The organism is Streptomyces sp. NPDC101219, assembly GCF_044767675.1.
GTDB lineage: Bacteria > Actinomycetota > Actinomycetes > Streptomycetales > Streptomycetaceae > Streptomyces.
Window position 1 is genome coordinate 57,672 of the sequence record NZ_JBIWOK010000015.1, and the last position, 56,763, is coordinate 114,434.

Annotated in this window: 48 protein-coding genes and 1 pseudogene (2 of these 49 running past the window's edge); 25 read left to right on the forward strand and 24 right to left on the reverse strand. The window is 73.4% G+C overall.

The genetic code is table 11. The annotated features are described in order from the left end of the window. On the reverse strand, positions 1–572 hold the 5' portion of the coding sequence (locus tag ACIRPP_RS26050; RefSeq protein WP_403647362.1) for a PIG-L deacetylase family protein. Its footprint begins 139 nt before the window's first position; the window shows 572 of its 711 coding nt (coding positions 1–572); it begins with the start codon at positions 570–572; its stop codon lies off the left edge, out of view. A 168-nt stretch (positions 573–740) separates the two neighbouring features. On the opposite strand from ACIRPP_RS26050, the gene ACIRPP_RS26055 reads away from it, so the two are divergent. Then, positions 741–1,103, forward strand: coding sequence for a VOC family protein (locus ACIRPP_RS26055; protein WP_164337228.1), 363 nt, complete (start codon positions 741–743; stop codon positions 1,101–1,103). A 94-nt stretch (positions 1,104–1,197) separates the two neighbouring features. Here ACIRPP_RS26055 and ACIRPP_RS26060 read toward each other — a convergent pair whose 3' ends face one another. The 8 genes from ACIRPP_RS26060 to ACIRPP_RS26095 all read right to left on the reverse strand — a co-directional run bounded on the left by ACIRPP_RS26060 (position 1,198) and on the right by ACIRPP_RS26095 (position 17,176). Further along, the gene (locus ACIRPP_RS26060; protein ID WP_403647366.1) at positions 1,198–2,106 is read right to left on the reverse strand and encodes a DUF6039 family protein; all 909 of its coding nucleotides are present in this window, start codon (positions 2,104–2,106) and stop codon (positions 1,198–1,200) included. 77 nt (positions 2,107–2,183) lie between these two features. Beyond that, positions 2,184–4,724: an ACP S-malonyltransferase gene (gene fabD, locus ACIRPP_RS26065; protein WP_403647369.1), complete on the reverse strand. Its 2,541-nt coding sequence runs from the start codon at positions 4,722–4,724 to the stop codon at positions 2,184–2,186. Positions 4,725–4,728: 4 nt separating this feature from the next. Further along, on the reverse strand, positions 4,729–5,580 hold the full coding sequence (locus ACIRPP_RS26070) for a DUF6039 family protein (protein WP_403647593.1): 852 nt from the start codon (positions 5,578–5,580) through the stop codon (positions 4,729–4,731). A gap of 106 nt (positions 5,581–5,686) precedes the next feature. Then, positions 5,687–7,252, reverse strand: coding sequence for an MDR family MFS transporter (locus ACIRPP_RS26075; RefSeq protein ID WP_403647372.1), 1,566 nt, complete (start codon positions 7,250–7,252; stop codon positions 5,687–5,689). 281 nt (positions 7,253–7,533) lie between these two features. After that, positions 7,534–14,175, reverse strand: a complete 6,642-nt coding sequence (locus ACIRPP_RS26080) for a beta-ketoacyl synthase N-terminal-like domain-containing protein (RefSeq protein ID WP_403647374.1) — start codon at positions 14,173–14,175, stop codon at positions 7,534–7,536. An 88-nt stretch (positions 14,176–14,263) separates the two neighbouring features. After that, on the reverse strand, positions 14,264–15,118 hold the full coding sequence (locus ACIRPP_RS26085; protein WP_403647377.1) for an ACP S-malonyltransferase: 855 nt from the start codon (positions 15,116–15,118) through the stop codon (positions 14,264–14,266). Between the two features lie 4 nt (positions 15,119–15,122). Next, positions 15,123–15,890, reverse strand: coding sequence for an enoyl-CoA hydratase/isomerase family protein (locus ACIRPP_RS26090; protein WP_403647380.1), 768 nt, complete (start codon positions 15,888–15,890; stop codon positions 15,123–15,125). Next, positions 15,890–17,176 (reverse strand): hydroxymethylglutaryl-CoA synthase family protein, encoded by a 1,287-nt coding sequence (locus tag ACIRPP_RS26095; RefSeq protein ID WP_403647383.1) that lies wholly within the window; start codon positions 17,174–17,176, stop codon positions 15,890–15,892. The genes ACIRPP_RS26090 and ACIRPP_RS26095 overlap by 1 nt, the downstream gene beginning before the upstream one ends. Positions 17,177–17,373: 197 nt before the next feature. Here ACIRPP_RS26095 and ACIRPP_RS26100 point away from each other — a divergent pair, with 197 nt between their 5' ends. From ACIRPP_RS26100 to ACIRPP_RS26125, 6 genes are all read left to right on the forward strand, one after another. Next, on the forward strand, positions 17,374–18,144 hold the full coding sequence (locus tag ACIRPP_RS26100; protein ID WP_403647386.1) for a 4'-phosphopantetheinyl transferase family protein: 771 nt from the start codon (positions 17,374–17,376) through the stop codon (positions 18,142–18,144). A 12-nt stretch (positions 18,145–18,156) separates the two neighbouring features. Continuing rightward, positions 18,157–18,726, forward strand: a complete 570-nt coding sequence (locus ACIRPP_RS26105) for a YdeI family protein (protein WP_164333065.1) — start codon at positions 18,157–18,159, stop codon at positions 18,724–18,726. A gap of 85 nt (positions 18,727–18,811) precedes the next feature. Further along, entirely contained in the window at positions 18,812–19,522 is a 711-nt protein-coding gene (locus ACIRPP_RS26110; RefSeq protein WP_403647389.1) for a Crp/Fnr family transcriptional regulator, read from the forward strand. A gap of 76 nt (positions 19,523–19,598) precedes the next feature. Next, on the forward strand, positions 19,599–21,770 hold the full coding sequence (locus ACIRPP_RS26115; RefSeq protein ID WP_403647392.1) for a hypothetical protein: 2,172 nt from the start codon (positions 19,599–19,601) through the stop codon (positions 21,768–21,770). Positions 21,771–22,074: 304 nt separating this feature from the next. Continuing rightward, on the forward strand, positions 22,075–22,527 hold the full coding sequence (locus ACIRPP_RS26120; protein WP_403647395.1) for a DoxX family protein: 453 nt from the start codon (positions 22,075–22,077) through the stop codon (positions 22,525–22,527). A gap of 218 nt (positions 22,528–22,745) precedes the next feature. Continuing rightward, positions 22,746–23,228, forward strand: a complete 483-nt coding sequence (locus tag ACIRPP_RS26125) for a GNAT family N-acetyltransferase (protein ID WP_403647398.1) — start codon at positions 22,746–22,748, stop codon at positions 23,226–23,228. Positions 23,229–23,316: 88 nt separating this feature from the next. Here ACIRPP_RS26125 and ACIRPP_RS26130 read toward each other — a convergent pair whose 3' ends face one another. From ACIRPP_RS26130 to ACIRPP_RS26145, 4 genes are all read right to left on the reverse strand, one after another. Then, complete coding sequence (locus tag ACIRPP_RS26130) at positions 23,317–23,736, reverse strand: VOC family protein (RefSeq protein ID WP_403647596.1); 420 nt, start codon at positions 23,734–23,736, stop codon at positions 23,317–23,319. Positions 23,737–23,916: 180 nt separating this feature from the next. Continuing rightward, positions 23,917–25,359, reverse strand: a complete 1,443-nt coding sequence (locus ACIRPP_RS26135; protein WP_403647599.1) for an FAD-dependent oxidoreductase — start codon at positions 25,357–25,359, stop codon at positions 23,917–23,919. A 250-nt stretch (positions 25,360–25,609) separates the two neighbouring features. Beyond that, positions 25,610–26,794: an SGNH/GDSL hydrolase family protein gene (locus ACIRPP_RS26140; RefSeq protein WP_403647401.1), complete on the reverse strand. Its 1,185-nt coding sequence runs from the start codon at positions 26,792–26,794 to the stop codon at positions 25,610–25,612. A gap of 57 nt (positions 26,795–26,851) precedes the next feature. After that, complete coding sequence (locus tag ACIRPP_RS26145) at positions 26,852–27,424, reverse strand: TetR/AcrR family transcriptional regulator (protein ID WP_403647404.1); 573 nt, start codon at positions 27,422–27,424, stop codon at positions 26,852–26,854. A 615-nt stretch (positions 27,425–28,039) separates the two neighbouring features. Here ACIRPP_RS26145 and ACIRPP_RS26150 point away from each other — a divergent pair. Further along, positions 28,040–29,779 (forward strand): sodium:solute symporter family protein, encoded by a 1,740-nt coding sequence (locus tag ACIRPP_RS26150; protein WP_403647602.1) that lies wholly within the window; start codon positions 28,040–28,042, stop codon positions 29,777–29,779. Between the two features lie 17 nt (positions 29,780–29,796). Next, on the forward strand, positions 29,797–29,928 hold the full coding sequence (locus ACIRPP_RS26155; RefSeq protein WP_403647407.1) for a putative transporter small subunit: 132 nt from the start codon (positions 29,797–29,799) through the stop codon (positions 29,926–29,928). A 70-nt stretch (positions 29,929–29,998) separates the two neighbouring features. Here ACIRPP_RS26155 and ACIRPP_RS26160 read toward each other — a convergent pair whose 3' ends face one another. After that, positions 29,999–31,204, reverse strand: a complete 1,206-nt coding sequence (locus ACIRPP_RS26160) for a cysteine desulfurase-like protein (RefSeq protein WP_403647410.1) — start codon at positions 31,202–31,204, stop codon at positions 29,999–30,001. A gap of 28 nt (positions 31,205–31,232) precedes the next feature. Continuing rightward, positions 31,233–32,153, reverse strand: coding sequence for a nitrilase-related carbon-nitrogen hydrolase (locus ACIRPP_RS26165; protein WP_403647605.1), 921 nt, complete (start codon positions 32,151–32,153; stop codon positions 31,233–31,235). 130 nt (positions 32,154–32,283) lie between these two features. Between ACIRPP_RS26165 and ACIRPP_RS26170 the strand changes: the two genes are divergently transcribed. Further along, positions 32,284–33,210 carry a LysR substrate-binding domain-containing protein gene (locus tag ACIRPP_RS26170; RefSeq protein ID WP_403647413.1) on the forward strand — a complete coding sequence of 309 codons (927 nt, stop codon included), beginning with the start codon at positions 32,284–32,286 and terminating at the stop codon, positions 33,208–33,210. Between the two features lie 394 nt (positions 33,211–33,604). Continuing rightward, positions 33,605–34,051: an ATP-binding cassette domain-containing protein gene (locus tag ACIRPP_RS26175; RefSeq protein ID WP_403647608.1), complete on the forward strand. Its 447-nt coding sequence runs from the start codon at positions 33,605–33,607 to the stop codon at positions 34,049–34,051. A gap of 38 nt (positions 34,052–34,089) precedes the next feature. Here the strand turns inward: ACIRPP_RS26175 and ACIRPP_RS26180 are convergent, their stop codons facing one another. Then, complete coding sequence (locus ACIRPP_RS26180) at positions 34,090–34,530, reverse strand: OsmC family protein (protein ID WP_403647416.1); 441 nt, start codon at positions 34,528–34,530, stop codon at positions 34,090–34,092. 747 nt (positions 34,531–35,277) lie between these two features. Between ACIRPP_RS26180 and ACIRPP_RS26185 the strand changes: the two genes are divergently transcribed. The 7 genes from ACIRPP_RS26185 (at position 35,278) to ACIRPP_RS26215 (ending at position 40,980) form a co-directional block, all read left to right on the forward strand. Then, a complete protein-coding gene (locus ACIRPP_RS26185; protein ID WP_403647419.1) occupies positions 35,278–36,678 on the forward strand; it encodes an ATP-binding protein in 1,401 nt (466 codons plus the stop codon). 2 nt (positions 36,679–36,680) lie between these two features. After that, on the forward strand, positions 36,681–37,103 hold the full coding sequence (locus ACIRPP_RS26190; protein WP_164348935.1) for a roadblock/LC7 domain-containing protein: 423 nt from the start codon (positions 36,681–36,683) through the stop codon (positions 37,101–37,103). Further along, positions 37,100–37,453, forward strand: coding sequence for a DUF742 domain-containing protein (locus ACIRPP_RS26195; protein ID WP_403647422.1), 354 nt, complete (start codon positions 37,100–37,102; stop codon positions 37,451–37,453). Before ACIRPP_RS26190 ends, ACIRPP_RS26195 begins: the two co-directional genes overlap by 4 nt. Beyond that, positions 37,431–38,051, forward strand: a complete 621-nt coding sequence (locus tag ACIRPP_RS26200; protein ID WP_403647425.1) for a GTP-binding protein — start codon at positions 37,431–37,433, stop codon at positions 38,049–38,051. Before ACIRPP_RS26195 ends, ACIRPP_RS26200 begins: the two co-directional genes overlap by 23 nt. Then, positions 38,048–39,277 (forward strand): cytochrome P450, encoded by a 1,230-nt coding sequence (locus ACIRPP_RS26205; RefSeq protein WP_403647427.1) that lies wholly within the window; start codon positions 38,048–38,050, stop codon positions 39,275–39,277. The genes ACIRPP_RS26200 and ACIRPP_RS26205 overlap by 4 nt, the downstream gene beginning before the upstream one ends. A 10-nt stretch (positions 39,278–39,287) precedes the next feature. Continuing rightward, a complete protein-coding gene (locus ACIRPP_RS26210) occupies positions 39,288–40,511 on the forward strand; it encodes a cytochrome P450 (RefSeq protein ID WP_403647430.1) in 1,224 nt (407 codons plus the stop codon). Between the two features lie 142 nt (positions 40,512–40,653). After that, complete coding sequence (locus tag ACIRPP_RS26215) at positions 40,654–40,980, forward strand: hypothetical protein (RefSeq protein WP_403647433.1); 327 nt, start codon at positions 40,654–40,656, stop codon at positions 40,978–40,980. 22 nt (positions 40,981–41,002) lie between these two features. Here ACIRPP_RS26215 and ACIRPP_RS26220 read toward each other — a convergent pair whose 3' ends face one another. Beyond that, positions 41,003–42,157 carry a PP2C family protein-serine/threonine phosphatase gene (locus ACIRPP_RS26220; protein WP_403647436.1) on the reverse strand — a complete coding sequence of 385 codons (1,155 nt, stop codon included), beginning with the start codon at positions 42,155–42,157 and terminating at the stop codon, positions 41,003–41,005. Positions 42,158–42,420: 263 nt separating this feature from the next. On the opposite strand from ACIRPP_RS26220, the gene ACIRPP_RS26225 reads away from it, so the two are divergent. Beyond that, on the forward strand, positions 42,421–42,993 hold the full coding sequence (locus tag ACIRPP_RS26225; RefSeq protein WP_403647439.1) for an O-methyltransferase: 573 nt from the start codon (positions 42,421–42,423) through the stop codon (positions 42,991–42,993). Positions 42,994–43,020: 27 nt separating this feature from the next. On the opposite strand, the gene ACIRPP_RS26230 is transcribed toward ACIRPP_RS26225, so the two are convergent. After that, entirely contained in the window at positions 43,021–44,382 is a 1,362-nt protein-coding gene (locus tag ACIRPP_RS26230) for an MFS transporter (protein ID WP_403647442.1), read from the reverse strand. 98 nt (positions 44,383–44,480) lie between these two features. On the opposite strand from ACIRPP_RS26230, the gene ACIRPP_RS26235 reads away from it, so the two are divergent. From ACIRPP_RS26235 to ACIRPP_RS26245, 3 genes and pseudogenes are all read left to right on the forward strand, one after another. After that, positions 44,481–45,113, forward strand: a complete 633-nt coding sequence (locus tag ACIRPP_RS26235; protein ID WP_403647445.1) for an HAD-IA family hydrolase — start codon at positions 44,481–44,483, stop codon at positions 45,111–45,113. Positions 45,114–45,124: 11 nt separating this feature from the next. After that, positions 45,125–46,327, forward strand: a pseudogene (locus ACIRPP_RS26240) (MFS transporter); the annotation flags it as partial. 299 nt (positions 46,328–46,626) lie between these two features. Then, positions 46,627–47,844 (forward strand): 4-hydroxybenzoate 3-monooxygenase, encoded by a 1,218-nt coding sequence (locus ACIRPP_RS26245; RefSeq protein ID WP_403647448.1) that lies wholly within the window; start codon positions 46,627–46,629, stop codon positions 47,842–47,844. A 102-nt stretch (positions 47,845–47,946) separates the two neighbouring features. Here the strand turns inward: ACIRPP_RS26245 and ACIRPP_RS26250 are convergent, their stop codons facing one another. Continuing rightward, positions 47,947–48,492 (reverse strand): DoxX family protein, encoded by a 546-nt coding sequence (locus tag ACIRPP_RS26250; RefSeq protein WP_403647451.1) that lies wholly within the window; start codon positions 48,490–48,492, stop codon positions 47,947–47,949. A 292-nt stretch (positions 48,493–48,784) separates the two neighbouring features. On the opposite strand from ACIRPP_RS26250, the gene ACIRPP_RS26255 reads away from it, so the two are divergent. Continuing rightward, on the forward strand, positions 48,785–50,266 hold the full coding sequence (locus ACIRPP_RS26255; RefSeq protein WP_403647611.1) for an MFS transporter: 1,482 nt from the start codon (positions 48,785–48,787) through the stop codon (positions 50,264–50,266). A gap of 68 nt (positions 50,267–50,334) precedes the next feature. Here ACIRPP_RS26255 and nhaA read toward each other — a convergent pair whose 3' ends face one another. The 3 genes from nhaA to ACIRPP_RS26270 all read right to left on the reverse strand — a co-directional run bounded on the left by nhaA (position 50,335) and on the right by ACIRPP_RS26270 (position 53,031). Beyond that, positions 50,335–52,167: a Na+/H+ antiporter NhaA gene (gene nhaA / locus ACIRPP_RS26260; RefSeq protein WP_403647614.1), complete on the reverse strand. Its 1,833-nt coding sequence runs from the start codon at positions 52,165–52,167 to the stop codon at positions 50,335–50,337. 130 nt (positions 52,168–52,297) lie between these two features. Further along, on the reverse strand, positions 52,298–52,807 hold the full coding sequence (locus ACIRPP_RS26265) for a carboxymuconolactone decarboxylase family protein (RefSeq protein ID WP_403647454.1): 510 nt from the start codon (positions 52,805–52,807) through the stop codon (positions 52,298–52,300). Then, positions 52,804–53,031: a hypothetical protein gene (locus tag ACIRPP_RS26270; RefSeq protein ID WP_403647457.1), complete on the reverse strand. Its 228-nt coding sequence runs from the start codon at positions 53,029–53,031 to the stop codon at positions 52,804–52,806. The genes ACIRPP_RS26265 and ACIRPP_RS26270 overlap by 4 nt, the downstream gene beginning before the upstream one ends. A gap of 615 nt (positions 53,032–53,646) precedes the next feature. Here ACIRPP_RS26270 and ACIRPP_RS26275 point away from each other — a divergent pair. After that, on the forward strand, positions 53,647–54,558 hold the full coding sequence (locus ACIRPP_RS26275) for a YceI family protein (protein ID WP_403647460.1): 912 nt from the start codon (positions 53,647–53,649) through the stop codon (positions 54,556–54,558). A gap of 10 nt (positions 54,559–54,568) precedes the next feature. Here the strand turns inward: ACIRPP_RS26275 and ACIRPP_RS26280 are convergent, their stop codons facing one another. Beyond that, positions 54,569–55,174, reverse strand: a complete 606-nt coding sequence (locus tag ACIRPP_RS26280; protein ID WP_403647463.1) for a DUF998 domain-containing protein — start codon at positions 55,172–55,174, stop codon at positions 54,569–54,571. A gap of 241 nt (positions 55,175–55,415) precedes the next feature. On the opposite strand from ACIRPP_RS26280, the gene ACIRPP_RS26285 reads away from it, so the two are divergent. Further along, the gene (locus ACIRPP_RS26285; RefSeq protein WP_403647466.1) at positions 55,416–56,255 is read left to right on the forward strand and encodes a CAP domain-containing protein; all 840 of its coding nucleotides are present in this window, start codon (positions 55,416–55,418) and stop codon (positions 56,253–56,255) included. A gap of 6 nt (positions 56,256–56,261) precedes the next feature. Here the strand turns inward: ACIRPP_RS26285 and ACIRPP_RS26290 are convergent, their stop codons facing one another. Then, a protein-coding gene (locus ACIRPP_RS26290) for a sensor histidine kinase (protein ID WP_403647469.1) crosses the window boundary here: on the reverse strand, positions 56,262–56,763 show its end. 809 nt of this gene lie beyond the right edge of the window; 502 of the gene's 1,311 nt are visible here — the last part of the coding sequence; the start codon falls outside the window, past its right edge; it ends in the stop codon at positions 56,262–56,264.

Consider the following 56,763-nt stretch of genomic DNA (forward strand, 5'->3'; position numbering starts at 1 on the left):
AGGGAGCCGACGGCGGCGTCCAGGCCGGTGGAGATGTCGACGGCGTGGGTGGGCGCCGGGGAGTTGGCGACGGCGAGGTACTTCACCGACCAGGGTGCGCCGGCCTCCGGGAGGATCCAGCGGTTCCCGGCGTCGGCCACGGCGTCCAGCGCGCAGCGGCCGAACTCCCGGTGGTCGGGGGCGTTCCAGCGGCCGGTGCCGGTCCGCTCGTGGTGGTTGAAGACGACGACGAGCTGCGGGCGCCGGCGGCGCAGGGCGGCCACCAGATCGGCGCGCAGCCGTTCGTCCGCGCGGACCGCGCCGTCGGGGTGGTCGAGGAAGTCGACGTCGCGGACGCCGACCCGGCCGGCCGCCTCGCGCTGTTCGGCCTCGCGGACCGGGGCCGCGTCGGCGGGCGGCACGCCGTCGATGCCGGCCTCGCCCCGGGTGGCCAGGAGATAGGAGACGGCGTGTCCTTTGCGGGTCCAGACGGCGACCGCTCCGGCCGATCCGAACTCGACGTCGTCGGGGTGGGCGGCCAGGACGAGAGCGTTCTCCCAGTCCTCGGGCATAGGTTCCAGATTCTCGCTCATGAGACGACGGTAGGGCGGGAACCGGACGCCGAATGCTCAATTGTGGGCTGCCTGTTCGGCGACACCCGGCACATCGTGGTGCGGCCCGTTCCGCATCCGTCGATATGCAAGACTGCGTGCGGGAAAACCCGTTGAGAAGCACTCACCGAAAGACCGAGAGGTGGATCGATGACAGCGATTGCCGAGCCCGGGGCCGTCACCTTAAGTTGTTCCGACCCCGAATCGCTCGCGGAGTTCTACGCGAGGACGACCGGCTGGCAGAAGATCTTCAGCAGTGAGTCGGCGGCCTATCTCGCCGGCCAGAACGGCATGCGGATGGGCTTCGTCAGGATCGAGGGGTTCGAGCCCCCGTCCTGGCCGGAGGCCGGGAACCGCGTGCACCTCGACTTCAGCGTCCCGGACCTGGAGAAGGCCGAGGCGGAGTTGCTGGCGCTCGGTGCCACCAAGCCCGAGGAGCAGCCGGGCCAGGGGAAGTGGACGGTCCTGCTGGACCCGGCCGGCTACCCCTTCTGCATCACCACGATGGCCTGACCGGCGTCTGACGGCCGTGTCCCCCGGCCGACGGCACGGGCCGGGCCGGGGGACGCGGTGGCCGGGCCCGCGGGCCCGGTGGACCGGGAGACGGTCAGGCGAAGATCCGCGGCGCGAGGAGGCTGTCGCGGGTCGACCCCTGGAGGATGATCTTGTCCCAGGTGCCGCCGCCGCGCTCCGGCGAGATCCACTCCTGGATGTAGGACGCCCGGGGGGCGTTGGGGTCCGGGCTGGCGTCGAGGGCCATCAGCTCCTGGTAGGCCTCCACGTCGGCCATGTGGATGAAGAAGTGCAGGCGGTCCATCTGCCCGAACGCCTCCTCGAACAGCAGCACCGTGGTGCGGCCCCGCGCGTTGAGGTTGTAGGTCTCCGCGAGGGTCCGGGCCAGGACCCGCGCCTCGGCACGGTAGCCGTGCGCCGCCTGGGCCGTGCGGTGCATGAGAAGCCCCGACGAGGCGCTGGTGACCAGGGACTCCACCGGCAGCGAGGTCTGCCGGGCGGCCGGCAGCAGCCGGAACCGGCCCCGGCCGTTCACCTCCTCCACCGGGTCGACGTCCGCCTTCATCATGGCCTCGGTGGCGGTGCCGAAGATGCCCCAGCGGTGCGGCAGCAGGACGGTCTCCCGTACGCTGCCCGCCTCGAACAGCTCCTCCCAGCCGTCGTCCTCGCCGGACGCGAGGCCGAGGACTCCGCTCCCCCGGTCGGCACCACGCTGGGTCAGGGCGGTGTAGTCGCTCATCGAGCGCAGGTGGACCAGCCAGTGCAGCCGTCCCCGGGTGCCGAAGGCGTCCTCGTAGCTGAGCGCGGTCGCGACGCCCTCGTGCTGCTCGTTGAAGCTCTCCGTCAGGGCGCGGGTCGCGGCGCGGGCGCGCGGACCGTGACCGGCCCGGATCTGCGCGGTGCGCCACAGGACGACCTCGGCGGAAGCGGTGTCGAGGGTCTTGTCCGGCGGTGTGCGCACCTGGTGCTGGGCGGTCGTCGTGGTGGGCAGGGCGTCGTCCATCGGGTACTTCCCTTCGTTCAGGAGCGTTCCGGAGCGTTCAGGGGCGTTCGAGGGCTTCCGGGTGTGTCCGGGTGTGTTCAGGAGGGCGGGCGGGACGCGGTGCGGGCCCCGGCCCCGGCCCCGGCCAGTACGTCCGCCGCGCCGGTCATCAGCAGGTCGGCGATGGCGTCGACGTCGCGCCGCCGCCAGGATTCGAGGGCGGTGCCCTCGACCAGCCGGTTGAAGGCGCCCATGGCGGGGCCGCAGTGGATCTGGTAGTTGGCGGTGTCGTCCTTGGCGCCGTCGAGGGCCGCCCGGGTCGACGCGGCGAAGTACCAGCGGAAGACGAGGGCCATCCTGCGCCGCGGGTCGCGTGCGGCGTCACGGGCGATCTGCGGGCGCCCGGTGTCCCGGTAGTGCCGCACGACGTCCTCCCACACCTCGGCCACCGGGCGGCGGAAGCAGGTGCGTTCGAGGGTGGAGAGGGTGCGGGCGTCGATGTCCTCCAGGCCGTCGTGCCGCCGGTAGAGGTCGTGGAGCTGGTTGGCGCGGGCGGGGAACATGGTGCCCCGGCGGACCACCTGGACCCGGGAGCCGATCTCGAACAGGTCCCCGGCGGGGGCGTAGGCGACGTCCTGCACGTCGAGCCCGGCGAGCAGGTCCTTGACCGCGTCGGAGGTGCCGGCCTGCGGGCTGCACTGGTTGACGCTGCCGGTGAGGACGAAGTCGGCGCCGAGCAGGAAGCAGGCCGCCGCGGCCTCCGGGGTGCCGATCCCGCCCGCCGCGCCGACCCGCACCGGCTCCCCGCCCGTGTCCCGGCCGGCCCGGTCCCGCAGCCGGCGCAGGGTGGGGACGAGCGCGAGGGCGACGCCCTGGTCGGTGTGGCCGCCCGAGTCGGACTCCACGCACAGATCGGAGGCGACCGGCAACTCGGCGGCGACGGCCGCCTCGTCGCGGGTCAGGGCGCCCTCGGCGACCAGGGCGGCGAGAAGTTCGGGGGCGGGCGGGGCGAGGAACTGACGGGCCACCTCGGGGCGGGACACCTTGGCGAGCACCTGACGGGCCGCCACCGGGGTGCCGGCCGCGTCGCGGTGGGCGCCCTTGGCGCGGAACAGCACCAGCGGGGCGGTGACCCGGGTGAACGCGGCGGCCTCCACATGGCGCACGCCGCGTCGCAGGAACAGCTCCACGGTGGCCCGCTCCAGTTCCGGGTCGGCCATGTCGTGCAGGAGGTTCATGCCGTAGGCGGCGCCGGGCGGCAGCCTCCGTTCGATGTCGTCGAGCGCTGCGCCGATCCGGGCGAGGGACAGACCGCCGGCGCCGAAGAAGCCGAACAGTCCGTGCTGCGCCATCCGCACCACCAGGTCGGTGGAGGCGATGCCCTGGTACATGGATCCGGCCACGTAGGCGTGCCGGGTGCGGTAGACCTCCCGGAACCGGGCGGAGCCGAGCACCGTGCCGGGGCGGGCGGCCACGTGTCCGCTGTCGGACGGCGCGGCGGCAGCCGCACCGACGGCCCCGGCGGGAGAGCCCGGTGCGGCGGCCGTGGCGGGGAGCCCCGGGGCAGCCTTCGTCGCCGGGATCGCCGGTGCGGCGGAGGCTGCCCGCGACCCGGGCGCGGCACCCGCGTAACCGGCCGCGCGGGCCGGCGGCCCGGGAGCGGACGGCTCCGGATCAGCTGCCGACGGAGCGGGTACGGCCGTGGGCGCCTCCCCCGTGCGGGCTGCCGGTCCCCGTCCCGAGCCGGCCGCGTACGGGACGCCGGATGCGGATGCCGACGCGTGTCCGCGGCGCACCGCACGGGCCTCCTGCCAGAAACCGGTGAGAATCCGGCCGCGGCCGATCTCCCACACCTCGTCCACCCCGGCGTCCAGCAGGTGGGCCATGGTCTCCGACCAGCGGACCCGCGAGCGGATCTGCCGGCCGAGCAGGTCGGCGACCGGCGTGTCCCGGGGGTACGGCCGGGCCGTCACGTTGGCGATCACGGGCAGGCGCGGGGGCGCGAGCTCCACCCGGGCCAGCGTGTCCGCGAACCGCCGGGCCGCCGAGGCCATGTCACGGGAGTGGAAGGCGGCGCTCACCGGCAGCGGCACGCACCGCACCGCCGGGAGGGCGGTGGTGAGCAGGCGGGTGACCGCCGACACGCCCTCGGGCGAGCCGGAGATCACCACCTGCGTCGGCGCGTTGTCGTTGGCGATCTCGACGTCCTCGCGGCCGGCGTCCGCGAGGAGTCCTTCCACCTCGGTGAGGCCGGCGCCGACGACGGCGGCCATGGCGCCGCCGTCGGCCTCGCCCATCAGCCGGCCGCGTTCGGCGACCAGCCGCAGTCCGGTGGCGAAGTCCAGGACCCCGGCCGCCATGAGCGCGTTGAGTTCGCCGAGGCTGTGCCCGGCGACCACGTCGGGCTCGCCCCGCTCGGCGCGCTGCGCCAGGTAGGTCAGCGCGTGGACGGTGAACAGGGCCGGCTGCGCGTACCGGGTGAGCCGCAGCCGGTCGCCGTCGTCGCACAGGCACAGGTCCCGGACCGAGTAACCGAGGATGTCGTCGGCGAGGGCGCAGTGGTCGGGGAAGGCGTCGAACACGTCGGCGCCCATGCCCCGGCGCTGGCTGCCCTGCCCGGCGAAGAGCAACGCGCGCACGGCGTCAGAGCTGACGGGGGACGAGGAGGGTGTCGGTGACTCCGCCGGGCACGAACGCGTCCGCGCCGGTGCCGCCGCCCTTCTCCGGGGAGATCATCTGCCGTTCGACCAGCTTGCGGAACTTCGGGTCGCGGTCGGGCAGGTTGCGCAGCTCCTCCCACGCCTCGTACGAGGAGAGGTGGATCAGCATGTGCAGCCGGTCCATCGCGCCGAAGGTCTCCTCGTACAGGTAGGAGGTCACCTTGCCGCGCAGGTTCTCGTTGACGTAGTTCTGCCAGGCGAAGGCGTAGTAGCGGGCCTCCTTGCGCATGGGGTACCGGGCCTGGGCGACGCGGTGCACCATCAGCGGGGCGTTGGCGGAGTTGAGCTGCTCCTCCGGCGGCACCGAGGTCTGCCGCCACGCCTCGGGCACCCACGCCTCGTGCTGGTCGTCCTCGCCGTAGTCCAGGCCGTGCTGGGGCACCAGGATGTGCTCGGTGATGCTGCCCTGCACGACCGCGTTGCCCCAGCTGCCGAAGCCTCGGTCGTCGGCGACCACGTCGTCGTTGAGCAGGATCTTGGTGGTCTCGTCGTGGTCGACCATCTCCAGGCTGGCCGCGTAGTCGGCCGGGCTCTTCATGTTGATGAACCAGTGGTGCTTGGCCTGGTCGCCGAACGCCTTCTGGAAGAAGAAGAACGTCATGCCGTTGAGGTCGGCCTTGTTCATGTGCTTGAGGACCTCGGCCACGAAATTCAGGCCCTCTTGTTCATGTCCCGGCTTGAAATGCGCGTAACGCGAGATGATGAATCCCGCATTGCCCGAGTGCAGCAGTTCGCTTTCAGGCCGGTCGACCTGATGGCGGGCCGGCCTCATCATGTCGGTCACCGCGACCTCCGCTCTTCGTCGGATCGGATGTGCCGACCCTAGAAGGAACGGGGATCGCGGCGACGCACAGTTTTGCGCAGACGCCCCTCAGCGTTCTTCAGCGTTCTTCGTCGAGGGCCTTTTCCTTCTCCGATGCGTCCTGGGCGGGCCCGCCCTCGGGCGGGGTGGACTCGGGCATCAGCAGGGACAGGACGAGCGCGAGCACGGCGAACGGCACGACGGTCAGGAACACCGCGGCGAGCGCCTCGCCGTACGCGCCGACGACGACGTCCCGTTGCTCCCGGGCCAGCCCCCTGATGGCGTCGATGCTGCCCAGGGACGCCTCGTCGAGGCCACTGCCCGGCCCGGCCCGGTCCTCCAGCAGTGCGGCGAACCGGCTGTTGAGGACGGCGCCGAGAAGCGCCACGCCGACGGCGGAGCCGAGCCGCTGGAAGAAGCTGACCGCGGCGGTCGCCGCACCGATGTCCGCCGGGGCCACCACGCCCTGGACGGCGGTGATGACCGGCTGGAGGGTGAAGCCCGCGCCGATGCCGAAGACGAAGCCGAGCAGGATGATCAGCCAGCTCGGGGTGTCCGCGCGGATGAAGCCCAGCGGCAGCATGGTGACCACCAGCAGGACGGCGCCGGCCACGGGGAAGACCTTGAAACGGCCCGTGGCGCTCATCCGGTTGCCCGCGTGGATGGAGGCGAAGCCGACGCCCATCATGGTGGGGACGACGGCGAGTCCCGCGGTGAACGGCGACATGCCCTTCACGGCCTGGAAGTACACGGGCAGGAACACCACACCCGTGAACAGGGCGAGACCGGCGATCATGCTGTAGGCCGAGCCGAGGGAGAACAGCCGCAGCTTGAACAGCACCATGGGCACCACGGGTTCGGCGGCCCGCCGCTCCACCAGCACCAGCGCCACGCTCAGCACGACGGTCACGGCCACCAGGCCGAGCGACAGCGGATCGGTCCACCCGCGCTCGCCGCCGGCCCAGGACAGGTAGAGCAGCAGCGGAGTGGTGGCGGCGATGACCAGGGTGGCGCCGAGGTAGTCCACGGTACGGCTGCGGCGCTCGGCGGTGATACCGCGCAGGGCGGAGGCGGTGATGACGAGGGAGAGCAGGCCCAGCGGCACGTTGATCAGGAAGATCCACCGCCAGCCGATCGCGTCGACGAGACCGCCGCCGACCAGGGGGCCGGCGAGGGTGGCGATGCCGAACACCCCGGCGACCATGCCCTGGTAGCGGCCCCGGTCCCGGACCGGGACCACGTCGGCGATCACCGACAGGGCGAGCGCGTACAGCGCTCCGGCGCCGAGGCCCTGCACCGCGCGGGCGGCGATCAGCTGGGTGATCTCCTGGGAGATCCCGCACAGCGCCGAGCCCACGATGAAGACGCTCGTCGCCACGACGAACACGATGCGGCGCCCGAACTGGTCGGAGACCTTGCCCCAGACGGGGGTGCTCGCCATCGAGGTCAGCAGGTAGGCGGTGATCACCCAGGCCAGGTTCTCCAGGCCGCCCACGTCACTGACGATGCTGGGCAGGGCCGTGCTCACCACGGTCTGGTCCAGCGCGGACAGCAGCAGGCCGGTCATCACGCCGATGACGGCGCGGTTGATCTGCCGCTTGCTCAGTTCCGGCCCGGAGGAGACCGGCGGGTTCGACGTCGTCATGGGCTGTCGAGAGCCCGGCCCGTGCGGGCCCGGTCCCCCGTCCCCCTTCCTGTTCCGAGCCCGCGGATCTCCCCGCACGGCTCACCGATGAGCTTCTTCCGTGGTGCTGCAAGCGGCCGGCCGGTGGTTCAACGGCCGCCCGGCGCCGCCGGATCCGGGGCGTGGCACTGGCGTGGGACGATACCTTCCGCACCGGACGGCCGTACGGATTTCACGGCCTTCGGACCGTGTCCGCCGAGAGATGTCTCATAACGTCCACCCGGGGTCGGTCAGGGGTTTGATCACCGGAAAGCCAGACGCAGCGCGGGCCGTGACACCGGCCCGTCGGCCGACGGGCCATCGGAGGCGGACGGGCCATCGGGGGCCGACGGGCCGCCGGAGGCCGACGGGCCATCGGAAGCCGACGGGCCGCCGGGCCGGTCCAGCCACAGCCGTCGCCGGTCGAAGGCGATCGGCGGCCTGCTCCTGCGGCGTTCACCGGCCGCATCCAGCTGGGCGGGCGGGGCCTCGGCGACCACGACGTGCGCGTTGGTGCCGCCGAAGCCGAAGGAACTCACCCCGGCCACCCGGGGCCTGCCGGGCAGCGGCCAGTCCCGGGCCTCGGCGGCCAGGGCGAACGGCGAATCGTCCAGGTCCAGGCGGGGGTTGGGCGTCTCACAGTGCAGGGTGGGCGGCACCGTGCCGTGCCGCACGGCGAGCAGCGCCTTCAGCAGACCGGCCGCCCCGGCCGCGTGCAGGAGGTGGCCCACGTTCGTCTTGACCGAGCCGAGCAGGCAGGGGCCGTCGCGGTGGTCACGGTCCTCGTCGAAGACGGTGCGCAGGGCCCGGAACTCCAGCGGGTCACCGATCGCGGTGCCGGTGCCGTGCGCCTCGATCATGCCGACCTCGGCGGGCTTGCGTCCGGCGTCGCGCAGCGCCCGCCGGACCGCGGCGGCCTGGGCGGCCGGGTTCGGAGTGGTGAGGCCCATGGTGCGGCCGTCGTTGGTGACGGCGGAGCCCTCGATGACGCCGTGCACCGGGTCGCCGTCGCGCAGGGCCGCGTGCAGCGGCTTGAGCAGCAGCACGACGCTGCCCTCCCCCGGGACGAAGCCGTCGGCACGCCGGTCGAAGGCGGCACAGCGGCCGGTGGGCGACAGCGCGCCCGCGGCCGAGAACTCCAGGTACGGGCTCTCGTCCAGCAGTACGCTGCTGCCTCCGGCGATCGCCGCCTCGCTCTCCCCGCTGCGCAGGCTCTGGCAGGCCAGGTGGACGGCCACCAGGGACGAGGAGCAGGCGCTGTCCACGACGAGGTGCGGGCCGCGCAGATCGAAGTGCTGGCCGACGTGCGAGGCGACGAAGTTCGGGTCCGACTCGGGGACTTCGGCCCGTATGCCGCCACGCGCCGCGTAGTCCGTGCCGCGGGCCCCGGCGAACAGGCCCACGTCCCGTCCGGCGAGTTCGGGGCCTTCCAGTCCGGCGTCGCGCAGACAGTCGGCGGTGGTCTCCAGGAACAGCCTGATGGTGGGGTCGAGACAGCGGGCCTGCTCGTCGGTGAGCCCGAAGTGGCCCGCGTCGAACTCCTCGATGCCGTCGACGAATCCGCCCCACTTGCCGACGGTGCGGCCGGGCTGCGGGGTGGGCCGGTGGAAGCGGGAGGCGTCCCAGCGCTCGGGCGGCACCTCACCGACGGCGAGGTGGCCCGCCGCCAGGTTGCGCCAGAACGTGGCCACGTCCGGCGCCCCGGGCAGCCGGCACGCCATGCCGATCACGGCGATGGTGTCCCGGTCGGGTTCGGGCGCGGGCAGGCGCGGGGCGGCGGGCGTCCGGGCCGCCGGGGCGTCCTGCGGGACCGTCGGCTGCTGGTGGGAGGTGTTGTGCGGCGTGGCTGCGGCGGTGGAGGGCGTGACGGTGACGGCGGGTGCGCCGTCGGACCCGGGCGGCGCCGTAGCGGAGCCGGAACCGTCGTCCGTGGTGGGCGCGTCGGACGGCTCCGTCCGGTCGGCCGCGGCCACTTCCGGCAGCAGGGCGTGCAGCCGGTCGGCGAGCGTGCGCAGGGTGCTGTGTTCGACCAGGAGTGTCGGGTCGAGGGCCCGGCCCACGTGCTGCTCGATGGCGTCCAGGAGTTCGCCGAGCATCACCGACTCCACGCCCAGTTCGGCGAATTCGGCGGTGGGATCGAAGTCGGCGGCCGGGATCCCGACGACGCCGGCGAAGATGTCGGCCAGCCAGCCGGGGACGGGACGCTGCCCGGCCGGCCCCGAGGGCGCGGGCGCAGGTGCCGCGACGGGCGTGGCGGCGCGGTCGGGGAGCGCGGGCCCGGCGGCGGCCGGTGCGGCGGCGGGCTCCGCGGCCGTCGCGCCGGGCAGGCGGAGCAGCGCCGTCGGGTCGGCGGCGTGCAGGGGGCGCAGGGCCACCACCGGGCCGCCGGGCAGGGCGGTGACGACGTGGTCGAGGGCATGCAGCGCCTCCTCGTCCCCGGCCGCGTCGAGACCGAAGCGCGCCCCGGGGTTGCCCGCACCGGGGCGGGCCCCGCTGTCTCGCCACATCGGCCAGGCGACGGAGTGCAGCCAGGGGGTGTCCGGGGCGTGCCGTGCGGTGAAGTCGTCGACGAAGCTGTTGGCCGCGGCGTACTCCAGCACTCCCCCGGCGACGGGCGGCACCACGGCGGACAGGGACGAGAAGGCGAGCAGGAAGTCGGGCCGGTCGGGCAGGCACAGCTCGTAGAGGACTTCCAGCGCCTCCGCCTTAGGCTCGAACACCCGCTGGATGTCGGCCCGTTGCCGTGCGGCGAAGGCTCCCACGGGCGGGGTGACGGCGGCGCAGTGCACGGCGCCCCGCACGGGTCCGCTCTCCTCGCGGACCTGGTCGAGGAACGCCCCGAGACCGGCGGCGTCCAGCAGGGACCCGCGGTGGACGTGCACGCGGGCCCCGGCCGCCTCCAGGGCGCGGACGGTCTCCACGGCCGCCCGGGAGGCCGCGTCCAGGCCGGGGGCGTCCCACCGGTCGTCCGGCGGCAGGGAGCGGGCGCCCAGCAGCGCGAGGTGGCGGGCCCCGCGGTCCACGAGGTGGCGGGCGACCCGGGCGCCGATGCCGCGGGTGGCACCGGTGAGCAGGTAGGTGCCGTAGTGGTCGAGGCGGGGGGCCTTGGGCCGCGTGCCGGTGAGGGGGGTGAGCCGGGGGAGGTATGCCTGGCCGGCGCGGTGGACCACTTCGCCGTAGGGGTTCCCGGGGAGCGCGGCCAGCAGTTCTCCGGCCTGGGCCGAGGGCGTGCCGCCGGCCGGGTCGAGGTCGACGGTGATGCCGGTGAGGTGGTTGCTCTCGGCCCCCAGGAACCGGACGAAGCCGGCCAGCCGTGCCCCGGCGCCGCTGCGCGGTCCCGGCTCCGCGCCTACGGTGCGCCGTCCGCGGGTGGCGTGCAGGACGTGCAGCGGCCGGGTCCGGCCGGCCGCGCGGCGCCCGGGGCCGGTGGCGGCGAACCGCTGGAGCAGGGCGAGGCGTTCCTGCCAGGGTCCGGGGTCGTCGGTGGCCCGGTCGACGTCGGCGAGGTCGAGGACGGCGGTGAGGTCGGGGTGAGCGGCGAGGGCCCGGTCGGCGAGCTCGGCGCCCGAGGTGCCGGAGGTGCCGGACAGGGTGGCGTGCGCCTCGCCGGCCGCCGCATCCTCCCGGATGAGGAACACCTGGCCGGCACCGGCCCGGGCGACGACGGCACGGGCGAGCGCGGCGCTGCCGGGTCCGTAGACGCACACCAGGGCGCCGGGCGGGCCGGCGGGCGCGGTGACGGCACCGGCGGCATGCCAGGTCCTGCGGTACAGCGGCAGCCCGGCGGCGGCGTCCGGCCCGGCCGGGACGGGCTCGGAGGACGCGGAGGCGGCGGGGGTGGCAGGAGTCGCGGGCCAGTGGGACGACTCGGGTACGGGGGGTGCGGAATCGGCAGGCGAGGCGGGCCGGTGGGACGACTCGGGTACGGGCGGTGCGGAGACGGCCGGGGTGGCGGGCCGGTGGGCCGGCTCGGGATCCGGGGCCACGAAAGCGGCAGGCGGGGCGGGCCGACGGGACGTCTCGGACTCGAAGGACGCGGAAACGGCACGCGTGGCAGGCCGGTGGGACGACTCGGGTACGGGGGGTGCCGAGGCGGCCGGGATGTCGGGCCGGTCGGCCGGCTCGGGCAGCCAGCAGCGCATGCGGGCGAACGGGTAGGCGGGCAGCGGCACGATCCGCGGGCGCCGTCCGGTGGGCGGTGCGATACGGACCGGACGGCCGGTGACCCACTGGCGGGCGAGCTCCTCCGGGTCGCCGGCGGCCAGGGGTTCGGCGCGGGTCCGGTCCGAGGGTGCCCGGCCGCGGTGGACGCCGGCGGCCGGGTCGCCGGCGAGGTGGCGGCGCAGCCGGTCGGCCAGTTCGCCGACTCCGCGGACCACCAGCGCGGCCCGCTCCCGCAGGTGGTGGCGTCCTTCGGCGAGGGTGAAGGCGAGGTCGGCCAGGTCGGTGGCCGGGTGGTCGCGCAGGTGGGCCAGCAGCCGGGTGACGACCTCGCGCAGCCGGTCCCTGTCGTAGGCGGAGAGCAGGACCGGCGTGGGGGCGGGCGGTGTGGGGTCCGCGGGGGCGTCGGGGGCGAGATGGGCGGGCGGTTCCTCCAGGACGACGTGCGCGAGGGTGCCGCCCGCGCCGAAGGAGCTGACCCCGGCCCGGCGGGGTGCGCTGCCGGGCGTGTCCCAGGGCTGGAGCGTGCGCTGGACGCGCAGCGGGGAGTGCTCCCAGTCGATGTCGGGGTTGAGTTCGTCGGCGTGCAGGGAGGGGACGAGCGTGCGGTGCGCGAACTGCAGCACCACCTTGGCCGCTCCGGCCAGCCCGGCCGATGCCTCGGCGTGCCCGATGTTGGACTTCACGGAGCCGATCGGCAGGGTGCCGCGGCCGCGGTCGTCCCCGGCGAAGATCCGGTGCAGGCCGTCGGCCTCGATCGGGTCGCCGAGGGCCGTTCCGGCGCCGTGCGCCTCCAGGTAGCCGATGTCCGACGGGTCCAGGCCGGCGTCCGCCAGCGCCTGGCGGACCACCTCGGCCTGGGCGGTGGGGCTGGGCACGATCCAGCCGTTGGTGCGGCCGGCGTTGATGACGGCGGTGCCGGACACGAGGGCGTGGACCCGGTCGCCGGCGGCCTCGGCGGCGGACAGCGGTTTGAGGAGGAGCGCGCAGACGGCCTCGGCGGGCACCATGCCGTCGCCGCCGCGGCCGAAGCTGCGGCACAGGTGGTCGCCGGAGGCGCCGCCGAGCCGGTCGATCTGGCGGAACTTGTTGGGGTGCAGCGACAGGTTGGTCGCGGCGACCACGGCGGCCTCGCACTCCCCCGCCCGCAGGGCGCGGGCCGCGAGGTGCAGGGCGACCAGCGACGCGGAGCACATGGTGTCCACGGTCATGCTGGGGCCGTGCAGGTCGAAGGCGTACGACACGCGGTTGGCGATCCCGGCGACGGTGGAGCCGCTGTCGGCGGGCGGGCCGAGCAGGCTCTGCTCCACCCCGAAGTAGGGGTACTCGTTGTACATGGAGCCGACGTAGACGCCGACCCGGGAATCGTGGGCGGCGCGCAGCCGGGCCGCGGGGTATCCGGCGTCGTCGAGGGCCTCCCAGACCACTTCCAGGCACAGCCGTTCCTGCGGGTCCATGAGTGCGGCGTGCCGGGGGGTGATGCCGAGGAGCAGCGGGTCGAAGCGGTCCACGTCGGCGAGGTAGCCGCCGTGCATGAGGGAGGTGGGCCAGCCCGGCCGCAGGCGGTCCTGCGGGACGGGTCCGACGGCGCAGGTTCCGGTGCGCAGCAGGTCCCAGAACTCGGTCAGGGAGGCGGCTCCCGGGAAGCGGCCCGCGATCCCGACCACGGCCAGCGGCTCGGCGCGGTCGCGTGCCGGGACGGTGGGCGCCGGGGTGGCGGCGGGGGTGGGCGCCGTGGCACGGGGTGCTGCGGCCGGGGCGGGCTCCGGCCCGGGCGCCGCTTCGCCGGGTGTGCCGGCCGCGGGCGGTGCGGGGTGCCGGGCGGCCAGGGCCTCGGCGACGTCGGCGAGGGTGCCGTGCTGGAAGAAGAGGGTGCGGCTGCGCTCCCCCAGGTCCTCCTCCAGCCGGGAGTTCAGCCGGGTGATGAGGAACGAGCTGAGCCCGAAGTCCTCCAGCGGGACGTCGGCGCGGACGTCCTCGACGGCGAGTTGGGCGGTCTCCGCGAACACCCGGCGCAGGTACTCCGTCGCCCAGCCGCCGTCGGCGGGGGCCGCGCCGCGCGGTGTCCGGGGTGCCTCGGGCGCGGACGGGGCGGTGTCCGCGCCCCGGGGTGAGTACGGGTCCGGCACGGCATCCCGCGGAGTGTCCGAGGCCGTGGGCTCCCCCATGCTGCCCCGGTCGTCCGAGGCGGCCGGCTCCCCCATGCTGCCCCGGTCGTCCGAGGCGGCCGGCTCCCCCATGCTGCCCCGGTCGTCCGAGGCGGCCGGCTCCCACGTGCTCCCCCGGTCCTGAGAGGTGCCGGGCGGGTCGTCGAGGTCGTCGAACGGGTAGGCGGGCAGGGCCACTTTCCGCCGGGGGGCGGGCCACAGGCCGCGCCAGTCCACGTGGCCGCCCGACAGCCACACCGCCAGCGCCTCCTGGGCGTCGGACACGGGAGCCGGGTCGGCGGTGTGCGAGGTGGCGAGGTGGGCGACGACCGAGCGGCGGGCCGCGGCCGCCGGGCGGCCGTGGACCACGTCGTCCAGGGCGGTGCGCAGCTCGGCGAGGCTGCCGCACAGGACGGCGAGCCGGTGGCCGAGCGGCACCCGCCCGGTCTGGGTCGTGAAGGCGAGGTCGGCGAGAGCAGGGGCCCCTGCGGTGTCCCGCGTGTCGTCGAGGTGGTCCCGGTAGAGCCGGGCCAGGCGCACGAGCCGTTCCTCGTCCGCCGCCGAGAGGAGGACCATCTGAACCTTCGCGTCGTGCACCACGTTCACCCCTGTCGTCCGACGGCCGGTGTCCGGAGCCGAAGCTAGCGGCGGGACGGGGCGGGCCCCGCTCACTCCTGAGCGTCGGTCAGCGCACGGGGGTGACGTCCCGCGCGGTACAGGCCGTCCACAGCTTGGGCAGCAGCCCGCCGGATCCGGCCTGGCGCAGCCGGGTCACTCCGGCCCCGCTGAGGTAGGTCATGCTCTCGGACCAGCGCACGGGCCGGTACAGGTGCTGGGCGAGCAGTTCGGCGAGGCGTTCCGGCCGGTGCGGCCGGGCGGTCACGTTGGAGACGACGGGGATGCGGGGGGCGCGGAAGGGCACCTGGGCGAGCGCCTCGGCGAATCCGGCGGCGGCCGTGGCCATGTAGCGGGAGTGGCCGGGGTTCGGGGCGTCGATGAGGGTGGCCCGGCCGGTACCGCCGCGGCGTACGACGGCGGCGAGGGCGCGCAGCGAGCCGGTCGGGCCGGACAGGACGGTCTGGTCGGGGGCGTTGAGGTTGGCGAGGTCGAGGTCGGTGAAACCCTCGGTGGCCAGGACGGCGGTCAGTGCGTCGGTGCCGAGTCCGGTGACCGCCAGCATGCCGCCCGGGACGGGACACTCGGAGATCAGCCGGGCGCGCAGGAGGACGAGCCGGAGGCCGGTGGCGAAGTCGATGCTGCCGGCGTGGCAGAGCGCGGTCAGTTCGCCCATGCTGTGCCCGGCCAGGTAGGCGGGTTCGGGCTCGTCGAGCGCGGCGAGGTGGGTGAGGACGAACAGGGTCGGCTGGGTCCGGGTCAGGTGCCGCCAGGGGGTGCCGGACTGCGCGGTGAGGACGGGGCGCAGGGCGTGGCCGAGGATGTCCTCGGCCTGCCGCGCGCGGTCGGGGTACCGGTCGAGGAGCTCCGCGCCCTTCGGTCCGCGCAGCGCGCCCTGCCCGGGGAAGGCGAGCGCCGTCAGCACGCGTCTACACCTCCCACGGCATCCGCTGGTGGCGTACGAAGTTGTCGATCCGGGTGCGGACGACGGGTGAGTCGAGGAGCCGCGCGAACACCTCTGTGGCGTGGTCGCGGGCGGTGTCCGGCAGGGGGGCGAGGCGGGCGCAGTACGCCTTGGCCTCGGCGACCGTGGGCCGGTCGATCTTGGTGACGCGGCCCAGGAGCCGGCGCCGCTGCTGCCCGTGGGTGCCCTCCAGCTCGTCGACCAGGCCGAAGGAGCGGGCGTCGGACGCGGTGACGGTGGCGGTCGACAGGGTCATGGCGTACGCCCGCTGGAAGCCGACCCGGCGCATGAGGAACGGCAGGATGGCGCAGGGCAGCAGGCCCCACAGGGCCTCGGGCAGGGCGAAGGTGCTGCGTTCGGTGGCGAGCACCAGGTCGCAGGCGGCGGCGAGTCCGACTCCCCCGCCGAGCACCTGGCCGTCGACCGAGGCGAGCACCGTCACGGGGACCTCGGTGATGCGGCGCAGCAGGTCGAAGAAGTCGCTGCCGCCCTTGGTCTGCCGGTCGGCGGAGAGCTCGGCGAGGTCCATGCCGGAGCAGAGGGTGCCCCCGGTGCCCTCGACGACGACGGCGCGGGTGCGCGGGTCGGCCGCCGCCGCTTCGAGGGCGTCGCGCAGCAGGCCGACGTCGTCGGCGGTGAGGCTGTTGCGCCGGTGCGGCCGGTTGATGACGAGGCGGACGACGGGGCCGTCGCGGTCGGTGAGGACGGCGGGGCCGGTGGTGTGTGTGGTCATCAGGTCCACCCGTACTGGCGGTGGTAGCCGTCGATGCGTTCCAGCACCAGCAGGCCGCGGCCGGTGAACTCCTTGCCCAGCTCGCCGTAGGAGTCCAGGTCGAAGCGGGCGTCGCGGACGCCGAACCGGGCCCGGTCGCCGGCGGCGGCGACGGTGTCGTACTCGGCGACGGTCAGCGGGCGGCGGGCGGCCAGGGCCTCCTCCACCCCGAGCGAGGCGAGGTCGTGGACGGCGCGGGGGTGGACGACGCCGCTGAAGAACTCCGAGGCGCAGCCGGAGCCGTAGGAGAACAGGCCGATGCGGCGGGGTTCGGTGAAGTCGCCGTGCCGGATGAGCGAGCACAGGGCGAGGTAGAGGGAGGCGGAGAAGATGTTGCCGACCTCGGCGCCGTACTCCATGGAGGGGCGTACCCGGCGCTCGTAATCGGCGTCGACCTCGTCGCGGCCTGCCGTGCGCTGCTGGCGCAGCAGGCGCCGGTGGGCGCCGCGGACCATGCCGACGAACGGGGTGTGGAAGGCGAGGTATGCGAAGCCGTCGACGATGTCGGCGCCGTCGACGCGGTCGCGGTAGGCCTCGAAGGAGTGCTGCAGGCATTCCAGGTAGGCCAGCATGGACACGTCCTGGTTGACGATGTCGATGCCGGGGCCGGGGCGGAAGGTGTCCATGACCTCGAAGGTGTGGCAGCCGCTGGCGCCGAGGTCGAGTTCCAGGGCGGTGGCGTCCCGGCCGACGAGCATGGCGACGGCTCCGGCGCCCTCGGCGCCCTCCCACTGTTCGCCGAGCGCGGGCACCCCGGCGGCGTCGGCGGCGACGACCAGGGCCAGCGCGTCGTCGTAGGGGCCGGCGTGCACCATGCCGGCCGCGGTGTGCAGGGCCGCGGTGCCTCCGTAGCAGGCCTGTTTGACCTCGAAGGAGCGGCAGCGGGGGCCCAGTTCGAGGTAGCGGTGCACGTAGGTGCTGAGGGACTTGCCGAGGTCCACGCCGGACTCGGTCGCGACGACAACCGCCTCGATGCGGTCGCGTTCGGCGGGGGTGAGGCGGCGGACCAGCGGGAGGGCGGCGTTGACGGCGTTGGTCACCGCGTCCTCGAACGGCATGTTGACCGATTTGCGGCGCATCATGAGGTTGCCGAAGCGGCTCATGTCGTGGCCCCGCGCCTCGTAGAGGCTCCTGATGTCGACGCTCATCCGTCCCACGTACGGGTGGAGGGCTCTGATTCCCACGCCCATGCGGCTCTCCCGTCTGCCGGAACGCGCCGGCGTCCGTCTGGCCCGGGGGCCGATCATGCACGGGGCGGAGGGGATGCGGCTGCACACTATTGCGCAGTCGGGGGGCGGGTTCGGCCATGACACTGGCGCAGGCCGGATGACCGGAAACGGAACGTTCCGTTACGCGGGCCGGGGATCTCCGGTTGGCGCGTACGGGGGGTTTTCAGGCCGCTCGTCCCGTGTTCGGATGTGCCTGCGAAGGGGGGTGCTCGACGATGCGAGACAGTCGGCGGGTGGCGCACGTGTGGTGCCGGACGGTGGCCGAGACGGCCGGATCCGGTGACGTTCTTCGTCCGGCGGATGTCGAGTGGGCCCTGGACGAGGCCGAGTTGCGGCGCAGAGAAACGTTGCGCCGCTCGTCGGACCGGTCCCTGTTCACCGCGGCCTGGGGGCTGGTGCGCCACGCCCTCAGCGAGGTCGAACCCCGGGTCGGTCCCCACGAGTGGCGGTTCCTGCGCTCGGGTCTCGGCCGCCCCGAGGTGCACGCCCCCGACTGGTGCCGGTCGCTCCGCTTCAACCTGTCGCACACGGACGGGACGGTGGCCTGCGTGGTCACCCGGGAGCTGCGGTGCGGGGTGGACGCGGAGCGCTCCGGCCGGGCGCTGCCGCTCGGCCGGCTGGCGCGGGCGGTGCTGTCGCCGCGGGAGCAGCGGGAGTTGGACGCGGCCCCCGCCGGGCGGCGCCAGGAACTGTTCCTGCGCTACTGGACGGTGAAGGAGGCGTACCTGAAGGCGATCGGGAGCGGGATGCGATTCCCCATGACGGCCTGCGAGTTCGACGTGGGGACCGGCCGGCCACGGCTGCGTTCGCTCGGCGCGGGGCACGAGCACGCCCGGTACACGTTCCGGCAGTGGGCGGCGCCCGACGGCGGGTTCCTCGCGGTCGCGGTCCAGGGCGGCACCGTGCACGGGCCGGAGCAGGACGTCCCGGTCCGGGTGCGGACACCCCGGCCCCGCGAAGAAAGTCCGCAGCCCACCGCCTTCTGATTGGATCCATGCATGAGCGAACCAACCATCCCTTTCGAGGATCAGGCCCAGTGGGAGCAGTGGCTGGAGGAGAACCACGAAAGCGCGGCCGGCGTGTGGGTGAAGATCGCGAAGAAGGCCAGTGGCATTCCGAGCGTCACCTACTCCGAGGCCCTCGACGTCGCGGTCTGCTTCGGCTGGATCGACAGTCAGCGCGACAAGGTCGACGACCTGTACTGGCAGCAGCGGTTCACTCCGCGGACCAAGAAGAGCCCCTGGTCCCAGGTGAACCGGGAACGGGTCGAACGACTGGCGGCGGAAGGCCGCATCCGGCCGGCCGGGCAGCGGGAGATCGACGCCGCCAAGGCCGACGGACGGTGGGAGGCGGCCTACGCCTCGCAGAGCAAGATGACCGTCCCGGACGACCTGCAGGACGCCCTGCTGGAAGTGCCCGAGGCGGCGGAGTTCTTCGCCACCCTGAACAGCAAGAACCGGTACGCGATCCTGTATCGCGTGCAGAGCGCCAAAAAACCCGAGACACGCGCCAAGAGGATTGAAAAGTTCGTCACCATGATGGCGAACCATGAATTGATCTATCCGTGACGACCCGTGGTCGGGGCCCGGCACGTCCGGGCCCCCGCCCACACCTGCCGTCACACACCGGCATGAACAACGGGGAGGGGTTTCGGTGCAGCACGTTCGAATCGGCAAGTCTGCCCTTTATTCGCACCTGCTTCAGGTCGTGGAGAACCGCAAGATCTCGTTGACCCCCATCAATCTGGAGCGCGGGTACAACCTGTACACGTGCGGCGAAAGCATCGACGACCTCTTCCTGATCGTGCAGGGCGGCATCAAACTCACCACCAGCGCCCACAGCGGCAAGGAATGTATTCTCGACATATGTCGCCGCGGCGACATCTTAGGAGCGCTTTCCCTGCTGCCGTCCGTGCACGAGGAATCCGCCACGGCTATGCTGGACAGCCGCGTACTGCGCATCAACCGCCGGGAATTCATCCGCATCCTGCGCAGCGACCCCGATCTCTTCCAGAGCTGGAGTCATCATCTGGCCCAGCGGATACGGCAGCGGGAAAGCACCATCAAGCACCTCGTCACCATGAAGTGCGAATACCGCCTGGCCGCGATCCTGCTCCACCTCTCCGACCGGTTCGCCGGGCAGAAGTCCCAGTGGCAGCACATCGACGCCCGCATCACCCACGACGAACTGGCCGCGATGGTCGGCACGACCCGCTCCCGCATCGGCTTCTTCCTGAAGAACTTCAACGTCCGCGGGCTCGTGAAACGCCTGCCGGACGGCACCCTGCTCGTCAACTCCGGCACCATCTCGGCCTTCATCGCCACCGACCCCGACGAGACGCAGCCGGTGCTCCAGCACGCGTGAGCCCGCGCCGGTGGAGAGCCTCCGCGCCCGGGAAAACCGGGTGCGGCCACCGCCCGGGACTTGGAACGATGCGGGAATGTCCCACCGATTCGAGGCCCTGGTCGTCCGGCACACCCACCGCATTCCCGCTCCCTCCGGCCCCGCAGGAGACGGCTCCGTCGTGACGCGGCAGTTCGACGCCGCGTTGCTCTCCGTGGGGTTCAAGCTCTCGTCGCGTGCGTTCGCGTGCCTGGCCGGACTGTCCGAGGGGACGGTCGTGGACGTCGCCGTACGGATCCTGCGCACGGTCCGGGAGATGGCCGGCGACCACGTACGGCACAACGCGTACTTCATCGACTTTCCGGCCAACGTACCGGACACCGCCGACTTCTGGCGGGAGTGCGTCGCCGATGCGCTCGCCGACGACCGGACGCGGGCGAGCACCCTGGCACAGCTCGACACCGGCGTGGTGGACCTGCGCACCCTCCCGTCGTACGGCAGGTACCGGCACACGTACGCGGACCTGCTGGCCCGCCACGACGAGCTGATCGCCGCGGCGGGCGACCGGGTGACCGTGCTGCACCTCGGCGAGCGTCTGGAGGACGAAGTCACCTCCCTCTACCTGGCGTTGGCGGGCAGCACCACACCTCTGGGGGAGGAGGTCCTGGACGACCTGCGGGACCTCGCCGGCCACTGCGTCGGCGGGCCGCAGCCCGAGTCGGTCCCGGTGCGGGAGAACCGGGCGGTGATCAACCAGGTCCGGCTGGCGGCCGGGGCGGAGCTGCTGCTGGACACGGTCACCGACGTGCTGCGGCTGGCCTGCGCGCTGTCGGGCGGCGACGTGAGCCTGCAGGAGCCGACGCTGCTGCGGACGCTGCCCCGTCCGGTGCGCCGGGCCCTGCTGGCGGGCCTCGACGCGCTCGTCGCGGCCACCCCCGCCAAGGCGGCCGACGTGCACGCGCACCGCGAGATGTTCAAGCGGCTCGGTGAGCGGCTGCACCCGCACGAGTACCCGCAGTGGCCGCACGCGGCCGACGTGTTCGCCGTCGCCCGCGGCGAACGGACGGCACGCTCCCTGGACAGCCGCGTCGAGGAACTGCTCGGCCGGGGCGACGTCACCGGCGCGGCCGCAGTGCTCCGATCGGCGCCAGGCCGGCTGTTGCGCGCGCTGGACCGGCTGCTGCGCTCCGCGTCCTCCCCCGAGGAGAGCGACGCGGTGGTGACCGCCGTCGAGGAGGCCCTGCCCCAGGTCTCCGGCCGGGTCCTGCTGTCCGTGCGCGAGCACCTGTACAACCGGGCCCGGGAGACCGGCGGGCAGCGCCTGTTCGTCAACCGTCTCGGCCGGGGCCATGTCGCCGACGACACCCGCCGGCCGGTGCCCGGGCCCGCCCGTGAGCGGCTGCTCGCCGTGCTCGACGCGGAGCTGCGCCGGCGGGTGGGCGTCGCGGACCACCTGCTGATCGACCCGGACGTCCTCGACGTGGCGCTGCCGCTGTCCGGCCGGGCGAGCACCGGCGGGCTCGGGGTGCTGCCGCGCGGCTCGGTGTCGGCGGTCGAGGGGGAACTGCTGCGCTTCTTCGTGTACTGGAAGGAGACCGCGACCACCACCGACTTCGACCTGTCGGCGCTCCTGCTCGACGCGGACTACGAGACGGTCTCCTGGCTGTCGTACACCGACCTGCGCAGCGTCGGGGGCCGCCACTCCGGTGACATCATCAGCGCGCCCGAGGGGGCCTCGGAGTTCATCGACCTGCGACTGGACGCGGTGCGGGCCTCGTTCATCGTGCCGCAGGTCAACATCTTCGACGGGGAGGGCTTCGAGGAGGTCGAGGAGTCGTTCTTCGGGTTCATGCTGCGCGAGGGCCTGCAGAAGGGCCGCCCGTTCGAGCCGCGGACGGTGCGGATGAAGTCCGAACTGCGCGGCCCCGGCCGGGTCGCCCTGCCGCTGGCGTTCCTGCGCGGGGCGGACGGCCGCTGGCGCGCGAAGTGGCTGCACCTGTACCTGCCGGGGACCCCGTCGCAGAACCGGGTGGAGGGCAACCGGCTGACGGTCGCGGCGCTGCTGCGCGCGATCGTCGAGCGGGAGCAGCTCACCGTCGGCCACCTCACGGAGCTGATGACCGGTGACGCGACGACCGTCGACGTGTGGGACGGCAAGAAGGTCCCGGCGGGCCCGGTCACCTTCGTCGGTCTGGAACGGCCGGACGGCCTCCACCCGGACTCCCGCGTGGTGACCCCCGGAAATCTGCGCGACCTGATACCCGCCTGAGTGTTAACGTGACCGTGGCGAGGCCATGAGGGGGCTTCCTTCTCAATTCCACTTTGATCCAGTCCCTTCGCTCTCCTCGCCGTTCTTCTCCGGCCGGTGGCCGTCCCGCACATCCCGGGACGGCCACCGGTCTTTTGCGCGGGCCCTGCCGCGCGCCGCCCGTGGTGCTGGGTCCGGGAATCCGCCGGCCTGCTGAACGCGCGGGGCCGCGCGTGCGTAGGGAGGAAGGGGACGACCCGCCCCGCCGGGGTCCCGCCTGCCCGAAGTGCCCGGAAGACCGCGAACACGCACGAGGAGAAGCCCGATGAACACCGCCCGCCTCAGCGACTGGCTGACGGCCCGTCAACCCCTCGTCCTGGGTCTGTTCCGCATCGTGCTGGGTGTGCTGTTCGCCAGCGAGGGCGCGGCCACGCTCTTCGGCGTGCTCGACCGCAAGGCCAGCCCGGTGGGCGAGTGGCCGTTCTGGTACGCCGGGGTGATCGAGCTGGTGTGCGGTGCCCTGATCCTCCTCGGGGTCGGCACGCGTGCCGCGGCCTTCCTCAGCTCCGGGATCATGGCCTTCGCCTACTTCACCGAGCACCAGCAGGACGGCTTGTTCCCGCTCCAGAACGGCGGCCTCGCCCCCGCGCTGTTCTGCTGGGGCTTCCTGCTGCTGGTGTTCTCCGGCCCCGGCTCTCTGGCCCTCGCGGGCGGCCGGAACCAGTCCGGTTCCCGCCCGGCCGGCCATCCCCTCCCCCACCAGCCGGCCGGCCGCTGACCGCCGCCGAGCCGACCGCGCCCCGCGCCCGTACGGCATCTGCGCCGTGCCCGGCCGCGGGGCCCGGGGCGTATCCTGGCGTCATGGAGTGTCACGCCGCTGAGCGCACGCGTCACTGAGGGCCCTGCTCGCCGCCGTTCCCCGGCCGTGAGCGGGCCGGCAGACGTCCCTGTTTCTCTGCCCGGGCCCCGAGCCCTCAGCCCGAGAGGCGCACCTCCATGCTCATCCGCGCATTCCGGCCGCACGACCTCGTGCTGCTGACCGAACTCACCATCGACACCTTCCGTCCGTTCTACGAGGACTCCTTCCGCCCCCTGGTGGGCGAGGCCGTCTTCGCCAACCAGCACGGCGACTGGCGCGAGGACTACCGCCGCCAGGTCGCCGGCCTCCACGCACCCGAGCGGCACGCCCGGGTCGCCGTCGCCGACACCGGCGACGGCCTCGCGGGTTACGTGGCGTGGAGCGTCGTCCCGGAGCGCAGGAACGGCAGCATCACGCTGCTCGCCGTGTCCCCGCTCCACCGCCGCGCCCACGTCGGCACCGCCCTGTGCGAGCACGCCTTCGCGGCCCTGCGCGCCGCCGGGGCCGAGGTGGTGGAGATCGGCACGGGAGGCGACCCGTTCCACGCTCCCGCGAGGGCGCTGTACGAGGCCCTCGGGTGCACACCGCTCCCGGTCACCGTCTACTACCGGGAGCTGTAGCCGCGGCGGGCCCCGGACGGACGCCGCCGGGCGTCCGTCCGGGGGCGTTCCGGGACCGCCGCGGGACGTCGGCCGCTGTCCGGCCCGTTCACCCGGCCGCGGCGAGCCTGCTGCGCAGTTCCTCCTCGGAGACGTCCTCGACGTGGGTGAGGAGGACCCACAGGTGGCCGTGGGGATCCTTGACGATGGCGGTGCGGTCCCCGTGGAACATGTCCGTGGGCGGCTGGAGGAGTTCCGCGCCCGCGGCCACCGCGCGTTCCGCCAGGCCGTCGACGTCGGGCACGAAGATGTGCAGCGTGACGGAGGTACGGCCGCCGAGCGCGGCGGGGGCCGCCCAGGTGCTCGCGCCCGCCTCGTCGGCTCCGGCGTCGCCGAGCATCAGGACCGACGGGCCGATGGAGATCTCGGCGTGCAGGATCCCGCCGTTCGGCGCCTCCAGCCGGAAGTCCTCGCGGGCGCCGAAGGCCCGCCGGTAGAAGGCGATCGCCGCGTCGGCGTCGTCCACCATGATGTGCGGGACCACCGCATGGCGGTAGCGGTCGGGGATGTCGGCCGGGGTCGGGGTCGGATTCCGGGTCGGGGTCCGGGTCGTGCTGTCGGTCACCACGTGCCTCCTCGCTGCGGGGAGCCGGACGGACGGGATGTCCGCGGCCCTGTGAGGAACGTAGAAACTCGACCGCGGTCGAGGTCAAGCGGCGCCGGGCTCACGCGGGTGCCGGCCGCCGGGTTCGCGCAGGGCGTCCAGCAGCGCGCGTTCGGCGGGGGTGAACTGCGGGCCGTCCAGGGGCGGTCGGAGCGGGCCGGCGAGGGCGGTCACGAGGACGGCGGGCCGGAGCAGGGAGGCCGGGGCCGCCTGCAGGGCGAGGACGTCGGTGAGGGCGGTCGCCGCGTGGAAGGAGCCGGTGGCCGTGCGGGAGAGACGGCCGACGTAGCGGTGCAGGAGCCGGTCGGCGACGGTGGGGCGTTTCCCCGTGGTCGTGGGGAAGTGGATGTCCTGCCCGACGGACAGCGCCCAGGCCGTGTCCGCGCAGCGGGCGACGGCCCGTTGGGCGCGGCGCGCCAGCCCGGGGCCGGGGCCGGCCGTCCGCAGCAGGTCGCGCAGGGCCACGGCCTCCTGGGCGGCGACCGACATGCCGTGCCCGTACAGGGGGTTGACGGCCGCCACGGCGTCCCCGAGGACGACCAGCCCGTCCGGCCACGCGCGGAGCCGTTCGTAGTAGCGGCGCCGGTTCGCGGTCCCGTGGGTGACGCTGACGCCGGTGAGGGGTTCGGCGTGCTCGATGAGGTCCGCGATCAGGGGGTGGCGCAGTCCGCGGGCGAAGGGCAGGAACGCGTCGGGGTCCGCGGTGGGCCGCCCGCCGGGGGCGCCCATCAGGCTGACCTGCCACGCCCCGCCCTCGATCGGCGCGATCGCGCCGGCGGCGCCGGGCCGTGACAGGCCCGGGTCGGCCTGGATGCCGACCACCGGCCAGTTCCGCGTGGGGACGGGCGCCCGGTAGAGCCGGCTGGCGTAGGCGAGGCCGGAGTCGATGCGGTCCTCGCGCAGACCGGTGATGCCGAGGCGGGCCAGCCACTCGGGGGTGCGGGAGGCGCGGCCGGTGGCGTCGACGACCAAGTCGGCGGCGAGTTCGGCCGTCACGCCGTCGGCGGTGCGGACCAGGACGCCGGTGACCTTGCGGGCGTCACCGAGCAGCCCGACGGCCCGGGTGCGGGGGCGGACCCCGACCCGCGGGTCCTGGCGGACCCGGCGCCGCACCACACTGTCGGTCAGGTCACGGCCCGCGGTGATCAGGTGATGGGTCGCGCGCTGCCAGCGCCGGTACCAGCCCTCCGGGGCGTACAGGACCATCCCGGTCGTCTCGGGCACCCGGTGGGCGCCCTCGGCGACGAGTGCGTCGGTCCAGCCGGGCAGCAGCGCCTCGATCGCCTCGACCCCGCCCGTCTGCAGCAGGTGGACGTGGGCGGCCTGGGGGACGCCGGTGCGCGGCTCGGGGCCGTCGGGCAGGTCGTGGGCCTCGACGATCTCGACGTGGTCGACGTGGTCCTTGACGGCGGCCGCGGCGAGCAGGCCCGCGATACTGCCGCCGAGGACCACGGCCCGCGTGGGGCCGGGCGGCCTGGCCTGACTCATGTGCGCCTGCCTGCCTTCCACCGTGGGCGCGGTGCGCCGGAACGACGGCCCGTCGTCGAGGAGTCCGTGCGGGAGGACCATGACGCCTGCTCCGGAGTTCCTCGCACAGTCCACCGACTTCGGTGATCACGATGAATCACCTCCGGCCGCCTGTCGACCCGTTGCGTCTGTTTTCGGGCACCCGCCGCCACGGCCCGGTCCGCGCCGAGCAGTTCGCCGATCGGCTCGGCCACCTCGGCGCCGGTTCCCGTCACCGGCCTCCGGGTCCGAACGCCCCCTTGTCCCCGAAGGCCAGACGGGCGAAGCGCTCCCCCATCAGACGGTGCGTCGCGGGGGCGGGGTGGAGCGCGTCGGGCAGCGGCTCCTCGGCGTGGTCTCTCTCGCCGTACAGTCCGAGGCCGTCGAGGTGGTGGAGGTGGGGGTCCTCGTCGGCGCGCTGGGCGACGATGCGGGCCAGTTCCTCACGGATGACCCTCAGCGTGAGCTTCCCCGCCGCGGTCTCCCCGGGCTCGCCGGTGGCCCGGAACCGCAGCCGGCCCTCGCTGAGCTCACCGAGGTCGGCGGTGCAGGGACCCGGGGTGGTCTCGTGGATGGCGCAATAGACCGGTGAGACGACCAGCAGGGGGGTCGTCGGGTGACCCTCGCGGAGGGTGTCGAGGAAGCCGTGGACGGCCGGACCGAAGGCTCGCAGCCGCATGAGGTCCGCGTTGACGAGGTTGATGCCGATCTTGACGCTGATCAGGTCGGCGGGCGTGTCGCGCATGGCGCGGGCCATGAACGGGTCGAGCAGGGCGCTGCCGCTGAATCCCAGGTTGACCAGGTCCACCCCGGCCAGGGCGGCGGCCACGGCGGGCCAGGTGCCGGTGGGAGTCGTGGCGTTGGACCCGTGGCTGATCGAACTGCCGTGATGCATCCAGACCTTGCGCTCGCCGGCGGGTGCGGGCCGCGCCGGAGCGTCGGTGCGCAGTTCGACGAGGAGGGTGGCCTCGTCGTGCGGAAGCCAGATCTCGATGTCCTTCTCACCGCCGCCCAGGCCGTCGAAGCGGACGGTCCGCACCGGTCCCTGGCTGGTCCGGCCGTCTCCGGTGGTCATGTCCAGGGTGAGCGTGTCTCCGTCGGGGACGGTGGCGGAGCCGGCGAGGCGGCCGCCGACCAGCAGCTCGTACACCCCGTCGGGCCGTGGGGGTGCTCCGGGATAGACGCGCTTGGTGGCGACGACGTCCAGTTCGAGGGCGGTCGCCGCGGTCCGGAGGGCCAGCCGGACGCCGGAGGGCTGAGATTCGGCCATGGCCAGCCGGTCGTCGGGGATCCGCCGTCGCGCGGCCGGGGGGAGGCGGTGGGGCAGGACGCCCCGCTCGGTGCGCTCCACGTCGAGGGCGCCGCGTATCAGGTCGGACGTGAGGGGGACGGTGGTCCAGTCGTGCCGGGGGGTCATGTCGTGCGTGCCTCTTCGCAGTGGGGGCCGGTGGTCCGGTGGTGCCGGTGCGGCCGGTCAGGGGGTGGTGCTCCAGGTGCGGAGCAGGAGGTCGAGCGCGTCGAGGATCTCGGTCCAGCTCTCCTGGGCGTCGGGGGCGCTGTGACTGAAGCCGCCCGCCGTCTCCAGGCCGACGAAGCCGCTGAAGACGCTGCCGAGCAGCCGCACGGCGTGGGTCCGGCGCGGTTCGTCGAGCGCGTAGCCGCGCAGGAGGGCCCGGGCCATCGCGGCGTGCCGCACGCCGGCACTGCCGGCCGCCTCCTCCGGGTCGAGCGGGAAGGCGGTGGCGGCGAACCGGCCGGGGTGTTCGCGGGCGTAGTCGCGGTAGGCGTCGGCGAACGCGATCAGGGCGTCCCGGCCGGCCCGGCCCGCCACCGCGGCGGAGACCCGGTCGGCCAGCTCCTCCAGCGCCAGGAGCGCGATCCGGACCTTCAGGTCGCGTGCGTTCCGCACGTGCGAGTAGAGACTCGCGGTCTTGACGCCGAACCGCCGGGCGAGCTCCGAGGGCGTGGTCCGCTCGAAGCCGATCTCGTCGGCCATCTCGGCCCCCGCCCTGACCAGGCGCTCCGTCGTCAGCCCCACCCGGGTCACGGATGCCTCCCTATCTTCTTCAGCCTCTTGCCTATATCCATCATGCATATACCTAACTGTCTTAGGCAAGTACCAGCCGGAACGGCGGCACCCGGGACCCGACGCACGGCGCCACCGCACCCCACCCAGGAGCTCACCGAACGAGGGTCGAATGATGCCACTTCGGGCGTCTTATGACTTTTGGGTGAGATGTCTGCCTCAGGGCATCTGCCACCGGCCGCTTGATCTCTTTGGCGTAACAAAGCACGCTACATTGCACTAGCAATGAGCAAATTGATCACATTTACGCCTGCCGCGAAGTGTCACTTTTCGGCCAAATCGGCCCCGTAAATATGTCAGTAACTTGAACAATTCAGACGTCGCTGCAGCGCACAGCCTCGCGGTGCCCCGGACGACGAGATGCCCCATTGGCTCGAAAGAGCTGTTACGGTGCCGACGGTTTGCGGGCCGAAAGCCCGCCACTTCTTGTGAACGTCCCCTGTACAGCGCTGAGCTGCCGGGTCGGAACCTCCCGCCGCACGCGGCGGGACGGTCCCGCTGCCTGCCGTGGACCCACGCAGGCGTGCGGTCGACGCCGGGCTCCACGAGTCGAAGGAGGTGGCGTGTGTGGGCGAAATGGAAACAGCCCAGTTCCACGCCCTGGTCGTCGTCGGTCTGCTGGTCCTCTTCTACGGGGGGACCTTCCTCATCTCGGCCCGTATCGGTAAGAAGGAGGAGAACGCCGACGGCTACATGACGGCCGGGAACAACCTCGGCTTCGGTGTCTCCGCCGCCAGCATGACGGCGACCTGGATCTGGGCCGCCTCCATGTACGCGTCCGCGACCTCCGGTTACACCTACGGCATCTCCGGCCCGATCCACTACGGGCTGTGGGGCGCCTTGATGATCCTGTTCATCTATCCCTTCGGCCGGCGCATCCGGGCCGTGGCGCCCAAGGCGCACACCCTCGCCGAGGTGCTCTACGTCCGGCACGGCCGGTCCAGTCAGCTGATGCTCGCCGGTTCGAACATCGTCGGCAGCCTCATCAGCCTGATGTCGAACTTCATCGCCGGTGGCGTGCTCATCTCGCTGCTGTCGCCGTTCAACTTCACCCAGGGCGTCTTCGCCGTCGCGGCGGGCGTGCTGCTCTACACCCTGTGGTCCGGCTTCCGGGCCTCGGTCCTCACCGACTTCGTGCAGGTCGTCGCGATGCTCGGCGCCGTCGCCGTCATCGTCCCCTTCATCTTCTTCGCGGCCGACTTCCCCGCCGCGTTCGAGACCGGCGCGAGCAACCTGACCGCCGAGCAGGGCAACTTCTTCTCCAGCGTGGCCTTCATGGAGCAGGGCGCCCCGTACATCGCCGCGGTGCTCGCCTACGCGATCGGCAACCAGACCATCGCGCAGCGCCTGTTCGCCGTGAAGGAGAGCCTGATCAAGCCGACCTTCATCACGGCGACCGTCGGCTACGGAGCCATGGTCATCGGCGTCGGCATGCTCGGCGTGCTCGCCCTCTACCTCGGCTTCGAGCCGTCCGGCGGCGACCCGAACAACATCATCCCGGGCATGGCCGCCGAGTACCTGCCGCCCGTACTGCTGGCCGTGTTCTTCATCATGATCGTCGGCGCGCTGTCGTCGACCGCGGACTCCGACCTCGCGGCCCTCTCCTCGATCATGATGGCCGACGTCTACGGGCAGAACGTGGCCGGCAAGGAGAAGGCCAACCCGAAGACGATGCTGCTGGTCGGCCGCATCACCATGGTCCTGGCGACCGCGACCGCCGTCGCCTTCGCCAGCCTGCAGCTGAACATCCTCGACCTGCTGGTGTTCGTCGGTGCGCTGTGGGGCGCGCTCGTCTTCCCCGTGCTGGCCAGCTTCTACTGGGGCAAGGTCACCGGACGGGCGTTCACCACGTCGGTGCTCGCCGCACTCGCGGTGTTCCTGCCGGTCCGCTTCGGCTGGATCCCCCTGGACAACGCGCTCGGCATCGTCGTGGACGTCCTCGCGGTCGTCGGCATCGGCGTCGTCCTCGGCCTGATGGTGTTCGGCTTCTTCGGCGCCCGCCCGGCCCGCGTCGTGGGCGTCGCGGCGATCGTGGTGTCGGCTCCGTTCGCCATCGGTGAGCTGCACGAGTACGCCACGCTCAGCGGTTCGCTGGTGGCCTACTCGGTGTCCACCATCGTCTGCTGGTCCATGTCGTTCCGTCAGCAGGAGGACTTCGACTTCGCCGTCATCGCGCAGCGCACCGGTGACTTCGACGACTCCTCCGCCGCGACCGCAGCGGCGGCGGCCCCGGCCGACGGCGACGAGGTGTCCGTGGGGCATGGCGCGCAGGACCCCGACGCCGATCCCGAACCCGCCGGCACCGGCAGCAAGTGACCCCGAGAGGAGGCACCGTGACCACCGCAGTTCTCACCGCGTACATCCTGATGTGGCCCGTACTGGTGGCGATCGTCCTGTTCGTGATCAGCCGTGGGTTCATGCGTGAGTGGGCCGAGGCCCGCCGCAACGGGGAGGACCTCGTCTGAGGCCGTCCCCCACCCGTCCGTCGCCCCGTTCCCGGCAGCTGTCCGCCCCGCCGGGAACGGGGCGCGGTCGTCAGGACCGCAGGAAGTCCGCCAGGCCCTCGATGAGCCGGTCGACGTCGTCGGCTTCGTTGTAGGGGGCCAGCCCGGCGCGGAGGCCGCCGGTGTCGCCCAGTCCGAGGCGGCGCGAGGCCTCCAGGGCGTAGAAGGACCCGGCCGGGGCGTGCACCCCGCGTTCGGCCAGGAACCGGTGGGCGTCCGCCGCGCTGCGGCCGTCGAAGGTCAGCAGGAGGGTGGGGGTGCGCTCGGCGGCCCGGGAGTGCACCGTGATCCCGTCCAGGGTGGCCAGCCCCTTCTCGATGCGGGTCCGCAGCGTCTCCTCGTGCTGCTCCAGCGCGCGGTAGCCCGCCGCCAGCCGGTCGCGTCGCGTCCCCGTCGCCCCGGTGTCGAACCCGGCGATGAAGTCGACGGCGGCGCGGGTGCCGGCCAGGAACTCGTACGGCAGCGTGCCCAGTTCGAAGCGCTCGGGGACGGCGTCGCTGGACGGCAGGAGCTTGTCCGGGCGCAGGGTCTCCAGCAGCGCGGGCCGGGCGGCGAGCACGCCATGGTGGGGGCCGAGGAACTTGTACGGCGAGCAGGTGAAGAAGTCCGCGCCCAACTGCTCCACGTCCACCAGGCAGTGGGCCGTGTAGTGCACGCCGTCGACGTAGAAGAGGGCGCCCGCCTCGTGGACCGCCCGGGCGATCTCGGCGATGCGCGGGCGGGTGCCGATCAGGTTGGACGCCGCCGTCACGGCGACCAGCCGGGTGCGCTCGCTCAAGACGGCGCGGACGTGGCCGGGCGTCAGCTCCCCGGTCGCCGGGTCGAAGTCGGCGCGGCGCACGGTGACACCCGCACGCTCGGCCGCCTGCATCCAGGGACGGATGTTGGAATCATGGTCGAGGCTGGTCACCACCACCTCGTCGCCCGGTGACCAGGTCCGGGCGAGGGTGCGGGAGAAGTCGTAGGCGAGCTGGGTGGCGCTGCGCCCGAAGACGATGCCGGCGGGATCCGCGCCCAGCAGATCGGCCATCGCCCGGCGGGCGTCCGTGACGATGTTCTCGGCGTTGCGCTCCCCGACAGCCCACCGGCCCCGGTTCGACAGCGGCGCGGAGAGGGCGTCCGCGACGGCCCGGATGACCTGGTCCGGGGTCTGGGTGCCGCCGGGCCCGTCGAAGTGGGCGGTGCCCGCCGCCAGGGCGGGGAACTGGGCGCGGAGCGCGTCGATGTCGTACGGCACGGAAAACTCCCGTTCGTGGGCGGTGATCTCACCGGGGGCCGGTGACGGTGGCGGTGGGGGACTCGTCGACGTGCAGGGTGAAGACGTCCGGACGGGCGTAGTGGCCGACGGGGTCGAAGTCGAAGCGGGCTCGCACGAGGTCGTCGAGGTCGAGCTCGGCGGTCAGGATGCCCTCGCCGTCGCGCAGCGGCCCGGCCAGCACCTCGCCGAGCGGGGAGACGATGACGGAACCACCGCCGATCAGGACCGTGCCGGGATCGTCGCCCTGGACGGGGCGGACGTCGTCCGGCAGGCCGTCGCGCCGCAGGTACTGGCAGGCGCTGAGGACGAAGCAGCGGCCCTCCAGCGCGACGTGCCGCATGGTGGCCTGCCAGGCGTCCCGGTCGTCCACGGTCGGCGCGCACCACAGGTCCACGCCCTTGGCGTACATGGCCGTGCGGAACAGCGGCATGTAGTTCTCCCAGCAGATGGCCGTGCCGAGGCGGCCCGCGCCGGTGTCGGCGACGGGGAGGGTGGAGCCGTCGCCCTGTCCCCACAGGTAGCGCTCGGCCGCGGTGGGCATCAGCTTGCGGTGCAGCCCCAGGAAGCCGTCGGGGCCGAAGAGCAGGGCCACGCAGTACAGGGTGCCGCCGCTGCGTTCGACGGCACCGATCACGGCGTGGCAGCCGAGTTCGCGCGTGACGGCGGCGAGCGCGTCGACCTCCGGGCCCGGGACCTCGACGGCCGCGGCGTGGTAGCGGCGGAACAGGTCCCGCCCGGCGGGGCTGCGACTGCCGACCGTGATGCCGAAGTCCAGTCCCTTCGGGTAGCCGCCGAGGAACGCCTCGGGCAGCACGACCACGTCGGCGCCCCGGCCGGTGACGGCCTCCCTCAGGAGCTCCTCGGCCCTGGCCAGGGCGGCCGGGGTGTCGAACAGCGGGGCGGCCGCCTGCACGACGGCGGCGGTCACCGTCCGGCGGGGCGCGGTGGTGTCGGGACGGCGGGGCGCGGTGGTGTCGGGACGGTGGGACTCGACCTCGGCGGCTGTCATGTGCCGACCGTAGGAACCACGGCGCTCATCCGGCAAACTCATCCTTGCGATGATCGACATCTACGAGACCGAATTCCGCAAGGCGGACCTGAACCTGCTGGTGGTCTTCTCCGCGCTGCTGCGCGAGCGCAGTGTCACCCGGGCCGCCGCCGCCCTCCATCTGAGCCAGGGTGCCACCAGTGCCGCCCTCGGCCGCCTGCGCACGCTGTTCGGGGACGAGTTGTTCACCCGGACCCGGGGCGGTGTCGAGCCGACCCCGCGCGCGCTGGAACTGGCCCGCCGGGTCGAGCCCGCGCTGAGCCTCATCCACGGCGCGGTGACCGACCGGGACCGCTTCGACCCCGCGACGGCCCGGCGCACCTTCACCCTCGGCATGTCCGACGACCTGGAGGCGGCCCTCCTGCCGCGGCTGCTGGCCGCCACCGCGGCCCTGCCCGGCGTCCGGATCGCCGTGCGGCAGACCACCCGGAACACGGTCGGCGGCATGATCGACCGGGGCGAGATCGACCTGGGAGTGGCCGCCGCGCCCGCGCACGGCGCCGATCACCGCAGCCGCGACCTGTTCGAATCCGGCTACACATGCCTGTTCGCGCCCCGCCTCCTGCCGCTGCGCACGCCCCTCGGCCTGGACGACTACCTGTCCCACCCGCACCTGCTGATCTCCTACGACGGCCGGCGCGGCATCGTCGACGACCTGCTGGAGGCCCGGGGGCTGACCCGCCGGGTGATCGCGTCGACCACGCACTTCGCCGGAGCGGCCCTCCAGTTGCCCACTCTGGCCGCGCTGGCCACCCTCCCCACGCACGCGGCCACCGTGTACGCCCGGGCGCTCGGCCTGGCCGCCTCTCCCCCGCCGCTGCCGATGCCGACGTACACGGTGAGCGCGATCTGGCACGGCACCCTCACCGACGATCCCGGCCTGCGCTGGCTGCGCGGCCTCGTGGAGGACGCGGCCCGCGACCACCGGAGGTCGTGACCGTGCCCGCGCGTCCGCCCGGCCCGGCAGGTCCCGGCCGGCGGATCCGGCCCGCCGCGGCCGCCTGCACGGCGCCGGTCCGAAACCAGGTGAAGCAGTGGGCCGGCGTTGGCCGGCATCGCCGGCATGGCACGAGGAATCTGGTCGCAGAAGGTCCGATCCGCCCGCTGACGGCGGCGCCTTCTCCCCTTGTCGACCGCGCGCTCGCCGTTCCGGTCCCGCCGGGCGGCTGTTCCGTGCTGCCCGGCTCCCCTGCGAGCTGCGGAGCATGCCTTGAATCCCTCCCACCCCCACTGCCCGAGCCGTGTCCCTCCCCGTCGAGGCGGGCGGCAGCGCCCACATCCGGGCCGAACGCGTCACCGTCACCCGCGACTCCCGGCAGGTCCTCAGCGACGTGTCCGTGACCGTCTCCGCCCGGTCGCGGATCGCGGTCGTCGGCGAGAACGGCCGCGGCAAGACGACGCTGCTGCACGTCCTCGCCGGCCTGCTCACGCCCTCCGGCGCGGCGCCCCCCTGTGTGAGGCCGCCGACGCGCGCGGGCAGGCGGCTGTCCACCCGCCCGCGGCACCGGCCGACACCGCAACCGCACCCGGGGCGACGCACACGCGCCCGCCGTGCACGCCCCGGCGATCGCCCCGAGGCCCGACGTCCCGAGGTCCGCAGACCGGGGGCGCCGTCGGCGCGGCGCCCTCCGCGCGTCCGGCAGTTGCCCTGCCCGGGCGGAGCAGTCCTGCGCCCGCCGCGCCACGGGCCCCTGGGCCTCCGTCCGAGCCCGCCCCCGTGCGGTGGCTCCCGAACGCATCGGCCACCCCGGCAACCGCCCGACGCTCAGGGGGCCTGAAGCCCCGGCCTCCGGGCCACCCGCCAACGCCCGGCGCGTCAGGCCCCGTTGACCGTCGTCGTCACCGGTGTCCCGGTCTCGACGGTGCGGCTGACCGTGCACAGGCGCTCGTGGGAGGTCCTGACCGCGCGCGGCAGGACGGTGCGGGCGCGCTCCGCGCCCTCGCCGTCCGGGAAGGTGACGGTGAAGGCGACCGTGAGGTCGGTCATGCGGTTGCCGAGGTGGTCGCTGATCTTGTCACCGGACACGGTGACCGTGAACGTGTCCGGCTCGCTGTGCCGGCTGGTGGCGGCGTCGACGTCCGCCGCGGTGCAGCCGCCGATCGCCGCGAGCAGGAGCTCGACGGGGGTGAAGGCGGTGTCCGGGTCGTCGCCGGAGGAGGTGCTGAAGTCGACGGTCCCGCCGCGGGGGTTGGTCGCGGTGAAACGGCCGGCCGCGGTGCGGCGGACGACGACGGACCGCTCGGTGTTCTCGTTCATGCCGCAGACGGTAACCGCCCGGCTCCCCACCGGCGGGACCTCCCTCGCCGCGCGCCGGTCGCGCGCCCCTGACAGCGCCGGCGCACAACTCGGCCGCACGGAACGATCGTTGAGCGATGCGGTGTCGAACAGATGGGGAGGGGGAACCCTTTTCGGCCAGGCGGCGCGCCGGTGCGACCCCGACTTCTCGGAGCAAATGCCCGGTGTTTCCCCTCCGCCGTCATCAAGCCGGTACAAGACGTGAGCGCGGGGGGTATGGTCCGTACCCGAAGGCCACCAGAGGGCCCGGCAGGTGCTGGGTCCCCTGCTCGTGCACGCCCTCGTTCCGTTCCTGGGAGATCCATGTCGCGCCCCCTAGCCGCTGTCCTCACCGCCGTGTCCCCGGCGCCCGGGGACCGGGTCCGGGGGTCCCTCGGGACGGTGCTGCGCGAGAGCGCGGAGGGGCGCCGCCGTGCGCCCTCGGCACGGGCCGCGATACACGGGCCAGATCTGGCTTGTTAGGGCCCCTGACCGTGATCGGGCGACGTCACGGACGAGCCCCGGGTGGTGGCCGCCCCGGCAGCCCCGCACCCGCACACCCGTCCAGTGACGCACTCCCGTGGGCCGCCCGGCGGCGCACGCCCGCCGCGCCGCCGCCCGCCAGGCGGCGGCCGGCCCCCGCGTGTCCCGGTCACCGGCTCGGAGCCGGGCCGTCCCGCTCCGTCCTTCCCCCCGCACACCGACGGCTTGCTGATCCGTGAGGACCTGATGACTGAACTGTTATGGACCGCCACCGCGTTGCTGACGGTGACCGGCGTCGGGGGCGTCTGGTACTTCCGGCGCCGGCGCGAACAGGACCGGCGCCGGGCCGAATCGCTTCAGCGGCACGCCGATCTGCTCACCCAGCAACTCCTCGCCACCGAGCAGTGCCTGGACCGCATCACGACCGAGGTGCTCCCCGCCGCCCTCGCACCCGGCCAGGACGGCCCGGGCGGCGACACCCGGCTGATCGTCCCGGCAGCCCTCCACGGGACGCCGCTCGCCGAGCGGCTGCGGTCCCTCCCCGGCACGGTGGCCTCGGCCGTGGAGGAGGTCCGGGCGCAGGAGCGGGCGGCGGCCGCCCGGGACGCCGAACTCGTCAAGCAGGACACGGAGCGTCAGATCGCCCGGGTGCGCGAGGAATCCGTGGGGGTGGCGCGCGCCGCGGTCCGCGGCTTCGCCAACAACGTGGTGGCCCGTGCGGCGCGCCTCGGCCGGACGGTCAGCCAGGGCGTGCGGCGTCACATCTCCGACGAGGCGTACGCCACGCTGGTGGAGATCGACCACCTCGCCCAGCAGATGCTGCTGACGGCGTCCGGGTACGCCGTGCTCGCCGGCGACAAGCTGTCCCGCCGCTGGCCCGCCACCTCGCTCACCGACATCGTCCGGTCCGCGATGGGCCGGATCGAGGGCTACGAGCGGGTCAAGCACCCCGAGATGGGGTCCGTCGTCGTCCAGGGCCGCGCCGTGGAGGCGGTCGTGCACGCCCTCGCCGTGCTGCTGGACAACGCGCTCCGCTACTCCCCGCCCGCCGCCAAGGTGCACGTCTCGCTCGAACAGGGCCACCACGCCTGCTTCCTGGTCGTCGACGACGCGGGGCTGCGCATGGACGACGAGCGCCTGTTGTGGGCCAGCGACGTGATGTCCGGCGAACAGCGCGACGACATCACGCGCCTGGGCGCCCACCCCCAGACGGGTCTGCGGGTGGCGTCGCTGCTGGCCGAGGAGTACGGCTTCCGCGTCGAGCTGACCGCGCCGAACATCTACCAGGGGACCCGGGCCATGCTGGTCCTGCCGAAGAACCTGCTCACCACGCCGGAATCCGCCGTCCCGGCCGCCGCCGTGCCGTCGGTGCCCGCGCCCGCGGCGGAGCCGCGGCCCGAACCGGCGCCCGAAGCGACGCCCGCCCCGGCGGCCACCACGGCCAGCGGGCTGACGGTCCGACGGCGGGCCTCCGCCCCCGCCCGGGCACGGCGCACCGCCGCTCCCCCTCCGGCCGAGCCCGGCCGCCCCGCCATCGCCGCCGCCTGGGCCGAGGGCACCCGCCGCGGCCGGCGGGACGAATCGTCCCCCGTCCCAGACGAACCCGAGGCGACCCCCGCACACGACGCACACGACGAAGGACACTGACCGTGCGAGACACACACTCCAACAGCCTGGGCTGGCTGCTCGACCAGGAACTCGGCACCGTCGAAGGCGTGCGGTACGCCGTCCTCATGAGCAGCGACGGCCTCCTCAAGGCCCGGACCGAGACGATCGGTCAGGACGACGGGGAGAAGTTCGCCGCGCTGACCGCCGCACTGCGGGCCGCGGGGAAGGCGTGGGACGAGTTCACCGGCGGCGACGGCATGCGCCAGTTGCTGATCGAGTCCGTGGGCTGCATCGGCCTGACGACCACCGCCGCGAAGAACACCATGCTGTCGGTGTGCACCACCGGCCCGGACGCCGATGTGGGGCTGATCTCCCACCACATGGTGCGGCTGGCCACCCGCGTCGGGCACGAGATGGCCACCGCGGAGCGACAGCCCGCCGTGGACGGCGGCTCCCGGGCATGACGGGGCCGCGGCGTGACCCGGACATGGTCAGGCCCTACGTCCGTACCGGCGGGCAGGTCAGGCCCCGTGCCGACGTGCGTCTGGAGAGCGTGGTCGTCGCCGCGACCGGCCCCACGGACACGCTCGGCCCGGACGCCCGCCGGGTGATGCGTCTGTTCGCCGGTGCCCACGGCGGCCTGGCCGTCGCCGACATCGCCGCCGCGCTGGAGCTGCCGCCGTCGACGGTGCGGATCCTCGTGTCGTCGCTGATGGACTCCGGCCATCTGGCCGCTCCGGCCGCGGAGCCCGGCCACCAGCCCGACTTCGACCTGCTGCAGGAGGTGCTCCGTGGACTTCGCTCCATGGTCTGACCCGCCCGTCACCTACGTCCCGGCCTCGGTGACGCGGTCGGCCAAGATCGTGGTCGCGGGGGGTTTCGGCGTCGGCAAGACGACGTTCATCGGCAGCGTCTCCGAGGTGAAGCCCCTGCGGATGGAGGAGCCCATCACCCAGGCCAGCGTCGGGGTGGACGATCTGCGCGGTACTCCGCACAAGACGACGACCACCGTGGCCATGGACTTCGGCCGGATCCACATGGCGGGCGGCAGGATCGCCCTGTACCTGTTCGGCCTGCCGGGGCAGGCCCGTTTCCAGCCGTTGTGGGAGGACCTCGCCGAGGGCGCGCTGGGCTGCCTCGTCCTGGCCGACACCCGCGAACTCGACGCCTCCCACGACGCGCTCACCCTCCTGGACAACGCGGCCATCCCCTACGCCGTCGCCATCAACACCTTCCCCGGCGCCCCGGCCTACCCCGACGAGGAGGTGCGCCAGGCACTGGCCCTGGACGACGCGACGCCGCTGACGGCCTGCGACGCCCGGGACCGCACGTCCTCCCTGCACGCGCTGATCAAGCTCACCGAATACCTCACCGAACGCCGGTCGGCCCAACCCCTGGAGACCCTCCGATGACGATGCCCTCCGCCGAGCCCGCCGAGCCCGGACCGGCGAGCCCGCCGGACCGGTACCCGCTGTACTCCCCCGAGTTCGCCGCCGACCCGCACGCCGGCTACCGGCGCATGCGGGACACGCACGGCCCGCTGGTCCCCGTCGACCTGGCGCCCGGGGTGCCCGCGACCCTCGTGATCGGCTACTACCAGGCGCGCCGCATCCTCAACGACCCGCTGCACTTCCCCGCAGACCCCCGCGTCTGGGAGAAGTCGGTCCCCGCGTCGTGCCCGGTGCGGCCGATGATGGAGTGGCGTCCCAACGCGCTGCGCTCGGGCGGCGCCGAACACGCCCGCTACCGGGGCGCGAACACCGCGGCGATCGACCAGGTCGACCAGCACGCGCTGCGCGCCCTGGTGGAGAGGGTGGCGGACGAGGCCATCGACCAGTTCCGCGCGCTGGGCGAGGCCGACCTGCTCACCCAGTACTCCTTCCCCATCGCCTTCCGCGTCCTGAGCGCCCTGCTGGGCTGCCCGGACGAGATCGGCCGGCGCATCGCCGACGGCATGGCGAGGATCTTCGACGCCACGGACGCGGCGGAGGGCAACCGCATCCTGGCGCAGGCCGTCGGCGACCTGGTGACGCTGCGCCGGGAACATCCGGGCGACGACATCACCTCCCGGCTGGTCGGCCACCCGGCGCGGCTGACCGACGAGGAGATGGGCCATCAGCTCGTCACCCTCTACGGCGCCGGCATCGAACCGCTCACCAACCTGATCAGCAACACCGTCCTGAAGATCCTGACCGACGAGGACTTCTCCGCCGACCTGCACGCCGGCCTGTCCACGGTGCGCGACGCTCTGGACACCGTCCTCTACACCGACCCGCCGATGGCGAACTACTGCATCTCGTACCCGCCGTACCCGATCGACGTGGACGGGGTGCTCCTGCCGGCCCACCAGCCGGTGGTGATCTCCATGGCGGCCGCCAACAACGACCCCGCCCTCACCGACGGTGTGCCCGGGACCCGTCTCGCGGGCAACCGCGCCCATCTGGCGTGGAGCGTCGGACCGCACACCTGCCCCGCCCGCTCGCACGCCTACCTCATCGCGGAGACGGCCGTCACCCACCTCCTCGACGCGCTGCCGGAGACGGACCTCGGCCGTCCCGCCGCCGAACTCACCTGGCGCCCCGGCCCGTTCCACCGGGCCCTGGAATCCCTGCCCGTCACGTTCCCGCCCCACGCCTAGGAGCCCGGTCATGACCCAGCAGACCCCCCTCGTCCTCGATCCCTCCGGCAGCGACCACATAGCCGAGCACCGCGCGCTGCGCGCCCGCGGTGTGGCCACCCGGGTGGACGTCCTCGGGGTGGAGGCGTGGTCCGTCTCCGACCCCGTCCTGCTCAAACAGCTGCTCACCAGCGCCGACGTCTCCAAGGACGCCTGCGCGCACTGGCCCGGCTTCGAACAGGCCGTCAGCACCTGGCCGTTGGCCCTGTGGGTCGCGGTGGAGAACATGTTCACCGCGTACGGTCCGCAGCACCGCAAGCTGCGCCGCCTGGTCGCGCCGGCCTTCAGCTCCCGCCGCATAGCCGCCCTGCGGCCGGCGGTGGAGGAGCTGGTGGACGGCATTGTCGACCGTCTCGCCGAGCTACCGGCCGACCGCACGGTGGACCTGCGTCAGGAGCTGGCCTATCCGCTTCCCATCGCGGTGATCAGCCATCTGATGGGCGTGCCGGAGAACCGCCGCCACGACTTCCGCGCCCAGGTCGACGGCGTCTTCGACACCACCCTGAACCCGGCCGAGGCGCAGGCCAACGCGGCGCTGCTGTACGAGCGTCTGGACCAGCTCATCGCCGAGAAGCGCAGCGACCCCGGCGACGACATGACGTCGCTGCTGATCGCGGCCCGCGACGACGAGAGCGACGGCGCCCGGCTCTCCCACGACGAGCTGCGCGACACCCTGCTGCTGATGATCAGCGCCGGGTACGAGACCACGGTCAACGTCATAGACCAGGCGGTGTTCACCCTGCTGACCCGGCCCGGGCAGCTCGACCTCGTCCGCAAGGGGACGGTCACCTGGGACGACGTGGTCGAGGAGACCCTGCGTCACGAACCCGCCGTCAAGCACCTGCCGCTGCGGTTCGCCGTCACCGACATCCCGCTGCCCGACGGGCGGACCATCGCCCGCGGGGAGGCCATACTCGCCTCCTACGCGGCCGCCAACCGGCATCCCGACTGGCACGACGACGCCGACACCTTCGACGCGACCCGCACGGTCAAGGACCACATGGCCTTCGGCCACGGAGTGCACTTCTGCCTCGGCGCTCCCCTCGCCCGCATGGAGGTCACCCTCGCGCTGCAGCGTCTCTTCGACCGCTTCCCCGAGATCCACCTGGCGGAGCCGGCGGCCGACCTGCCCCCGGTGCCGTCCCTGATCAGCAACGGGCACCAGCGCCTGCCGGTGCGTCTGCACGCGGGCTGAGCCCTCCGGCACGGCCGGCGGCGGGGATCGGTCCGCCGCCGGCCGTGTTCCGGCCGGGAAACGATGCCGCCACGGGTGAACCCGGGGCACCGGGGCCGCGTCCTCTGTCGTGGACGACGGCCCACACGCGGGAGCGGACACCTTGAGCGATCAGCATGCCGAAGGCACCGACGGCGGCACGGCACGCACGGAGGACACCGGGACCGGTCCCTCCGCCCCGGGCGCCCCGTGGTGGGCGGACCTCGGCACCTGGGGTGCGGTCGCGCTCGTCGCCGGCGGCGGGGCCGCCGCGGTGTGGATGTTCCTCGGCCTGCCCGGCACACCGGACACCCCGGCCGGCGGCTACTACCAGATCGCCAAGGTGGTGGCCGTCGGGCTGGTGGTCGCGGGCACGGGGCTGCTGGGGCGCCGCCGGGAGCGGGGTACGGCCCGGGGCGAGGCGGACACGGGCGGGCCGGAGCGCGCCTGACGGGCGCCGACGCGGGACACCTTCACGCGCCGCGGGCCGGGCGCGGCGCTCGGGCGGGGGCCGGCCGGTGACCGTCGGTGTCGGGGGCGGGCCGGTCGGCGCCCAGGGTGACCGCGAACACCGCGGCGTCGTCCTGCAGCGTGCCGCCGGTGTGGCGGAAGACGGCGGCCAGGAGGGTGTCGAGGATCACTTCCGGATCGGGCGGCAGGTCCCCGGACAGGGCGGGGACGGGCTCGAAGAAGGCACCGTTCGCGTCCCGCGCCTCGTCGATGCCGTCGGTGAACAGCACCAGCGTGCCGCCCTCGGGCAGGTCGAACCGGTCGACCGGGAAGTCGTCGGTGCCGAGCGGCCCCAGGCCCAGGGGCAGCGACGGGGTGGACGGTTCCAGGGGCACCACCTTGCCGTCGTGGACCAGCAGGGGCGCGTCGTGGCCCCGGTTGGCGATGCGCAGCTCCGAGTAGTCCGGCGGGAGCTCGGCGAAGACGGCGGTGGCGAACGTCTCGGCCTCCGCCCCGGTCGCCTCCTCGATGATCCCCTGCATCCGTTCCTCCAGCTGCCGCACGACGCCCGGCAGGTCCGGCTGGTGGTGACTGGCCTCGTGGAACGAGCCGATCAGTGCGTTGACCGTGCGGATCGACTCCAGGCCCTTGCCACGGACGTCGGCGATGACCATGCGGATGCCGTACGCGGTGTGGTGGATCGAGAAGAGGTCACCGCCGATCGCGGCCTCCTTGTGGGCGACCTCGTAGCGGGAGGCCACGGTGAGACGGCCCACGCGCCGGGGCGGGTCCGGCAGCACCGCCCGCTGGACGGCCGCGGCCACCTCGCGGCTGGTGGCCAGCTGCCGCCGGTCGCGGGTCAGGATGACGTTGAGGAACGCCGCGATGACCGTGAGCACGACCAGGCTGGTGAACGGGGCGACGTCGTCCCGGTTGGGCTCCCGCTCCAGGTACACCAGGCCGAGGCCCACCAGGTTCGCCGCCACGCCCGTGATGATCGTGCCGGGCAGGGAGAGCAGGGGCGCGGCCACCACCGCGGCCGCGGAGAGGGCCGGGAAGGTGTTGACCTCTCCCCGGGTGACGATGTCGATCACGAACGCGCCGGCGATGATCGCGGCGGGCAGCCAGCGGAGTTTCCGCCTCCGTTCCTGCGTCGGGTCCCGGCGAACCATGCGCATTCCGCGTTCCTCGCGATGTCCGTGCTGACGGTGCGGCCCGGCCCCAGTCTCTGCCACATCCGTGGCCTCTGCGACCGCACGGGGCCGGCCGCGGGGTGCGGTCGCGGCCGCTGCGGACGGGTGCGGCGGAAGGGATCCGCCCGCACGGGCAGGGTCGTACGGCCGTCCGGAAGCGTCCGGCCCCCGCCGGGTGAGCGCCCGGCATCCGCTCCGGACCGGGCCGCCGGCCGGTAGCATCACGGGCTCCAGGAGGGGGAGAGGGCATGACCTTGGCGCAGCGGGGCGTTCCGCCCCGGGTGGCACAGGCGGAGCGGTGCGCCGCCGAGGCGGGATTCACCAAGAGCTGCATCCCGGAGGTGGGCCGTCTGCTGCGGCTGGCCGCCGCCGTGAAGCCCACCGGGGTCGTCGCGGAGAGCGGTACCGGTACAGGGGTGGGGACGGCCTGGCTGCACAGCGGTCTGGGTGCCGGGGCACGCCTGGTGACGGTGGAGCGGGATGCGGAGCTGGCGCGCGGGGCGGCCGGTGTCTTCGCCGACGACGACCGCGTCCGCGTGCTGCACGGGGACTGGCGGCTGCTGGAGCGGCACGCCCCCTTCGACGTGTTCTTCTGCGACGGCGGGGGCAAGCGCGACGACCCGCGGCGAGTGGTCGAACTGCTGGCGCCCGGCGGCATCCTGGTCCTCGACGACTTCACGCCCTCACCGGACTGGCCGCCGCGCTTCGAGGGCGAGGTGGACGAGCTGCGCCTGTTCTACCTCACGCATCCGGAGCTGGACGCCGCCGAGGTGCTCACCGCGCCGGACAGCACGGCGATTCTCGCGGCGCGCCGGGGCTGACCCCGCGCCCCGGGCGCGAGGGGCCGCTCAGGACTTGGGGAGGCGGTCGGCGGTGGCGGGGCCCTCCCCGGCGGGTCCGGGACCCCCGGTGACGGCGTCCGCCGTGTCCGGTCCGCCGGACGCGACCAGGTGGGCGGCGCGCCGCCGCAGCGCGTCCTCGTCGGTCTGCGCGTCGTAGGTCACCAGCCGGGGCAGGACGGCGGCGAGCAGGCCGACCGAGGCGACGCAGGCGAGGCCGCCCGTCCAGAACGCCGGGCGGGTGCCGGTCCAGCCGGCCATCGCGCCCGCCCGCACCTGGCCGAGCTGGGGGCCGACGCTGTACGACAGGACCTCGATGCCCGCCAGACGGCCGCGCAGTTCGTCGGGGACGGTCTGGTTCCAGATGGTGGAGCGCCCCAGGCCGCTGAGCATGTCCCCGGCACCCGCGACGGCCAGGCACGCCAGGACCAGCCAGATGTCGGTCAGCAGGCCCGCCGCCGCGATGGCCGTCCCCCAGCCGGCCGCGCCGCACACCACGAGCAGGCCGTGCCGGCGCACCCGGGACACCCAGCCGCTGGTCAGGCTCACCAGAACGGAGCCGACCGATCCGGCCGCGTACATCAGTCCGAGCGACCAGTCGGCGTCCAGTTCGTCGGCGAGGAACGGGAAGATCGCGTTCGGGAAGGCGAAGAACATCGCCGCCAGGTCCACCGCGTAGGTGCCCAGCAGCAACGGCCGCGACCACGCGTAGCGGGCGCCCTCGGCGATGCCGCGCAGGGACGGCCTGTCGGCGTTGTCGGCGGGCGGGGCGGGCGTCAGGCGCAGGCAGAGCACCACCGAGACGGCGAAGCAGACCACCGTCGTGGCGTAGGCGTACGCGTTGCCGGCGTAGGCGACGACCAGACCCGCCACCGCGGGTCCGGCGATCGCCCCGGTCTGCCAGCGCAGGGCGTTCAGCGCGGCCGCCGCGGGAAGCTGGTCGTGCGGCACGATCCGGGCCAGCAGGGAGTCCAGGGCGGGCCGTTGCAGGCCGGCGAGAGCGGCGACACCGCCCGCCACGACGTACAGCGGCCACAGCATCGGCTCCGGCAGCATGGCGTTGACCAGCAGGATCACCGCCAGCAGTCCGAGTCCGGCCTCGGTGAGCAGGATGACCCGGCGCCGGTCCACCGCGTCCGCGAGCGCCCCGCCGTACAGGCCGAAGACCACCAGCGGCACCAGTTCGACCGCGCCCATGACACCCACCGCGAGCGGCGAGCCGGTCAGCTCCTTGATCTGCAGCGGCAGGGCGACCAGGGCCATGAAGCTGCCGAAGTACGTGATCAGTCCCTGCACCCACAGCAGGCGGAAGTCGCGGGAGGAACGCCAGGGCGAGAGATCGGGCAGCACCGCGGAGAGCTTCGAGGTCACGACCGGTCATCCTGCGTGCGCGCCGGCGCACGGCGCAACTCGATATCGGTGCCCGGATCCCGGGGTGGCGGCCCGGCGGGACGTGCTATCCAGATTCCATGATCGTTCCCCCTGCCGAGGCCCGGCCGTTCGACGCCGTGCTGTGCGACCTCGACAACGTGATCCGCTCCTACGACATGAGCCGCGTGGCCGCGCTGGAACGCTCGGCCGGGCTGGCGGAGGGGACGACGGCCGAGGTGGCATACGCGCCGGAGGTGGATCTGCCGCTGCTGCTCGGCCGGATCGGCACGGCGGAGTGGGAGGCGTCCATCGTGCGCGGGCTGGAGGGCCGGGTTCCGGAGCCACGGGCCCGGGAGCTCGCGGCGGCCTTCGCCCACGCCCCGTTCCACGCGGACGAGGCGGTGGTGGCGCTGCTGCGGCGGGTACGGGAACTGATGCCGCTGGTCCTCGTGACCAACGCGACGCTGCAACTGGACAGCGACCTCGCGGCGCTGGGCCTGGCGGACCTCGCGCACCACGTGGTGGGCAGTGCCCATGTGGGGGTGGCCAAGCCGGACCCGGCGATCTACGCGATCGCGGCGGAGCGGGCGGCCGTGCCGGCGCGGCGGTGCCTGTTCGTGGACGACCGGGCGGAGAACGTCGAGGCGGCCCTCGCCCTGGGCATGACGGGCACGCTCTACCGGGAACCGGCGGATCTGCGGCGGGCGCTGGCTCCCGCCCTGGGCGAGTGACCCGGGGTCGAGCCGCGATCGTCCCGCCGCGCGAGCTCGGCAAGTACGCCGGCGTCTTCGGTGCCGTGTTCGCCGTCGGCACCGTGGCCGGACCGCTGGTCGGCGGTGTGCTGGTGGACACCTCCTGGCTCGGCTGGCGCTGGTGCTTCTTCATCGGTGTGCCGTTCGCCCTCCTCGCCATCGTGCTGCTCCAGCGCACCCTGCGCCTGCCCACGATCCGACGCGAGGCGAAGATCGACTTCCTGGGTGCCTTCCTGGTCGTCGCGGGCGTCAGCGCGCTGCTCATCCGGGTGTCGCTGGCGGGCAACGACTTCGACTGGGCCTCCCGGCAGACCGCCGCCCTCACCGGCGCCGGCGCCCTGCTGCTGGGTGCCGCCGTGTTCGTGGAGTCCCGGGCCCCCGAGCCGGTGATCCCGCTGTCGATCTTCCGCAACCGCACCGTCACGCTCACCACCGTCGCCAGCCTCCTGGTCGGTGTGGCGATGTTCGGCGGCACCGTCTTCCTGTCGCAGTACTTCCAGGTGTCCCTGGGCAAGTCGCCCACCGTGGCCGGTCTGATGAGCCTGCCGATGATCCTCGGTCTGCTGGTGTCGTCCACCGTCGCCGGACAGGTCATCAGCCGCACCGGTGTCTGGAAGCGCTACCTGGTCGCCGGTGCGGTCATCATGAGCGCCGGGCTCGGCCTGCTGGCCACGATCGACGCGGGCACCTCCTTCACCCTGCTCAGCGTCTACATGGCGGTCCTCGGCATCGGCGTCGGCATGCTGATGCAGAACCTCGTGCTGGCGGCGCAGAACGACGTCCCCGCCAGTGAACTGGGCGCCGCCACCTCCGTGCTGTCCTTCTTCCGCAGCATGGGCGGCACCATCGGCACCAGCGTCCTCGGCGCCATCCTGGCCAACCGGGTCGCCAGTGAGATCACCAACGGGCTGACCGACGCGGGCGTCCCCGTGGACCAGGCGTCCGGCGGCGACTCCAGCGTCCCCGACATCAAGACCCTGCCCGCGCCGATCCGCGAGATCGTCGAGCACGCCTACGGCACGGCCACCGCGGAGCTGTTCCTCGTCGCCACCCCGTGCGCCCTGCTCGCGCTGCTCACCGTCCTGTTCCTCAAGGAGAAGCCGCTGAAGACGACCAGCGGCATGGAGCGCCTGGCCGAGGAGGCGGGCCCCGGCACCGTCGTGGAAGCCGAACCGGCGGCGCCCCGCGGCTGACGCCCGCCCCGTCCCCTCCCGGCGCCCGCCCGCCGGCCCGCTCACCCGGTGAGTGCCGGCCGCGCGGTACGGGCGCCGGGCGCTTCCGCGTACCCGTCGGTGACCCGGTGCGGGCCGTCCTCGGCGGCGGGAGCGATCGTCCGGGTGGTGTGCGGGGACCGTCGCCCCTGCCCGGTCCGCTGGCGGTCCGTCCGGGACCGTCCGCGGCCGGGCAGCGTTTCCGACCGCGCAGGGCGTCCGGCGGGAGGTGTCCGCCAAGTGGTCGCGGAGGCGGGGCGGCGGGCCGGACAATGCGGCCCATGGCCTTCACCTCGTCCGCCTCCTCCGCACCGGTCGTCCACAGCCGTACGCAGATCGCCGTGGTCGGGGCAGGCCCCGCCGGGCTCATGCTCTGCCATCTGCTGGCCCGCGCCGGGATCGACTCCGTCGCCGTCGACCTGCGCACCCGTCACGAGATCGAGCACACACCCCGCGCCGGCATCCTGGAACAGCGCTCCGTGGACCTCCTCGCCGACAGCGGCGTCTCCGGCCGCGTGCACCGTGACGGCGAGCGCCACGACGGCATCGTCCTGGCCTTCGGCGGGGACAGCCACCGCATCGACTTCCGGAACCTGGTGGGCGCGTCCACCCGGCTCTACCCGCAGACCGCCGTCTTCGCCGACCTGGCCGACGCCCGGGCCCGGGACGGCGGTGACGTCCGGTTCGGCGTCCGTGACGTGTCGGTCGACGACCTCCTGACGGACGCCCCGGTCATGCGGTTCACCGACGCGGACGGCACCCGGCACGCCGTCCGGTCCGACTTCCTGGTCGGCGCCGACGGCTCGCACAGCCTGTGCCGCCGCCAGGTCCCCGAGGCACGCCGCGCGCAGTTCACCCGGACCTACCCCTACGCGTGGTTCGGGATCCTCACCGAGGCCCCGCCCAGCTCCCCGGAGCTCATCTACAACCACTCCCCTCGCGGGTTCGCACTGATCAGCCGCCGTACCGACACGGTGCAGCGCATGTACTTCCAGTGCGACCCGGCCGAGGACGCCGCCGCGTGGTCCGACGACCGGATCTGGACGGAGCTGCAGGCGCGGGTCGGCGCCAACGGTCACCGGCTCCGGGAGGGGCCGGTCACCGCCAGGTCCGTGCTGCCGTTCCGCAGTTTCGTGCAGGAACCGATGCACTTCGGCCGGCTGGTGCTGGCCGGTGACGCCGCGCACACGGTCCCGCCGACCGGCGCGAAGGGCCTGAACCTCGCGCTCGCCGACGCCCGCCTCCTCGCCGGGGAACTCGAACGGGCCGTCGCACGACGGGACACCGCCCCGCTCGCCGCCTACAGCGAGCGCGCGCTGCGCGAGGTCTGGCGGGCGCAGTACTTCTCGTACTGGATGACCACGATGCTGCACACCCCGCCCGGCGCGGCGCCCTTCGACATCCGGCGGCAGGAGGCCGAACTGGCAGCGCTGACCGGCTCGGCCGCCGGCTCCGCCTACCTCGCCGAGGGCTACACCGGGTGGCCGCGGGACCGGTGAGCGTGGCCACGGGACCGGTGAGCGTGGCCGCGGGACCGGTGAACGCGTGAGCGCCCCGGCCGCCGCTCGGTGCGGCGGGCGGGGCGCTCGCAGGGCGGCGGGTCAGCCGCGGACCAGCAGCACCACTCCGGCGGCCACGACGCCCAGCAGGACGGCGGCGGCACCGCGCAGCAAGCCGTGGGACTTCAGGCCCGGCAGGAGGCGGTCGACCGCGTAGCGGCCGGGTCCGGTGAGGGTCAGCGCGGCGGCCCCCGCGGCCAGCAGGAGCTCGAACTCGACGCCCTCGGGGGCGAAGAAGCCGCCGCCCCACTTCACGGCCAGGGCGTTGATCATGGTGCCGAGCACAGCGGCGCCGGCGAGCGGGGTGAGCAGGCCCACGGCGAGCGCGAGCCCGCCGAGGGTCTCGGTGAGACCGGCGATCAGCGCCATGGTCTCCCCCGCCGGGTAGCCGCTCATCGCGAAGTACTGGCCGGTGCCCTCGATCCCGCCGCCGCCGAACCAGCCGAACAGCTTCTGGGCGCCGTGCGCGGCCATGGTCAGCCCGAGGGCCAGGCGCAGGACCAGCAGGCCCGTGTCGTAGGGGTGCGCGGCGGCGGCAGGGGTGCCGGCGGTGGCCGGAGTACGGGTGCGGTCGAGCGTGGACGTCATCGTGTGGGGGCCCTTCGGGGACGGGACGAACAGGAACAACGGTTCACTTGAACCTTCAAGCGTGCCGACCCTACCTGATGCGTGAAACTTCAAACAATTCTTCCTCCGGGACCTTCACGGAACCTCCGTGCGCGACGCCCGTCCGGGGCCGACCCGTTCGAGTGGTGACCGGGGAGTGCCGGGCGTACCGTCGTCGGGTGGGTTCCCGAACGGGGGGCCCGACGTGACCAAGGGTTCGCAGTCGGCCTCCGCAGAGACCACCGCCCGGCGCACCGGCGGTGGCGGAAGTGCGATGGCCCTGCTGGTCATCGCCTCGTGCCAGCTGATGGTGGTGCTGGACATCACCATCGTGAACATCGCGCTCCCGCACATCCAGACCTCGCTGGCCTTCTCCACCACCAGCCTGTCGTGGGTGGTCAGCGCCTACACGCTCACCTTCGGCGGGCTCCTCCTGCTCGGCGGACGGGCCGGGGACATCCTCGGCCGGCGGCGCGTCTTCATCACCGGTGTGCTGCTGTTCGTGCTGGCCTCGCTGCTGGGCGGACTCGCGCAGCAGCCCTGGCAGTTGCTCGCCGCGCGGGCCCTGCAGGGCGTCGGCGGCGCCATCGCCTCCCCGACGTCCCTCGCCCTGATCAGCACGACGTTCCGCGAAGGACCGGAACGCAACCGCGCCTTCGGGGTGTTCGCCGCCGTGTCGGCGGGCGGCGGGGCCATCGGACTGCTGGCCGGCGGCATCCTCGTCGAGTGGCTGAACTGGCGGTGGGTGCTGTTCGTCAACGTCCCCATCGGCGTGCTCATCGCGCTCGCCGCCCCCCGCTGGATCAGGGAGTCCGAACGCCACCCCGGCCGCTTCGACCTCACCGGCGCGCTCACCTCCACCGCCGGCATGGTGCTGCTGGTCTACGGCTTCATCCGGGCCGCCCAGGACGGCTGGCGGGACCCGCTGACCCTGGCGTCGTTCGCCGCGGCGGTCGTCCTGCTCGTGCTGTACGTCCTGGTGGAGAAGCGGTCCCGGCAGCCGATCACGCCGCTGCACATGTTCGCCGACCGCAACCGCGCGGGCACCTACGGCATCATGCTGTGCCTCGCCGCGGCGATGTTCGGCATGTTCTTCTTCCTGACCCTGTTCGTGCAGAACGTGCTGGACTTCAGCCCCCTGCAGGCCGGCGTCGCCTTCCTGCCGGTGAGTGCCGTCATCGCGATCGGCGCCGGCCTGACCTCACGGTTCCTGCCCGTGTACGGGCCCAAACCGTTCATGGTCGGGGGCGGTGTGCTGGCAGCGGCGGGCCTGGGCTGGCTGACCCTGACCGACGTCCACTCGACCTACGCGGGCAGCGTCCTGGGGCCGATGCTGGTCTTCAGCCTCGGCATGGGCATGAACTTCGTCTCGCTGACGCTGATGGCGCTGTCCAACGTCCGCACCGCCGAGACCGGCGCGGCCTCCGGTCTGCTCAACGCCACCCAGCAGGTGGGCGGCTCCCTCGGCCTGTCCATCCTGGTCACCATGTCCAGCACCGCCAGCACCAACGAGGCCGAGCGCCAGATCCCCCGCTTCCTCCAGCAGGCCGACCCGGGGGAGCTGCTGCGTTTCCGGCGCACCGGGGAGCTGCCGCCGCCCTGGTCCGACGAGGTGCTCACCGCCGGGGTCTCGGCCGCCTTCGTCACGGCGGCGATCTTCGCCGTGCTCGCCGCATTGATCGCCGTCGTGGCCATCCAGGTGCGCCCCTCCGACCTGCAGCGCCTCCAGGGAGACGTGGGGCCCGGCCCGACGTGAGACAGGATGCCCACGCCCGGCCGGGCCCGTCGCCGGTGCCCCGCCCCGGCTGACCGGAGGGGGTCACGTCACGAGGTGACCGCTCCCGTGTCGGACGCCTCCAGTTCCCGCGCCAGCGTCGCCGCGTCGTACGGCCCGGTGTGCCGGCGGTTGCCGATGAAGAACGTCGGCGCGCCGGTGGCCCCGCTGGCCTCCGCGCTCGCGACGTCCTCACGCACGCGCTCGGCCGTCCGTTCGTCGTCGAGATCGTCGAGGAACTTCTCGATGTCGAGTCCCAGGTCGCCCGCGTAACCGACCACGTCGTCGAACTCCAGGTGCTCCCGGTGCGCGAACAGCAGGTCGTGCATGTCCCAGAAACGCCCCTGCTTGTCCGCGGCGACGGCCGCCCGGGCGGCGAGCTCCGAGTGTTCGTGCACGTCGGGCAGCGGGAGGTGCCGGTAGACGTACCGCAGGCGGTCGCCGAACCGGTCCCTCAGCTCCTGCAGCACACCGGTGGCGTGCGCGCAGAACGGGCACTCGTAGTCGCCGTACTCGACCAGGGTCAGCGGAGCGTCCACCGGGCCGGAGATGTGGTCCCTCTCCGGGTCGACGGGCGTGTCCAGGAAGCGCGGCAGGTCGGCCTCGGTCTCTCCGCGCAGGACCGCGGCGAGCCGGAACGCCACCCACCCGAGGAGGGTGGCGAAGACGGCCGCGAGCAGGATGCCCACCGTGGCCTGGGCACGCAGATCCTCGTTGTCGGCGAAGGCCAGCTGGGCGATCAGCAGGGAGACGGTGAAGCCGATGCCGGAGAGGACTCCGCCGCCCATCACCTGGCCCTCGCCGACACCGCGCGGCAGGCTGCCGAGCCCCAGCCGGGTGCCCAGCAGCGCACCGCCGCTGACGCCCAGCAGCTTGCCGAGCACCAGACCGATGACGACCGCCCAGGTGACCCAGGAGGACAGGGCGTCGGCCAGGACACCGTCCCGCAGGTCCACTCCCGCGCTGGCGAGCGCGAACACCGGGACGATGAAGTAGCTGCTCCAGGGGTGCAGCACGGTCTGCAGACGCTCGTTGACCGAGACGGCCTGCTTGAGGCCCCGACGGGCGGTCATGCCCACATCGGCCCGCGGCGACTGCCGGAAGGCGCGGAACAGCCTGGCCGCCCGTTCCACCGCGTGACGCGCGGGCGCCTGGGCGGGGATGAGCAGACCGCCGATCATGCCCGCGATGGACGCGTGCAGGCCGCCCTCGTAGGTGGCCACCCACAGGACGAGCACGACGATCACGTACGGTGCCGCCCGCCAGACCCCCAGCCGGGTCAGGCTCGCCAGGAGCACGCAGAGGGCGAGCGCGAGGAGCAGCGGTGCGTAGCGCACCGACCCGGAGTAGACGAAGCCGATGACGGTGACGGCCACGATGTCGTCGATGACGGTGATGGCCAGCAGGAAGACGCGGAGCTGGGTGGACAACCGCGGCCCGACGATGGCGAGCGCGCCCAGCATGAAGGCGGTGTCCGTGCCGATGACGATGCCCCAGCCCTTGGCGGCCTCGCCGCCGGGGGAGACGGCCAGGTACAGCAGGACGGGGATCAGCATGCCGCCGATGCCCGCCATGGCGGGGATGACGATGCGCCGACGGCTGTTCAGCACACCGACGGAGACCTCGTAGCGGACCTCCAGGCCGATGACGAAGAAGAACACCGCCATCAGGCCGTCACTGACCCAGTGGCCCAGGTTCATGGACAGGTCGGCGCTGCCGATGGAGAAGGACGCCTCCGTCGACCACAGCGAGGTGTACGCGTCGGACCAGGGTGAGTTCGCCCAGACCAGGGCGATCACGACGGCGGCCAGCAGCAGGCCGACACTGCCCGCCTCGGTCGTCAGGAAGTTGCGTGCCCGGCCCGCCAGCTGGGCCCCCAGCATGCGCCGCTTGGCCGAGGTCTGGGTCTTGGGCTGTCGGCGCTCTGTCACCTCCATCACGGACGCCGCCAGGAGCTCTCGAGGAGGCGCTGGTCTGGATCGAGGCGGACGCTGGAGGTCATGCGTGCCCTTTCTAGGGGTTGTGCGGACTGACTGCGGGCGGGCTCACGGCCCCCCGTTCATGCACGGGGTGGCGACTGGCGATCGACACCCGGTTGAAGGCGTTGATGGTGATCACGATCCAGGTCACCGCCGAGCGTTGCTCCGGCGTGAGGTGCCGGGCCGCTTCGGCGTGGTCCTGATCCTGGATGCGGGGATCGGGAAGGGTGGTGAGGCTCTCCGTCAGGATCAGTGCGGCGCGCTCCGCCGGGGTGAACAGGTCCGTGTCGCGCCAGGCCGGCAGGACGGCGATGCGCTGGGACGACTCGCCTCCCCTGAGCGCGGCCCTCACGTGGACGTCGAGGCAGGAGGCGCAGCCGTTGATCTGCGAGGCGCGGATGTTGACGAGTTCGACCAGGGTCCGGTCCAGTCCCGCCTCGCGGGCGGCTCGGCGGACGGCTTTGGCCACCTCGATCTGTGCCCGGTACACCTCCGGGTGCTGCCGGTCGATCGCGATCCGGCCGTCGGCCGGGGGCCCGCTCATCCCTCCACCGCCCAGCGGTGGAGGACCGGGGCCGCCGCGGTGGTCAGGGGCGGCCGGAACGCGGTGCGGCCGGGGCGGCGCACACGCCGGGCGGCGGCGCGGGGGACGTCGTCGGGGCGGGCCCGGAGGGCGCCGGGGGCCGGCTGCCGGCCCGCCGTCGTCCGGGGGCGGGCGGTGACGGGGTGGCCGGCGGAGCTGTTCACCGCACCGACCGGTTCGCTCATCACACGAAACCTCCACCCTTGCGTCCGCCACGGCCCCGGGGGGACACATCCCCCGCGCACCCTCTCCTCATACTGTGCCAAACATCTCGTCTCGTCCGATCGAACGAGAAGTCACAGAAATGGGCGGATGGCCACCGCACGGCGACTCCGCACGGCGCTCGTCCACCTGTTCGCAGCTTATACGCAGGTCAAGAACGCGCAAAGAGAAGGTTTGCCGATCACCTGTGAGCCCCGTCGCACACAGAAGTACGGGTTGCCCGCTCCGGACGCCCCAAGGCGGTGACCATGCGCGGAAGCCGTGAGGCCCCCGTGAACCGGGCGTCACCCCCTCCGCACTTTGCCGGTGCAGGAACGCAAATCAGCGCCCGCCCGGCATCCGTGAAGCCCGCACTTTCCGGAGAATTCACAAACAATGGTGCATTTCACCGCCCTCGGTCACCGTTCGCCGGAGCCGATGCGGGGTGATCTGCTCCCTGCCGACGGCTTTATGATCACTACGGGATCGGGCAGGTTCCGGAGCTCGCCGCCCACCCCCTCGACACCCCTTGGCAACCGCGAACGTGTCCCGGCGCCTCCGCAGGCCCGGTGACACATGTGACGAAAGGTGTGAACTGCATGGTGCTCGGACTGCTGCGGCGACGGCGCGAGGGTGCCTCCGGCACCACGCCGGACCTCTCCGCCCTCCTCCCCGCGGGCGCCGGCGGATTCGGTTGCGCGGTCGTCGACAGCGGGGAGCAGCCCGTCGGCGGGGCCGAGGTGACGGTGACCGCGCTGGACAGCCACCGGGTCGCGGCCCGCGGCACCACCGATCCGTACGGCCTGTTCCTCGCGGCACTGCCGCCGGGTGCGTACAGCGTGCTGACCGCCGCCGAGGGTCTCTCTCCGGACCGCCGGACCATCGAGATCCACGCCGGAGTCGCGCCCGCCCCGGCGCGCGTGCAGCTCGTGCCGGCCCGCAGGCTGGAGCTGCCGTCGGCCGGGACCTGGCTGTTCGATCCGCCGCACACCGCGATCCGCTTCATCGCCCAGCACGTCGGCATGGCGCATGTGCACGGCCGGTTCACCCGGTTCCAGGGCGGCATCCGCGTCGCGCCGGACATGACCGACTCCCAGGTGTCGGTGCGCATCGACGCCTCCAGCATCGCCACGGGCAACCGGACCCGGGACAACCACCTGCGGTCCGCCGACTTCCTCGACGTCGAGCGCTACCCGTACATCGACTTCGTCAGCAGCCGCTTCGCCTACCACGGCGGCTCGAAGTGGACCCTGCACGGCACGCTGACGATGCACGGCACCAGTCGCTCCGTCGGCCTCGACACCACCTACCTCGGCACGGTCAACGGCGGCTACGGGCAGGAGCTGCGCTGCGCGGCCCTGGCCCGGGCGGAACTGCACCGCGAGGACTTCACCCTCAACTGGCGTTCCATGCTGGCCCGCGGCATCGCGGTCGTCGGCCCCACCGTCCGGCTCGAACTGGACGTCCAGGCGATGTACCGCACCCACGACACCCCTACGCCGCCCGAGTAGCCCCCGCCCGTCAGGACGCGGTGGCCCGGTACCGGCTCCGGGCGCGGTGGACGCAGGCGGCGGCGACCACGAAGGGCCACAGCGACTGCATGGAGGTGACCACGCGTTCGGCCACTCCGGCAGCCCCGTCGTCGTCCATCTCGAACAGGAACCAGAGCGCCCCGGCCCCCATCGCCAGGGTCACGGCGAGGGAAATCTCGGGCCACAGCGGCCAGGGCGCGGTGCGGCTGCGGTCGGCGGCGAGGACGGGCCACAGGGCGAGCAGCGCGAAGCCGACCGCGGCGACCGAGCCGTGACGCAGCGAGCCCCCGCTGCTCGGCGGCGGCACCATCGCCACCACCAGCGCCGCCACTCCCCCGCACGCCAGCGCCACGCGCCCCGGGGCCGCGGCGGCCCGCAGACCCCATGCGGTGAGCAGGTGGCACACCCCCAGAGCCATCAGCGCCGCCGTCATCACCCACGCCCCGGCCGCACCGTGCGCCGCCAGCACGCTGATGGTCTGCGTCACGGGATCGTAGGCGGGGCCTTCGAGCTGCCCGGCGACCGCCCAGCCGCCGGCCAGCAGCAGGGGCGCGCATCCCGACGAGAGCAAGGTCCATTTGGGCACAGGTCGCACCGGGACACCGTAAAGCAGATAAAACGTCACTTGTGGGACCGTCGCCCGCACGGTGGGGTCCGCCCGGGCGGGCCGACCTCAACAGACCTTGGCGGTTTTCTTAAGGCTTCTTGAAGTTGACCTTCGAACCGCGGAATCCAGTCCTCCGGCCCCTACGCTCGCAGCACCCCCCACGGTCCCGGTGGGTGCCATCGCGCCCACCGGGTCTCCCTCCGACCGACCGACCGAGGTGTCCTACGCAATGGGTTCCCGCCGAGCCGCCCGCAAGCCCCGCTCCCACGCCCGCCCCGGCGGCGGGCACCGGACGCGCAACACCACCCTGGTGCTCGGTGCCGCGGTCCTCACGGCAGGCGTCGGATTCGCCCTGACCGGCATCGGCGACGGCGACGGCGACGGCGACGGCGGTGCCTCGGACCGGGTGGCCGCGAGCACGGTCGACCAGGCTCCCTCGGCGGAGGAGACGACGCCGTCCGCCTCCCCGTCCACGAGCGCGAGCGCCTCTCCCGAGGCGTCCCCGAGCAAGAAGGCCGGGAAGAAGAAGGCGTCGAAGTCGGCGAGCCCCACCCGCACCGCGACTCCGACGCAGGCCGCGAAGGCACCCGAGCGCCCCTCCGCCAAGGCCGGCAGCGACCGCGGCACCGGCGGCGGCAGCGCCTCCGGCCCGGGTTCCGGCTCGGGCGGCTCCGGCAGCTCGGGCGGCAGCGCCGAGACCCAGGTGATCGCCCTGGTCAACCAGGAACGGGCCGCGGCCGGGTGCTCCCCGCTGACGGCCAACGCCCGGCTGACCCGCGCCGCGGACGACTACAGCGACGTGATGGCCGCGAGCGGTGTGATGTCCCACACCGGCCCCGACGGCTCCACCATGACCACCCGGGTCGAGGCCGCCGGGTACCAGTGGTCGACGCTGGGCGAGAACATAGCCCGCGGGCAGGCCGACGCCGCCTCGGTGATGAAGTCCTGGATGAACAGCCCCGGCCACCGCGCCAACATCCTGAACTGCTCCTTCAAGGAGATAGGCGTCGGCGTCCACTTCGGTGACGGCGGCCCGTGGTGGACGCAGAACTTCGGCGCGAGCCGCTGAGCCGGTTCACCCCCGCGCGGACGCCAGCGCGAACGACACCCGCACCCGTGCGCCGCCCATCGGCGCACGGGTGATCGTCAGTTCCCCGTCCGCCGCCCGGGCGGCGCGGGCCACGATGTCCAGGCCGAGGCCGGTGGAGCCGCCGACGCTGACCCCGCGGGTGAGCGCCGCCTCCGGGTCGTCGACGCCCGGGCCGGCGTCGTCCACGGTGAGCAGGACCCGCTCGTCGGCCCGCTCCACGCGGACGGCGAAGGCGGCCCCCTGGGGCGTGTGCCGGAAGACGTTGCCGATCAGGGCGTCGACGACCGCCGCCAGCTCGTCCTGCGGGAAGCGGACCGGGGTCGGGCGGGGCGTGAAGTAGCGTTCCCACGGCCGGTCCTGCTGGGTCGCGAGGACGGCCCAGAACTCCAGGCGTTCGGCGACCACCTCGGACACGTCGCACGGCTTCGCCGGGTCGTGGGCCGCGCCCCCCGGCTGCGAGACCGCCAGCGGGGCCCGGGCGGCCGTG

What these genes read in the sequence shown, in the direction of transcription:
- ACIRPP_RS26170 (WP_403647413.1), top strand. Translation starts at nt 32,284, where the DNA reads ATGATCGACATCTACGAGACCGAATTCCGCAAGGCGGACCTGAACCTG.
- ACIRPP_RS26090 (WP_403647380.1), bottom strand. Translation starts at nt 15,890, where the DNA reads ATGACCACACACACCACCGGCCCCGCCGTCCTCACCGACCGCGACGGC.
- ACIRPP_RS26180 (WP_403647416.1), bottom strand. Translation starts at nt 34,530, where the DNA reads ATGAACGAGAACACCGAGCGGTCCGTCGTCGTCCGCCGCACCGCGGCC.
- ACIRPP_RS26150 (WP_403647602.1), top strand. Translation starts at nt 28,040, where the DNA reads ATGGAAACAGCCCAGTTCCACGCCCTGGTCGTCGTCGGTCTGCTGGTC.
- ACIRPP_RS26125 (WP_403647398.1), top strand. Translation starts at nt 22,746, where the DNA reads ATGCTCATCCGCGCATTCCGGCCGCACGACCTCGTGCTGCTGACCGAA.
- ACIRPP_RS26185 (WP_403647419.1), top strand. Translation starts at nt 35,278, where the DNA reads ATGACTGAACTGTTATGGACCGCCACCGCGTTGCTGACGGTGACCGGC.
- ACIRPP_RS26100 (WP_403647386.1), top strand. Translation starts at nt 17,374, where the DNA reads ATGCGAGACAGTCGGCGGGTGGCGCACGTGTGGTGCCGGACGGTGGCC.
- ACIRPP_RS26120 (WP_403647395.1), top strand. Translation starts at nt 22,075, where the DNA reads ATGAACACCGCCCGCCTCAGCGACTGGCTGACGGCCCGTCAACCCCTC.
- ACIRPP_RS26075 (WP_403647372.1), bottom strand. Translation starts at nt 7,252, where the DNA reads ATGACGACGTCGAACCCGCCGGTCTCCTCCGGGCCGGAACTGAGCAAG.
- ACIRPP_RS26135 (WP_403647599.1), bottom strand. Translation starts at nt 25,359, where the DNA reads ATGAGTCAGGCCAGGCCGCCCGGCCCCACGCGGGCCGTGGTCCTCGGC.
- ACIRPP_RS26060 (WP_403647366.1), bottom strand. Translation starts at nt 2,106, where the DNA reads ATGGACGACGCCCTGCCCACCACGACGACCGCCCAGCACCAGGTGCGC.
- ACIRPP_RS26250 (WP_403647451.1), bottom strand. Translation starts at nt 48,492, where the DNA reads ATGACGTCCACGCTCGACCGCACCCGTACTCCGGCCACCGCCGGCACC.
- ACIRPP_RS26095 (WP_403647383.1), bottom strand. Translation starts at nt 17,176, where the DNA reads ATGATCGGCCCCCGGGCCAGACGGACGCCGGCGCGTTCCGGCAGACGG.
- ACIRPP_RS26220 (WP_403647436.1), bottom strand. Translation starts at nt 42,157, where the DNA reads ATGCGCATGGTTCGCCGGGACCCGACGCAGGAACGGAGGCGGAAACTC.
- ACIRPP_RS26115 (WP_403647392.1), top strand. Translation starts at nt 19,599, where the DNA reads ATGTCCCACCGATTCGAGGCCCTGGTCGTCCGGCACACCCACCGCATT.
- ACIRPP_RS26130 (WP_403647596.1), bottom strand. Translation starts at nt 23,736, where the DNA reads ATGGTGGACGACGCCGACGCGGCGATCGCCTTCTACCGGCGGGCCTTC.
- ACIRPP_RS26225 (WP_403647439.1), top strand. Translation starts at nt 42,421, where the DNA reads ATGACCTTGGCGCAGCGGGGCGTTCCGCCCCGGGTGGCACAGGCGGAG.
- ACIRPP_RS26265 (WP_403647454.1), bottom strand. Translation starts at nt 52,807, where the DNA reads ATGAGCGGGCCCCCGGCCGACGGCCGGATCGCGATCGACCGGCAGCAC.
- ACIRPP_RS26140 (WP_403647401.1), bottom strand. Translation starts at nt 26,794, where the DNA reads ATGACCCCCCGGCACGACTGGACCACCGTCCCCCTCACGTCCGACCTG.
- ACIRPP_RS26105 (WP_164333065.1), top strand. Translation starts at nt 18,157, where the DNA reads ATGAGCGAACCAACCATCCCTTTCGAGGATCAGGCCCAGTGGGAGCAG.
- ACIRPP_RS26245 (WP_403647448.1), top strand. Translation starts at nt 46,627, where the DNA reads ATGGCCTTCACCTCGTCCGCCTCCTCCGCACCGGTCGTCCACAGCCGT.
- ACIRPP_RS26205 (WP_403647427.1), top strand. Translation starts at nt 38,048, where the DNA reads ATGACGATGCCCTCCGCCGAGCCCGCCGAGCCCGGACCGGCGAGCCCG.
- ACIRPP_RS26235 (WP_403647445.1), top strand. Translation starts at nt 44,481, where the DNA reads ATGATCGTTCCCCCTGCCGAGGCCCGGCCGTTCGACGCCGTGCTGTGC.
- ACIRPP_RS26195 (WP_403647422.1), top strand. Translation starts at nt 37,100, where the DNA reads ATGACGGGGCCGCGGCGTGACCCGGACATGGTCAGGCCCTACGTCCGT.
- ACIRPP_RS26210 (WP_403647430.1), top strand. Translation starts at nt 39,288, where the DNA reads ATGACCCAGCAGACCCCCCTCGTCCTCGATCCCTCCGGCAGCGACCAC.
- ACIRPP_RS26070 (WP_403647593.1), bottom strand. Translation starts at nt 5,580, where the DNA reads ATGATGAGGCCGGCCCGCCATCAGGTCGACCGGCCTGAAAGCGAACTG.
- ACIRPP_RS26285 (WP_403647466.1), top strand. Translation starts at nt 55,416, where the DNA reads ATGGGTTCCCGCCGAGCCGCCCGCAAGCCCCGCTCCCACGCCCGCCCC.
- ACIRPP_RS26270 (WP_403647457.1), bottom strand. Translation starts at nt 53,031, where the DNA reads ATGAGCGAACCGGTCGGTGCGGTGAACAGCTCCGCCGGCCACCCCGTC.
- ACIRPP_RS26255 (WP_403647611.1), top strand. Translation starts at nt 48,785, where the DNA reads ATGGCCCTGCTGGTCATCGCCTCGTGCCAGCTGATGGTGGTGCTGGAC.
- ACIRPP_RS26275 (WP_403647460.1), top strand. Translation starts at nt 53,647, where the DNA reads ATGGTGCTCGGACTGCTGCGGCGACGGCGCGAGGGTGCCTCCGGCACC.
- nhaA (WP_403647614.1), bottom strand. Translation starts at nt 52,167, where the DNA reads ATGCTGGGGGCCCAGCTGGCGGGCCGGGCACGCAACTTCCTGACGACC.
- ACIRPP_RS26055 (WP_164337228.1), top strand. Translation starts at nt 741, where the DNA reads ATGACAGCGATTGCCGAGCCCGGGGCCGTCACCTTAAGTTGTTCCGAC.